This window comes from Mesorhizobium sanjuanii (assembly GCF_002529485.1).
Lineage (GTDB): Bacteria > Pseudomonadota > Alphaproteobacteria > Rhizobiales > Rhizobiaceae > Mesorhizobium > Mesorhizobium sanjuanii.
The window spans coordinates 1-57671 of the sequence record NZ_NWQG01000084.1 but is presented as its reverse complement, the minus strand read 5'-3'; the positions used below and the strand labels follow the sequence as shown (position 1 = coordinate 57671).

50 protein-coding genes (1 of these 50 running past the window's edge) are annotated in these 57671 nt (G+C 63.5%); 19 read left to right on the top strand and 31 right to left on the bottom strand.

What is annotated here, in order from left to right:
- The 4 genes from CN311_RS14615 to CN311_RS14600 all read right to left on the bottom strand — a co-directional run.
- A protein-coding gene (locus CN311_RS14615) for a substrate-binding domain-containing protein (protein ID WP_097574497.1) crosses the window boundary here: on the bottom strand, positions 1-1025 show its 5' portion. Its footprint begins 37 nt before the window's first position; the window shows 1025 of its 1062 coding nt (coding positions 1-1025); its start codon is at positions 1023-1025; the stop codon falls past the left edge of the window.
- A gap of 65 nt (positions 1026-1090) precedes the next feature.
- Positions 1091-2152, bottom strand: a complete 1062-nt coding sequence (locus tag CN311_RS14610; RefSeq protein ID WP_097574495.1) for a substrate-binding domain-containing protein — start codon at positions 2150-2152, stop codon at positions 1091-1093.
- Between the two features lie 32 nt (positions 2153-2184).
- A complete protein-coding gene (locus CN311_RS14605; protein WP_097574494.1) occupies positions 2185-3438 on the bottom strand; it encodes a M20 family metallopeptidase in 1254 nt (417 codons plus the stop codon).
- The gene (locus CN311_RS14600; protein WP_097574514.1) at positions 3435-4649 is read right to left on the bottom strand and encodes an ROK family transcriptional regulator; all 1215 of its coding nucleotides are present in this window, start codon (positions 4647-4649) and stop codon (positions 3435-3437) included. The genes CN311_RS14605 and CN311_RS14600 overlap by 4 nt, the downstream gene beginning before the upstream one ends.
- 385 nt (positions 4650-5034) lie before the next feature.
- On the opposite strand from CN311_RS14600, the gene CN311_RS14595 reads away from it, so the two are divergent.
- Positions 5035-5946 carry a hypothetical protein gene (locus CN311_RS14595; RefSeq protein ID WP_097574492.1) on the top strand — a complete coding sequence of 304 codons (912 nt, stop codon included), beginning with the start codon at positions 5035-5037 and terminating at the stop codon, positions 5944-5946.
- A gap of 46 nt (positions 5947-5992) precedes the next feature.
- On the opposite strand, the gene CN311_RS14590 is transcribed toward CN311_RS14595, so the two are convergent.
- From CN311_RS14590 to CN311_RS14540, 11 genes are all read right to left on the bottom strand, one after another.
- Positions 5993-7498 carry a hypothetical protein gene (locus CN311_RS14590; protein ID WP_245440829.1) on the bottom strand — a complete coding sequence of 502 codons (1506 nt, stop codon included), beginning with the start codon at positions 7496-7498 and terminating at the stop codon, positions 5993-5995.
- A gap of 126 nt (positions 7499-7624) precedes the next feature.
- Positions 7625-9022 (bottom strand): NAD(P)(+) transhydrogenase (Re/Si-specific) subunit beta, encoded by a 1398-nt coding sequence (locus CN311_RS14585; RefSeq protein WP_097574489.1) that lies wholly within the window; start codon positions 9020-9022, stop codon positions 7625-7627.
- Positions 9023-9028: 6 nt separating this feature from the next.
- A complete protein-coding gene (locus CN311_RS14580; protein WP_097574487.1) occupies positions 9029-9454 on the bottom strand; it encodes an NAD(P) transhydrogenase subunit alpha part 2 in 426 nt (141 codons plus the stop codon).
- Positions 9454-10749, bottom strand: coding sequence for a Re/Si-specific NAD(P)(+) transhydrogenase subunit alpha (locus CN311_RS14575; protein ID WP_097574486.1), 1296 nt, complete (start codon positions 10747-10749; stop codon positions 9454-9456). Before CN311_RS14575 ends, CN311_RS14580 begins: the two co-directional genes overlap by 1 nt.
- A gap of 84 nt (positions 10750-10833) precedes the next feature.
- The gene (locus CN311_RS14570) at positions 10834-11058 is read right to left on the bottom strand and encodes an aa3-type cytochrome c oxidase subunit IV (protein WP_097574484.1); all 225 of its coding nucleotides are present in this window, start codon (positions 11056-11058) and stop codon (positions 10834-10836) included.
- 146 nt (positions 11059-11204) lie between these two features.
- Complete coding sequence (locus tag CN311_RS14565) at positions 11205-11354, bottom strand: DUF3096 domain-containing protein (RefSeq protein ID WP_097574483.1); 150 nt, start codon at positions 11352-11354, stop codon at positions 11205-11207.
- 130 nt (positions 11355-11484) lie between these two features.
- Positions 11485-12264: an N-acyl amino acid synthase FeeM domain-containing protein gene (locus CN311_RS14560; protein WP_097574481.1), complete on the bottom strand. Its 780-nt coding sequence runs from the start codon at positions 12262-12264 to the stop codon at positions 11485-11487.
- 144 nt (positions 12265-12408) lie between these two features.
- On the bottom strand, positions 12409-14721 hold the full coding sequence (locus CN311_RS14555; protein ID WP_097574479.1) for a putative bifunctional diguanylate cyclase/phosphodiesterase: 2313 nt from the start codon (positions 14719-14721) through the stop codon (positions 12409-12411).
- 144 nt (positions 14722-14865) lie between these two features.
- Positions 14866-18345: an indolepyruvate ferredoxin oxidoreductase family protein gene (locus tag CN311_RS14550; RefSeq protein WP_097574477.1), complete on the bottom strand. Its 3480-nt coding sequence runs from the start codon at positions 18343-18345 to the stop codon at positions 14866-14868.
- A 221-nt stretch (positions 18346-18566) separates the two neighbouring features.
- Complete coding sequence (locus CN311_RS14545; protein ID WP_097574475.1) at positions 18567-19106, bottom strand: hypothetical protein; 540 nt, start codon at positions 19104-19106, stop codon at positions 18567-18569.
- Complete coding sequence (locus CN311_RS14540; protein ID WP_097574474.1) at positions 19099-19710, bottom strand: CGNR zinc finger domain-containing protein; 612 nt, start codon at positions 19708-19710, stop codon at positions 19099-19101. Before CN311_RS14540 ends, CN311_RS14545 begins: the two co-directional genes overlap by 8 nt.
- Positions 19711-19865: 155 nt before the next feature.
- On the opposite strand from CN311_RS14540, the gene CN311_RS14535 reads away from it, so the two are divergent.
- The 4 genes from CN311_RS14535 (at position 19866) to CN311_RS14520 (ending at position 24459) form a co-directional block, all read left to right on the top strand.
- The gene (locus CN311_RS14535) at positions 19866-20771 is read left to right on the top strand and encodes a branched-chain amino acid ABC transporter permease (RefSeq protein WP_097574472.1); all 906 of its coding nucleotides are present in this window, start codon (positions 19866-19868) and stop codon (positions 20769-20771) included.
- 253 nt (positions 20772-21024) lie between these two features.
- Entirely contained in the window at positions 21025-21630 is a 606-nt protein-coding gene (locus tag CN311_RS14530; protein WP_097574513.1) for a TRAP transporter small permease subunit, read from the top strand.
- A complete protein-coding gene (locus tag CN311_RS14525; RefSeq protein WP_208866496.1) occupies positions 21627-23411 on the top strand; it encodes a TRAP transporter large permease in 1785 nt (594 codons plus the stop codon). Before CN311_RS14530 ends, CN311_RS14525 begins: the two co-directional genes overlap by 4 nt.
- A 19-nt stretch (positions 23412-23430) precedes the next feature.
- Positions 23431-24459 carry a zinc-dependent alcohol dehydrogenase family protein gene (locus CN311_RS14520; protein ID WP_097574470.1) on the top strand — a complete coding sequence of 343 codons (1029 nt, stop codon included), beginning with the start codon at positions 23431-23433 and terminating at the stop codon, positions 24457-24459.
- Between the two features lie 121 nt (positions 24460-24580).
- Here the strand turns inward: CN311_RS14520 and CN311_RS14515 are convergent, their stop codons facing one another.
- Positions 24581-25690, bottom strand: coding sequence for a TRAP transporter substrate-binding protein (locus CN311_RS14515; protein WP_097574468.1), 1110 nt, complete (start codon positions 25688-25690; stop codon positions 24581-24583).
- 256 nt (positions 25691-25946) lie between these two features.
- Here CN311_RS14515 and CN311_RS14510 point away from each other — a divergent pair, with 256 nt between their 5' ends.
- Complete coding sequence (locus CN311_RS14510) at positions 25947-26720, top strand: gamma-glutamyl-gamma-aminobutyrate hydrolase family protein (RefSeq protein WP_097574466.1); 774 nt, start codon at positions 25947-25949, stop codon at positions 26718-26720.
- Between the two features lie 68 nt (positions 26721-26788).
- Here the strand turns inward: CN311_RS14510 and CN311_RS14505 are convergent, their stop codons facing one another.
- The 3 genes from CN311_RS14505 to CN311_RS14495 form a co-directional block, all read right to left on the bottom strand.
- On the bottom strand, positions 26789-27775 hold the full coding sequence (locus CN311_RS14505) for a 2-hydroxyacid dehydrogenase (RefSeq protein ID WP_097574464.1): 987 nt from the start codon (positions 27773-27775) through the stop codon (positions 26789-26791).
- Positions 27772-28794, bottom strand: coding sequence for a LacI family DNA-binding transcriptional regulator (locus tag CN311_RS14500; protein ID WP_097574511.1), 1023 nt, complete (start codon positions 28792-28794; stop codon positions 27772-27774). Before CN311_RS14500 ends, CN311_RS14505 begins: the two co-directional genes overlap by 4 nt.
- 67 nt (positions 28795-28861) lie before the next feature.
- Positions 28862-29746 carry a DMT family transporter gene (locus CN311_RS14495; protein WP_165779705.1) on the bottom strand — a complete coding sequence of 295 codons (885 nt, stop codon included), beginning with the start codon at positions 29744-29746 and terminating at the stop codon, positions 28862-28864.
- Between the two features lie 270 nt (positions 29747-30016).
- Between CN311_RS14495 and CN311_RS14490 the strand changes: the two genes are divergently transcribed.
- Positions 30017-30421 (top strand): GNAT family N-acetyltransferase, encoded by a 405-nt coding sequence (locus CN311_RS14490; protein WP_097574510.1) that lies wholly within the window; start codon positions 30017-30019, stop codon positions 30419-30421.
- Between the two features lie 48 nt (positions 30422-30469).
- Here CN311_RS14490 and CN311_RS14485 read toward each other — a convergent pair whose 3' ends face one another.
- Positions 30470-30877 (bottom strand): DUF2000 family protein, encoded by a 408-nt coding sequence (locus CN311_RS14485; RefSeq protein WP_097574460.1) that lies wholly within the window; start codon positions 30875-30877, stop codon positions 30470-30472.
- A 29-nt stretch (positions 30878-30906) separates the two neighbouring features.
- Between CN311_RS14485 and CN311_RS14480 the strand changes: the two genes are divergently transcribed.
- A complete protein-coding gene (locus CN311_RS14480) occupies positions 30907-31776 on the top strand; it encodes an AraC family transcriptional regulator (RefSeq protein WP_097574509.1) in 870 nt (289 codons plus the stop codon).
- A 38-nt stretch (positions 31777-31814) separates the two neighbouring features.
- On the opposite strand, the gene CN311_RS14475 is transcribed toward CN311_RS14480, so the two are convergent.
- The gene (locus tag CN311_RS14475) at positions 31815-32285 is read right to left on the bottom strand and encodes a MarR family winged helix-turn-helix transcriptional regulator (protein WP_008872554.1); all 471 of its coding nucleotides are present in this window, start codon (positions 32283-32285) and stop codon (positions 31815-31817) included.
- Between the two features lie 547 nt (positions 32286-32832).
- Between CN311_RS14475 and CN311_RS14465 the strand changes: the two genes are divergently transcribed.
- Both CN311_RS14465 and CN311_RS14460 read left to right on the top strand, forming a co-directional pair.
- The gene (locus tag CN311_RS14465; protein ID WP_097574458.1) at positions 32833-33900 is read left to right on the top strand and encodes a CobW family GTP-binding protein; all 1068 of its coding nucleotides are present in this window, start codon (positions 32833-32835) and stop codon (positions 33898-33900) included.
- A gap of 153 nt (positions 33901-34053) precedes the next feature.
- Positions 34054-35028, top strand: a complete 975-nt coding sequence (locus CN311_RS14460) for a WD40 repeat domain-containing protein (RefSeq protein WP_097574457.1) — start codon at positions 34054-34056, stop codon at positions 35026-35028.
- A gap of 11 nt (positions 35029-35039) precedes the next feature.
- Here the strand turns inward: CN311_RS14460 and CN311_RS14455 are convergent, their stop codons facing one another.
- On the bottom strand, positions 35040-35492 hold the full coding sequence (locus CN311_RS14455) for a hypothetical protein (protein ID WP_097574455.1): 453 nt from the start codon (positions 35490-35492) through the stop codon (positions 35040-35042).
- 163 nt (positions 35493-35655) lie between these two features.
- Between CN311_RS14455 and CN311_RS14450 the strand changes: the two genes are divergently transcribed.
- The 4 genes from CN311_RS14450 (at position 35656) to CN311_RS14435 (ending at position 41289) form a co-directional block, all read left to right on the top strand.
- Positions 35656-37038 (top strand): aspartate aminotransferase family protein, encoded by a 1383-nt coding sequence (locus CN311_RS14450; RefSeq protein ID WP_097574454.1) that lies wholly within the window; start codon positions 35656-35658, stop codon positions 37036-37038.
- A gap of 14 nt (positions 37039-37052) precedes the next feature.
- Positions 37053-38474, top strand: coding sequence for a glutamine synthetase family protein (locus CN311_RS14445; protein WP_097574452.1), 1422 nt, complete (start codon positions 37053-37055; stop codon positions 38472-38474).
- 95 nt (positions 38475-38569) lie between these two features.
- Positions 38570-39805, top strand: coding sequence for a putative DNA modification/repair radical SAM protein (locus CN311_RS14440; RefSeq protein WP_097574451.1), 1236 nt, complete (start codon positions 38570-38572; stop codon positions 39803-39805).
- 2 nt (positions 39806-39807) lie between these two features.
- A complete protein-coding gene (locus tag CN311_RS14435; RefSeq protein WP_165779704.1) occupies positions 39808-41289 on the top strand; it encodes a UdgX family uracil-DNA binding protein in 1482 nt (493 codons plus the stop codon).
- Positions 41290-41303: 14 nt separating this feature from the next.
- Here CN311_RS14435 and CN311_RS14430 read toward each other — a convergent pair whose 3' ends face one another.
- From CN311_RS14430 to CN311_RS14415, 4 genes are all read right to left on the bottom strand, one after another.
- Positions 41304-42569 (bottom strand): glycerate kinase type-2 family protein, encoded by a 1266-nt coding sequence (locus tag CN311_RS14430; RefSeq protein ID WP_097574450.1) that lies wholly within the window; start codon positions 42567-42569, stop codon positions 41304-41306.
- Positions 42566-43069: a heme-degrading domain-containing protein gene (locus CN311_RS14425; RefSeq protein WP_097574449.1), complete on the bottom strand. Its 504-nt coding sequence runs from the start codon at positions 43067-43069 to the stop codon at positions 42566-42568. Before CN311_RS14425 ends, CN311_RS14430 begins: the two co-directional genes overlap by 4 nt.
- A 109-nt stretch (positions 43070-43178) precedes the next feature.
- A complete protein-coding gene (gene guaD, locus CN311_RS14420; RefSeq protein WP_097574448.1) occupies positions 43179-44492 on the bottom strand; it encodes a guanine deaminase in 1314 nt (437 codons plus the stop codon).
- Between the two features lies 1 nt (position 44493).
- Positions 44494-45711 carry a urate hydroxylase PuuD gene (locus CN311_RS14415; protein ID WP_097574447.1) on the bottom strand — a complete coding sequence of 406 codons (1218 nt, stop codon included), beginning with the start codon at positions 45709-45711 and terminating at the stop codon, positions 44494-44496.
- Positions 45712-45843: 132 nt separating this feature from the next.
- Here CN311_RS14415 and CN311_RS14410 point away from each other — a divergent pair, with 132 nt between their 5' ends.
- From CN311_RS14410 to CN311_RS14400, 3 genes are all read left to right on the top strand, one after another.
- Positions 45844-46764 (top strand): LysR family transcriptional regulator, encoded by a 921-nt coding sequence (locus tag CN311_RS14410; RefSeq protein WP_097574446.1) that lies wholly within the window; start codon positions 45844-45846, stop codon positions 46762-46764.
- 77 nt (positions 46765-46841) lie between these two features.
- Entirely contained in the window at positions 46842-47774 is a 933-nt protein-coding gene (locus CN311_RS14405) for an LLM class flavin-dependent oxidoreductase (protein ID WP_097574444.1), read from the top strand.
- Positions 47771-49030: an LLM class flavin-dependent oxidoreductase gene (locus CN311_RS14400; RefSeq protein ID WP_097574442.1), complete on the top strand. Its 1260-nt coding sequence runs from the start codon at positions 47771-47773 to the stop codon at positions 49028-49030. The genes CN311_RS14405 and CN311_RS14400 overlap by 4 nt, the downstream gene beginning before the upstream one ends.
- Before the next feature lie 13 nt (positions 49031-49043).
- On the opposite strand, the gene CN311_RS14395 is transcribed toward CN311_RS14400, so the two are convergent.
- The 5 genes from CN311_RS14395 to uraH form a co-directional block, all read right to left on the bottom strand.
- Entirely contained in the window at positions 49044-49880 is an 837-nt protein-coding gene (locus CN311_RS14395) for a PhzF family phenazine biosynthesis protein (protein WP_097574441.1), read from the bottom strand.
- Positions 49881-49984: 104 nt separating this feature from the next.
- Positions 49985-50968 carry a xanthine dehydrogenase accessory protein XdhC gene (xdhC, locus tag CN311_RS14390; protein WP_097574507.1) on the bottom strand — a complete coding sequence of 328 codons (984 nt, stop codon included), beginning with the start codon at positions 50966-50968 and terminating at the stop codon, positions 49985-49987.
- Positions 50969-51030: 62 nt separating this feature from the next.
- Entirely contained in the window at positions 51031-53370 is a 2340-nt protein-coding gene (gene xdhB, locus CN311_RS14385) for a xanthine dehydrogenase molybdopterin binding subunit (RefSeq protein WP_097574439.1), read from the bottom strand.
- Positions 53370-54851, bottom strand: a complete 1482-nt coding sequence (gene xdhA / locus CN311_RS14380; protein ID WP_097574438.1) for a xanthine dehydrogenase small subunit — start codon at positions 54849-54851, stop codon at positions 53370-53372. Before xdhA ends, xdhB begins: the two co-directional genes overlap by 1 nt.
- A gap of 3 nt (positions 54852-54854) precedes the next feature.
- Complete coding sequence (uraH, locus tag CN311_RS14375) at positions 54855-55229, bottom strand: hydroxyisourate hydrolase (RefSeq protein ID WP_097574436.1); 375 nt, start codon at positions 55227-55229, stop codon at positions 54855-54857.
- Positions 55230-55423: 194 nt separating this feature from the next.
- Here uraH and puuE point away from each other — a divergent pair, with 194 nt between their 5' ends.
- On the top strand, positions 55424-56848 hold the full coding sequence (gene puuE / locus CN311_RS14370) for an allantoinase PuuE (protein ID WP_097574435.1): 1425 nt from the start codon (positions 55424-55426) through the stop codon (positions 56846-56848).
- A 10-nt stretch (positions 56849-56858) separates the two neighbouring features.
- Positions 56859-57671, top strand: an 813-nt coding sequence (locus CN311_RS14365; RefSeq protein ID WP_097574434.1) for a bifunctional allantoicase/(S)-ureidoglycine aminohydrolase, incomplete at its 3' end; no start/stop codon positions are given.

Genomic DNA, 57671 nt, shown 5'->3' with positions numbered 1-57671 from the left:
TTGTTGAGCGATTTCTTCCAGCCTTCCTTCACTGTGTCCTTGGTCACGGCGATGGAATCGACGGCATAGAACGGTTCGGCCTTCAGGCCGACGAGCGAGCCGGCCGAAGCGCGGGCCAGAGTCACGCCGATGGAGTAGGCCTCGTCGGCCACCAGCGCGGCGATGTTGCCGCCCTTGGCCATGTCGAGCGCGGCGGGTTCGTTGAGGTCGAGCGTGACGATCTTTGTGTGGCTGTTGCCGGCGGCGCGCAACGCCGATAGCACGCTCAATGCCGGTTCGGCCCAGGTGACGTAGATGCCGTCGAGGTCGGGGTGCTGGGTGATCATCGCCTGGGCGATGTCCTCGCTGCGCGCCGGGTCGGCCATGCCGGCCTCGGCGGTGATCTTCATGTCCGGATAATCCTGCTCGATGGTCTTCTTGAAGGCCCCGTCGCGCTGATTGGTGACGTAGAAGTCGGCATCATGGAAGATGTAGCCGACCTTGCCCTTCTTGCCGAGCGCCTCGGCCATGGCGATACCGGCCTTGTTGCCCATCTGGAACAGGTCGTCGGAGACGATGGTGACGTAATCCTGGCCCTGCTTGTAGCCGGCCGGGCTGTTGTCGACGAAACCCAGCTTTACGCCGGCCTGGCGGGCCGGATCGTAGACGGAAGCCGCGGTTGCCGGGTCGACCGGCAGCGACAGGATGATCGATGGCTTCTTGGCCATCACCGTCTCGACATCCGACTTCTGGCGGGAAGCGTCGAAACCGGCATCGGTCTGCGCCACCACCTCGATGCACAGCCGCTTGAACTCATCGCGCGCGCCGCTGTTGACGGCGTTGGTGTACTCGCTCATCTCGTGCCAGACGAGCGCCGCCGTGAACTTGCCGTCCTTGATCTGCTGTTCCTCGGCCGCGGTGAGCGTCAGCGTGCTCGCCGGCACCGGCTTTTCGCCATTCGGTCCGGTGGTGACGCCTTCGGCGGCGAAGGCGTGGACAGCAAACAGGCTCGCCAATGCGGTCATGATGCCCAAAGTCTTGCGCATGTCATTTCCCCTTTTGCTATGGTTGAGAAGGCTCCGGCGCGGCCCGCCGCGCCGGAGCGGGGGTCCTACTTCGCCGCGTCGAGCACCGACTGCGGCGCGTCACGGTTGAGCGAATCCTTCCAGCCTTGGGCGACATTTTCCTTGGTCACGGTGAGGGCCGGGGCGACGACGAAAGCCGGCGTCTCTTGGCCGAGCAGCGACTTCATGCCGGCGGCGGCCATGGCGCGGCCGAGCTCATAGGCCTTGTCGGCAACGAGAGCGGCGACATTGCCGCCCTTGACCATGTCGAGCCCCACCGGTTCCGCGAGATCGAGCGTGACGATCTTGGTCTTGGTGTTGCCGGAGCCGCGCAGCGCCGAAAGCACGCCGTCCGCGGGCTCGGCCCAGGTCACGTAGATACCGTCGAGGTCTGGATGCTGCAGCAGCATGGCGTTCGCCAGTTCCTCGGCCCGGGCCGGATCGGAGATGCCTTGCTCGGCGACGATCTTGATGTCGGGATAGTCCTTCTCGATGGTGGTCTTGAAGGCCTGGTCGCGCTGGTTGGTGACGTAGTATGTGGCGTCGTGGAAGATGTAGCCCACCTTCCCCTTGCCGCCGATCGCCTTGGCCATCGCGTCGGCGGCCTGCTTGCCCATCTGGAAGAGGTCGTCGGTGACGATGGAGGCGTAGTCGGTGCCTTGCTTGTAGTCCTTGGGCAGGTTGGACAGGAACACCAGCTTGGTCCCATCCTTGACCGCCTGGCGGAAAGCCTCGGCCGACGTGACCGGATCGAGCGGCAGCGACAGGATGACGTTCGGCTTGGCGGCCAGTGCCGTCTCGATGTCGCTGCGCTGGCGAGCGGCATCGAACTGGGCGTCGGTCTTGACCACGATGGCGATGCCGGCGCGGGCGAATTCATCGGTGGCGCCGGCGGTCACAGCGTTGGTGAAGTCGGACGATGTGTGCCACAGGAGTGCCGCCTTGTAACCCTTGTCCTTCAGCGCCGCGATATCGGCATCGGTCAGCGCCACGCTGGAGCTCGGCGTGGCGGCTTCGCCCTGCGGGCCGACCGTCTGGGCCGAAGCCGCGCTGGCGGCGATCATCAGGCCGCCGGCGAGCGTGGCGGCAAGTATTTTCTTTATCAGCATCTCAGTTCTCCCATTTCTGCTTCGTTGATCATTCAGTCGGCCGCGCCGCAGTAACGGGCCATGAAAGCGGCGAAGCCGACGATGCCTGCGAGGTATTCCTCGACATCGACGTGCTCTTCGAAAGTGTGGCAGTTTCTGATATCGCCGGGCGCGCAATAGACCGCCGGAATGCCCAGCCGATTGACGAAGAACGGCGATTCCGACCAGAAAGGCGCACCCTCGATGCCGCCGCGTCCCGTCATCGCCTCGGCCATTGCATTGGACAGCAAGCCGACCCCGGTCGTGGTTTCGTCGATTTCGGCCGCGGTGCCGCCGAGTGGATGGTCGCGACCGGCCGGATAAGCGAACTCGATCCTGATTTCCGGATCGGCGACAGCGCCGCGTACGGCGGCTTCGATTTCGGCGGCCGCCGTATCGAGCGATTCGCCCGGCAGCAGCTTGCGGATAAGCGACAGCGTGCAGCGTTCGGGCACGGCTATATAGCCGCCACCGGTGAGGCCTGTGATGAGCAGGAAACCACGCCCGACAAGCTTGTGCTCGGAGCGGGCGGCCACCTCATCCGAATGCTTCCACAATGCCGTCATGGCGGCGTGCGCGGCGCGCAAGGCATCCTTGCCAAGTTCCGGCACGCCGAAATAGGCAGATTTGCCAGTGATGGTGATGTCGGTGATGAAGAAGCCGATCTGCGCCGCATAGACGGCAAGGCGGGTCGGCTCGACATAGACGGCAAAATCAGGCGCGGCGACCTCGCCGGCCTCGATGTGGCCAACGAAATGCTTGATGCCGGCGGAGAGGCCCGTTCCGGGCTGACCGCTCTCTTCATCGCCGACGAAGGCGAATGCCACATCGCCCTTGAGGCGGATGCCGGCCTTGTCGAGAAGCGAGAGTGCTGCAAGCGAGGCAGTGATGCCGGCTTTCAGATCGCCAGAACCGCGGCCCCAGACAGCGTCGTCGATGATCGGTGCGGCGAACGGATCCTCGCGTTCGGTGCCCTGCCAATGTTCGCGCCAGCCGTCGACATGGACGGTGTCGGTGTGGCCGATGAACAGCAGGCGCTTGCCCCCGCCTGCTCCCTTGCGCTCGCCCCATATGTTCGGCCGGCCGGGAAGGAACTCGCTCCTGCTGACGCTGCTCAGGCCAAGTTCACGCATCCTGGCTTCGAGGAAGTCGACGAAATTCACCTCGTTGCCGGTGATGCTCTGGCGGCCGATGGCGCCGCGGAAAAGTGTCAGCGCCTGGTCACGGTCGAGGGCGGCCTGCAGGCGGGCAACGACGTTGTCGATCATAGCACAGCCTGCTTCAAGGCAGCCGCCTGGGTCGGCGGCAGTGAAATGCGGCCATCCGGGGCGTCGACGCCGAACAGGGTGTTGTGCAGTTGGCCAAGACCGATCGCCGCGGCGCCAATGAGCGCCGCCCGCGAGCCAAGCTCGCTCGCCTCCACGGTGACCAGGTAGGGAAAGCACCGCGGAAGCAGAGCCTTTACCCGCGACAGTATCTCCGGCCGCAGGCCGATCGATCCGCCCAGAATGATCTTTTCCGGATTCGCAATCGCCGCGATGGCGGCAACGCCCTGTGCCAGATAGCGGGCCGTTTCATCGAGCACGGCATCGGCATCCTTGTCGCCCAGCGCCGCATTTTCGAAGATCGCCGGCACGGCAACTTGCTTGCCCGACAGGGACTGGTAGCGCTCGGTCATCGCATGCGTTGCCACTGTCCGCTCGAACGCACCGGTGCGCAGTGATTCCTCCGCGAAAGGATCCGCGCCGATCGGCATGAAGCCGATCTCGCCCGCGGCATGAGTGGCGCCCCGTACCAGATGGCCGCCCAGGATCAGCCCGCTGCCGACGCCGGTGCCGAGCGCGACATAGGCCAGATTGTCGATGCCCTGACCCTGTCCGAGCCAATTCTCCCCGAGTACCGCCAGATTCACGTCGTTCTCGACCATCACGGCAACGCCCAATGCCTTCTCGAACGCATCAAGCACGTTCATCGTGTCGAAGTCCGCGATGTTCGGCGCAAGCAGAATGCGACCGGTCGACGGGTCCGGAGCGCCAGGTACTCCGACGACCGCAAGGCGTATTTTCTTGCGCGGAACGCGCTGCCTGGCTGCGGCCTGGAAAACAAGCGTGGTGATCTGATCGACCACGAACTGGCCGCCACGAGGATCAGTCGGTGTCGCGGCTTCCGCGAATATCTGGCAGGCAAGATCGGTCAGCGCGACGCGCACCTTGGTCCCGCCGAGATCGACCGCGACGATATAGGCGGCGTCGTGGACCAACTCATAAGTGACCGCGGTGCGACCGACATGGCCGCTGGTGCGCCCGGTTTCCTGGACCCAGCCCTCCTGCTCCAACCCCCGCACGATTTCCGAGATCGTCTGCTTCGACAGGCCGGTCTGCTTGGAGATGGAGGCACGCGAGATCGGCCCGCCTTGAACGATCGCCTCCATGACGGAGCGCTGCGAGAATTGGCGGGAGATGTGCGGCAGGTCACTCACGTCGAACCTCAATTAATTCGTTCTGTGACCGAACTTATTATTCGAAATCGGGCTTGTCAATGATATTGTCGCGGCGTGCCGAGGGCGATGGAAGTCGAGTCCAGGCGGGAGTTCATACAGGACAACCCGCTGTCGGGGGCCAGTCTGGATATTTGAGCCTGCCTGGTTTGAGACATTGCCGCGCTCCGGCGCGTCAACGCTTTCGAACCACAGCAAAATCATTTGAAGACCGGTCGGAACAGAAGGCCTTCCGGGACATTGTGACACTATCGATCACAATGTCTCACAGGAGGACTTCATGGGACGCGGCATTTTGCTCTGGTTGCTTGGAATTCCGATTCCGATCATCATTCTCATCATGCTTTTCGTGCGATAGGAGGCGTCGATGCAGGCAACCCTATCGGCTGTCGACGTTTCCGCACCGACGGAATCCTCTTCACCCGCCGTCAGTTGGGGTCCAATCATCGCCGGTGCTTTCGCAGCCTCGACGCTGACCTTCATCCTGATGCTGCTTGGTTCCGGACTCGGGCTGAGCATGGTTTCGCCCTGGTCAGGCTCGGGCGCTTCAGTCACCACCTTCGCGGTTTCCACCGCGGTCTGGCTGATCGTGGTGCAGTGGTTGTCATCGGGCGTCGGCGGCTATCTTGCCGGCCGCTTGCGCACCAAATGGGTGGGCATCCACATCGATGAAGTCTATTTCCGCGACACGGCCCATGGTTTCCTTGCCTGGGCGCTTGCCACGCTGATCGTGGTCGGCGTGCTCGGCTCGGCGCTTTCCGCAGCGCTCGGCACCGGCGTACAGGCGGCTTCGACTGTCGCGTCAGGCGCTGCCATGGGTGCGTCCGCGGCTGCTTCAGCCAATGCCAGTGGGGCATCAGCCGACAATGCTACTTCCTATCTCGTGGATTCGCTGTTCCGCCCGGCCGATGCGAGCAGGCTCGCGTCCCCCAACCCGGACAGCGATGCAGCAGCACAGGCTTCGCGCATCCTGATCGCAAGTGCCGCGGCAGGCGAAATCTCGGCCGACGACAAGACCTATCTGTCGCAGCTGGTAGCGGCGCGCACTGGCCTGTCGGAAACCGATGCCCAGGCGCGTGTCGATGCGCTGGTCGCCAAGGTGGAGGATGCCAAGGTCAAGGCGCAGCAGGCCGCTGACACGGCAAGAAAGGCCAGCGCCACCTTTGCGCTGCTTGGTGCACTGTCGCTCGTCATCGGCGCTTTCATCGCCAGCGCAGCGGCAGCTCTCGGCGGCAGGCAGCGCGACGACGAAGAAGCGCTTCTGCTGACCACAAGTTGATTAACGCCCGAACGGCTTCGATCCTCTTCAATCCACTCCGGGACTGTCATTCCGGAGTGGATTGTTTTGTCGGCGGCACTGTCTGGCTGGGCTCCAGCTTGCGACCGAGATCGACGGCGTCGCGCAGCACGGCAAGATGCGAGCGTGGCGGAGGGCCGGCGGACGCGGCGATCTCGACGCCGGTCGCCGTCAGCGACCAGTAGAGCGTGTGTGTGAAAACATGGCCGAGCGAGCCGCGCAGCTCAACCTGAACATTCTCCACGCCCGGGCCGAAATTCTCCGTCATAGGTCCGGAGATCGGGTCGCCCGTCAGCCAGCCATTGCCCCTGTCGAAGATGTTGGTCCAGCGCGTCGCGGCAAACACAGCGCCATGATGCACTGCCCGCTGCCGCTTGCCCGAACGGCTGTGCCCTTCCTCATAAAGCACGCTACCCGCCGCACCTTCGCCGACCGGAGGACAGGCGGAGAACAGCCGCTCGGCAATGCCGCGCCTTAATTCGGCGAGATTTTGGGTCACAAGAAATTCGCTGTGCGTCAGCGGACTGCCAAGGGTGACGAAATCGCTGATCTTCCACGGCAGCGGATGGTCGGCACTCTTGGTGCGGAGCTGCCGATAGAGTTCCCACTGGTCTCGCCGGAATGCCGGCAAGTCATCCAGCCGGTCGGGCCATGCGGAACCGTCTGATTTGAGCGTGGGCTTGTCGATGGCGTGGATCGCCTTCAGCCTCGCCTTGTCGCGGACGGCTTCCAGCTTTCGCGGTCTGAAGTCGGCCCACAATATCTGCAGCAGATCATAGGCGATGATCGATCCGAGGCTGTGCGAGACCAGCACGACGCGGTCGTAGGCATCGTCCATCATGAGGCGCTTCAGCAGCTTCAGGCCACGATCGCGGACAAGCGCCCGCTTCTCCACCGTTGCCGCTTCGGCACGCACATAGGCGGCCACATCGCCGAAATAGGGGACGCCAAAGCGATCCACCGCCCAGATGATCAATGAAGCCGCGATGGTGACCAGCACGCCGGCAGTCCAGGAAATATACTCTTGCCAGGCCGACACCGCGAGGGTCAGCGCGGCGGCGAGGACAATGACGACGACCAAAAGCGTGACCACGTAAAGCTTGCGGGCATCGCGCGGAATATCGCCGGGCTTGCGCCAAAGCAGGGCCGTCACCCAGGCCGCAAGCCGGCCCCGCGTCGTGCCTTGCGTGATGTCGGCCCAGTACAGTTCGTAGAAATCGGTACGGCGGCCAGCGACGTCGTAAGGCGTGGTGATGCGGCGAAGCTCGTGCGAATTGGTCCGGCTGTCGGGCGTGATCCAACTCCGGTTGACCTTCGCCCCGGACGGGTCGTCCGGATCGGTCACCTGGGCATAAAACGGCGCGCGGGCCGGGTCACGGCTCCAGACAGCCTGGGCAAACGCTCGCAGCGTGTCCATGGGCCGCTGCTCGCCCATGCCATGCACGACCACCACCGCCTGGCTGGGCGTGTGTGGCGCCTTTGCGGAAGCCGGCGGATTGGTGACCTGCGATGCGGCAGGGCGAGGGTCGGGCACCGGCACCTCCATCGATGATGCTATCGACGAGAACTTGCCATCGTAGCTTCAAAACCGGCGGCAGGCCAAGAAAAAGCCCAGCGCGGGGCCGGGCTTGTTCTTCGATCGGTTGGATCTAATTCCGGCTCAGTGATCCATGGCCTTGACGATCTCTTCCGTCATCTTCTTGGCGTCGCCGAGCAGCATCATGGTGCCGTCCTTGTAGAACAGCGTGTTGTCGATGCCGGCATAGCCGGAGCCAAGCGAGCGCTTGACGAACAGGCAAGTGCGCGCCTTGTCGACGTCGAGGATCGGCATGCCGTAGATGGGCGACGACTTGTCGTCACGCGCGGACGGGTTGGTGACGTCGTTGGCGCCGATGACATAGGCGACGTCGGCCTGCGCGAATTCGGAGTTGATGTCCTCGAGTTCGAACACTTCGTCGTAGGGCACGTTAGCCTCGGCGAGTAGCACGTTCATGTGGCCGGGCATGCGGCCGGCGACGGGATGGATGGCGTATTTGACGTCGACGCCATTGGCCTTGAGCTTGTCGGCCATTTCGCGCAGTGCGTGCTGGGCCTGGGCGACCGCCATGCCGTAGCCGGGCACGATGATGACCTTCTGCGCGTTCATCATCAGGTAGGCGGCATCGTCGGCCGAGCCCTGCTTGACCGTGCGCTCGATGCCGTCGTCAGCCGCCGCTGCCGTCTCACCGCCGAAGCCGCCGAGGATGACGGAGATGAAGGAGCGGTTCATGCCCTTGCACATGATGTAGGACAGGATCGCGCCCGACGAGCCTACCAGCGCGCCGGTGATGATCAGCGCCAGATTGCCAAGCGTGAAGCCCAGGGCCGCCGCCGCCCAGCCGGAATAGGAATTCAGCATCGAGACGACCACCGGCATGTCGGCGCCGCCGATCGGGATGATCAAGAGGATGCCGAGGACCAGCGACGCCGCCACGATCAGCCAGAAGATGAGTTTGGATTCGGTGGTGACCAGCAGCACGATCAGCACGATGAGCGCGATGCCGAGTGCTGCATTGATGAAGTGGCGGCCGCCGATCATGATCGGCTTGCCGGACATGCGGCCGTCGAGCTTCAAAAAGGCGATGACCGAGCCGGTGAAGGTGATGGCGCCGATGGCGACACCCAGGCTCATCTCGATCAGCGCCTGGGCATGGATGTCGCCCGCCGTGCCGATGCCGAAGCTTTCCGGCGCGTAGATGGCGGCCGCGGCCACCATGACGGCGGCAAGGCCGACGAGGCTGTGGAAGGCGGCGACCAACTGCGGCATCGAGGTCATGGCGATGCGGCGCGCGGTGACCGCGCCGACACCGCCGCCGATGGCAAGGCCAAGCACGATCAGGCCGAAGCGGCCGGCAGATGGGGTGGCCAGCGCCAGCGTGGTGGCGATGGCAATACCCATGCCGATCATGCCGTACATGTTGCCCTGGCGGCTGGTGGTCGGATGCGACAGGCCGCGCAACGCCATGATGAACAGGACGCCGGAGACCAGGTAGAGGAAGGAGGCGAAGTTGGCGTTCATAGCGCTCTACTTGTCTTTCTTCTTGTACATGGCCAGCATGCGCTGGGTGACGAGGAAGCCGCCGAAGATGTTGACCGAGACCAGCATCAGCGCGACGAAGCCGAAGCCTGCGGCAATGCCCGAGGCCGCGATGCCGACGGCAAGCAGCGCGCCGACGACGATGACCGAGGAGATGGCGTTGGTAACGGCCATCAGCGGCGTGTGCAGCGCCGGCGTCACCGACCATACGACATAGTAGCCGACGAAGATCGCCAGCACGAAAATGGCGAAGCGGAAGACGAAGGGATCGATGGCGCCGCCAGACAGCGCATGGGCGGTGTCGCCCGCCGCCTCGGCGCCGCCCGGCGCACTGGCCAGGTTCTGGACCGCGAGCCGGACAGCAGCACTTGCCTGGTCGAGTTGGTCGAGGGCCTTCTGCAAGGTCTGATCCATCACGCGATCCCCTTCGGCTTGGCAGCGGACTTCTGGGCAGTGGACTTGCCCGCAGCGGCCTTTTTGTCGGCTGTCTTTCTCGGCGCGGCCTTTTTCACGGATGCGTCGGCAACCATCGTCGTCGCCGGGATCGCCGCCGGTTCGACATGTGGATCCAACGTCGCCTTGGCGAAGGCCGCATGCACGACCTTGCCGCCGTCGGTCAGCATCGTTGCCTTGACCAATTCGTCGTCGCGGTTGATGGCGAGTTGCTTCGTCGTCTTGTCGACCAGCGTCTCGAGGAAGGCAAACAGGTTCCTGGCATAAAGCAGCGAAGCGGAGGCCGCGACACGGCCGGGCACGTTGAGATGGCCGACGATCTTGACGCCATTGGCCGTGGTCACCACCTCACCCGGCACGGCGCCCTCGACATTGCCGCCGCGCTCGACCGCGAGGTCGACGATCACCGAGCCCGGCTTCATCGAGGCGACCATGGCCGCCGAGACCAGCTTCGGCGCCGGCCGGCCCGGGATCAGCGCCGTGGTGATGACGATGTCCTGCTTGGCGATATGCTCTGATGTCAGCGCCGCCTGCTTGGCCTGATACTCCTTCGACATTTCCTTGGCATAGCCGCCAGCGGTCTCGGCGGCCTTGAACTCCTCATCCTCGACCGCCAGGAACTTCGCGCCGAGCGACTGCACCTGTTCCTTTACCGCCGGACGCACGTCAGTGGCGGTGACGACCGCGCCAAGCCGCCTTGCGGTGGCGATCGCCTGCAGGCCGGCAACGCCGACACCCATGATGAAGGCCTTCGCCGCCGGCACCGTGCCAGCCGCCGTCATCATCATCGGCAAGGCGCGATCATATTCGGCGGCAGCGTCGATCACTGCCTGGTAGCCGGCGAGGTTGGCCTGCGAAGACAAGACGTCCATCGACTGGGCGCGAGTGATGCGCGGCATGAATTCCATCGAGAAGGCGGTGACGCCGGCCTTGGCAAGTGCGGCGACGGCGGCATCGTTGCCATAGGGATCCATGATGGCGATGACGGCGGCGCCGGATCTGTAGCCCTTCAGCTCGGCATCCGTCGGGCGCCGCACCTTCAGAACCACATCGGCCTTGGCGGCATCGGCCGCCTTGCCGATCGCCGCACCCGCCTTGGCGAATTCCTCGTCGGGAATGCGCGAGGCGGTGCCGGCGCCACTTTCGACGGTGACGTCCAAGCCCAGCCCCGCCAGCCGCTTCACCGTATCGGGCGAGGCAGCAACGCGCGGCTCGTTCGCATCGAGCTCACGAGGGATGAAAACCATCTGTCCCACCGCATGATCCTTTCGGCTGGAACCTGTTTGCGCAAAGATGCCGGCCGGTTGCCGGCGGCGTCACGGCAAGGGTTTTGAAAAAATCTACCGGAGAATGAAGGCGCCGACGGCGAGGATCAGAATGAACAGGATGGTCGCCGAGAAGAAGCCGCCCGCAAAGAAACCGAAGGCCATCGCCACAAGCACGGCGGCGCAGAACAGCGACCCGTATTTGGCGAGCATGACAAAGCCGGCATAGGTGCGGTCGTGCTCGGCATAGTCCATCTTCGCGCCCAGTTCGACAGGACCGGTCGGCGTGTGATCAGCCATAGGAATACCCCTTCGAAGACATCTTTCAGGCACATAGCGAAAAGCCGGGCCGAGGGCAATGGCGCTATTGCCGCATCGCCGGCGACAACAGCCTCAAAGGAAAGTTGAAGCCGTCAGGCAAAAGATGTCAGCGAAGGCCCGATGTCTCAACCGGCAAGATGCGGAAACAGGCCGAGCAGGCCGACGACGATCAGATAGAGGGCGACGATATAGTTCAACAGCCGCGGCATGATCAGGATCAGCACGCCGGCGATCAGGGAAATCAGCGGGGTAAGCGCGAGCGTGGAAATGGTCATGTGGGGTCCTTTCGATCGATTGGCGCGAAACGGGGGATTGACGTCATCCATCGCGCCAGCGGCGCGCCAGCCAGAACGCCGAAGCAGCCGGAAGGCTCCACACCTACGCCGCAAAAAACCGTGAAGGGCCTCAGGCGGCTTCGCGAAAATATTTGGCCGTGGGCAGGATGGTGAGCGGCGCTAGTTCTCCGGCACCGGGCGCCTCGAACAGCATACGCCGCTCCATCGGCGTCGAACGGAAGAACGGGAAACGGGAGAAGGACCGCTCGCGGATGGCGCTGACGTTGGCGCGGTAGAGTACGACCTTGTAATTCAAGCCCGGATAGTCGCGCAACTCGCCAAGCTGCTCGGAACAGTAAATGCGTCGGTAGAAGCCGGCATGCTCCGGGCGGATGGTGGAGAGGCAATAGGGCGCTTCGAAGTAAAAGCAGGCCATGCCGGCGAGCCGCAACGTCAGATAGGGGATCTGCGGATAGACCCTCGACCAGTCCGGATCGGCGGCGAAGCGGCTTGGGTCGACGAAATGCGCGCCGGCCGCCAGCATAGGGCGCAATATGTCGCCATAGACCGTGGTGGACGGCGACTGCGGGGTGGCGCTGCAGGCATGGTGAATGCGCAGCGTGCTGACCAGAACACCGTCGATATAGATTCCGAACTTGGAGCAGTTGGCCGCTTCATCGAGTTCGTCATGCACAATATGGTCGGGATTTTCCTGGACCATATCGCTCAGACGATACGATTTGTAGCGCAGGCGGTAGATGTCCTCGAGGTCTTCGCCCTTGTCGCAGCGACGGTATTCCGTTCGCTCCAGCATCGCCGAAACATTCCTGGCAAAGCTGGACATGGTGTCGGACGCATCACTCCCGTCCGCGCCCGCCGCATGGCCGAGCGAAGTCAACTGGGCACTCATGAACTCAATCCCCGTACTGCCGCCGATATGACACTACGACAGGGTCAGAAGATGTAAAGGTGAAAATAAGTAGGACGCTGTTTACCGGTCGTTAAGGTTAACAATCGGTAAAATTAGACTAAAATATGAAGTTTTTCGGGAGAATCAGCGACGCGTCGCCTTCCTGGCCGTCTTGATGTCCTTGGCGAAAGGCCAGACCGTGTTCGACATGGTCTCGATGCCGGACGCACTGAGCGCCGAACCGAACAGGAAGCCCTGCACCAGGTCCGGCTTGACCTGCAATGCCAGGACCTTGAGCTGTTCGAAGGTTTCGACGCCCTCGACGGTCACCGAAAGCCCCAGCGGCCGCGACAGGTTGACGATGCCCTTGAGCAGTTCGAGCGAACGGGCGTTCTGGGTGACGTCCATCAGGAACGAACGGTCGATCTTGATCTTGTCGAGCGGCAGCTTGTGGAGATAGCTCAGGCTCGAATAGCCGGTGCCAAAATCGTCAAGCGCGATGCGCACGCCAAGCCGCTTCAGTTCCTCGATGTATTGGCGCGTCAGCGACTTGTCGTCGAGCAGCGCCGTTTCGGTGACTTCGATCTCCAGGCGGTCAGCAGCCAAACCGGAGCTCGCCAGTGCATCGCGAACCTTCTGGATAACGTCGCGGCTGCGGAAATCCTTGGCCGAGAGATTGACCGAGACACTGGTCTGGACCGGCCATTTGGCGCATTCGATGCACGCCGCATTGAGCACGAAGGTGCTGATCTCCGAAATAATGCCCATTTCTTCCGCCAGCGGGATGAAGATGCTGGGCGAGATCGGCCCGAGATCGGGGTGGTCCCAACGGCACAGCGCCTCGCAACTGGCAATACGCATGGTGGTCATCGCCACGATCGGCTGGTAGACCACCCGCAACCCCTTGCTTTCCACCGCGCTGCGCAGGTCCGCCTTCATCAGCTGGCGATTGCGGAAGGCGGCGTCCATCGACGCCTCGAACAGCCGCCAGCTGTTCTTGCCAAGCTCCTTGGCCTTGTAGAGCGCGAGATCCGCCTTGACGATCATGGCGTCGACATCGGTATCCTTGACCCGCGACAGCACGGCGCCGCCGCTGGCCTGGATGCGCAGCCCGTGGCCGGCAACATCGACCTCGCCCTGCATGTCGAGGAATATCTCGTCGAGCCTGCTTTTTAGATGACTTTCGTCCTCGACACGATCGAAGAAGACCATGAACTCGTCGCCGCCAAAGCGGCTGACGGTGATGCCTGGTCCCGCCACCGCTCCCAGCCGTTCCGCCACGGCATAGATCAGCCCGTCGCCGATCGGATGGCCAAGCGTGTCGTTGACGCTCTTGAAATCGTCGAGATCGAGAACGGCGAGCGCGCACAGACGATCATGGTCGCCGGACGCCATGGCCTCGCCGACCAGCTCGTGGAAATAGGCGCGATTGGGCAGGCCGGTGAGGTTGTCGTAACGCGCCATGAAGCGGATCTTGTCTTCCGCCTCGACGCGAACCGTCACATCCTCGAAGGTGATGACGCCCAGTTCCTGGCTGCCTTCGCGAGCCGAAAACTCATAGTGCTGGCCGTTGGCGAGCGAGACAAGAACCTTGCGGTCGCGGCCCTCACGCAGGGCGCGCGTCAGCTGGGCTTCGATATAGCGGCAGTCCTTCGGCGCCAGCATGCCGCCGGCAACGCCGCGCATCAGGAGACCATGGATCGACCGTCCAAGCAGCGCATCGGGCGATTTGAGCGACATCAGATGCGCGGCTTCGGCATTGGCCACCGCCACCCGGCCGTCGGGACCGAGCATGACAAGACCGTGCGACATGGTGTTGAGCGCGCGATTGAAGCGCTGGGCGAGGCGGTTCGCCTTCTTTTCCTCCGACAGAGCGGTAAACAGGACTTCGCGGACGACATCGGCGAACCGTTTGATCGCGAACAGGAAAGGAGCCGACATCAGACCGAGTATGACGTGGTAGACATCGCCACGCAGGATAAAGCCCAGCGAAATGGGCCACGTCATGGCCACGATGAAGATCATGACCATCCTCGGCGAGCCATAGTTGCGGCCGGCAATCGACGTGGCGGACGCCAGCGTCACGCAGACGGCTGCGATCTCGGCGAAATTGTCATGCGCCAGATAGATGCCTACGAAACAGAAGACGGCCAGCATGAAACCATGCATCGACCCGTAGAGAATATAATCATTCTCGCGGCGGTGCGCTTCCTCCCAGGTGCTCGGTGGCGGGGCGTGGCGATACTTCCTGATGTTGCGCAGGCGCAGGAAGGCGACGGTAAGCAGTCCGACGGCCACGGCGATGTAGATCGGATCCCTGGTCTTCCAGTAGACCAGCACAACCAGCAGGGTCTGAGCGAAGAATCCGATCGAAAGCGTCAACCCGTCGCGAAACAGAGTTTCCACGAACGGGATGTAGACGTCGACCGGGATCTCGTTTTTTCTTCTCAGATTCACGCCTGAATCCCAACCCTGGGGAGCCAAGCAGTGTCACATCCGCCTTAAGAAAGGTTTAGAAAGGCCACTCTGGCGGCCGCCGCCAAGCCCGTTGACCCAAGGGAAGGCGCGGAAACTGTCGATCAGGTAAACAAGCCGTATCGATCATTCGGCGGCCTGGAGTTCGGGCCGCAGCGGGGCCTTTGCCAGGCGTTCGAGAAGCCTCAGGCGCTCGCCCGCGGCCTTTTCAGCGCTGGTTTGCCTGACATGGCCATAGCCGCGAATGAGCGCCGGCACCGAGGCAAGCGCTGTCGCGGCCTCGATCTTGCCGGGCGCCAGTGCCGCAGCGATCAAGTCCAGATCGGCCTCATACTGGGCCAGAAGCTGGCGCTCCATGCGCCTCTCGGCGCTGTAGCCGAAGAGATCAAGGGCAGTGCCGCGCAGGCCCTTCATCGCCGCCAGCACGCGAAAGCCCTTCATCATCCAGGGACCGAAGCTCGATTTCCGCGGCTTGCCGTCATTGCCGCGCCTGCCCATGACCGGCGGCGCCAGGTGGAATTCGAGCTTCTCATAGCTTTGGAACTGCTTTGACAGTTCCGCGGCAAAGGAACCGTCGCTGTAGAGCCGCGCCACCTCGTACTCGTCCTTGATCGCCATCAGCTTGAACAGGTTCCTCGCGGCGGCCGCGGTCACATCGGTGGAACCGGGCATGGCGCTGGCCTCGGCCTGGCGCAACGCGGCCAGTCTGCCGGCATAACGCTTGCCATAGGCAGCGTTCTGATAGGCGGTGAGGAAAGCGACGCGGCGGGCAATGATGTCATCGAGCGTGCCGGCAATCGCGGCCGTCTGTGCGGCCTTGCCGGGCTCGGCAATCAGGCGGCGGACGAAATCCGGCTGATGGGCGGCACGACGGCCCCAGCGGAAGGCCGAGACGTTCATCGCCACCGCCTCGCCGTTGAGTTCGATCGCCTTTTCGACCGCCTCGGCCGACAGCGGCAGCCCGCCATGCTGGAAGGCGAAGCCGAGCATGAACATGTTGGCGCCAAGCGAACTTCCGAAAAGTGCCGCGGCGGTGCGGGTGGCATCGAAGAAATGCGCCTTGTCGTCGCCGGCGGCCGCGCGGATCGCCTTTTTCAGCCGCTCGACGGGCAGCGAGAAATCGGCCGAGCGGGTAAACTCGCCGGGCATGATCTCGGCGGTGTTGGCAAGGAAGATGGTGTGGCCCTCGCGCACCGCGGCGAGCACCTTCTGGGCGCCCGACACGACGAGGTCGCAGCCGAGCACGAGGTCGGCTTTGCCCGCCGAAACGCGGATCGCATGGATATCGTCCGGACTGCGGGCGATGCGGACATGGGTGAACACCGAGCCGCCCTTCTGGGCAAGGCCGGCCATGTCGATCATGCCGCAGCCCTTGTCCTCGAGATGGGCGGCCATGCCGAGCACCGCGCCGATGGTGACGACGCCGGTGCCGCCGACGCCGTCGATGATCGCCGCCCAGCCTTGCTCGCCAAGCGGGAATTCGGCCGGCGCCGGGACGCCGTCGAGCGGATCGGCGGTACCGGCAATGCCTTCGGCCTTCCTGATCCTGGCGCCGTGGACAGTGACGAAGGACGGGCAAAAGCCGTTGACGCAGGAGAAATCCTTGTTGCAACTCGACTGATCGATCCTGCGCTTGCGGCCGAACTCGGTCTCGACCGGCTGGATCGAGACGCAATTCGACTGCACGCCGCAATCGCCGCAGCCCTCGCAGACCAGTTCGTTGATGAAGACGCGCTTGTCGGGATCGGGAAACGTGCCGCGCTTGCGGCGGCGGCGCTTTTCGGCGGCGCAGGTCTGGTCGTAGAGCAGTACGGATATACCCTTGACCGCACGCAAATCGCGCTGGACGAGGTCGAGGTCGTCGCGGTGATGGATGGTGGCGCCGGCGGGGAATTCGGCTTTCCCGGCATATTTGCCCGGCTCGTCGGTGACGATGGCGATGCGCTCGACGCCTTCGGCCCGCACCTGCCTGGCGATCATGTCCACGGTCAGGCCGCCTTCATGCGGCTGGCCGCCGGTCATGGCGACAGCGTCGTTGTAGAGGATCTTGTAGGTGATGTTGGCGTCGGTCGACAGCGCGAAACGAATCGCCAATGCGCCGGAGTGATTGTAGGTGCCGTCGCCGAGATTCTGGAAGATGTGGTCGCGCTTCGAGAACGGCGCCTGGCCGACCCATTGCGCGCCCTCGCCGCCCATGGCGGTGAAGCCGACGGTGTTGCGGTCCATCCACAGCGCCATGAAATGGCAACCGATGCCGGCGGCGGCGAGCGAGCCGTCCGGCACCTTGGTCGAGGAATTGTGCGGGCAGCCGGAGCAGAAGAAGGGTGTGCGAGAGGCTATATCCTTGGTGTCGGCGAGCATGGCCTGGAACTGGCGCAGTTTCGCCACCCGCCCGGCGATCTCCTCGGACGGACCGATGGTGCGCAGGATGCGTTCGCCGAGCGCAATGGCGATATCGTTGGGATCGAGCGCGCCCTTGGCCGGAAACAGCCAGTCGCCGCGTTCGTCCTTCTTGCCGACGATGACCGGCCGCGCGGCGGCGCCATAGAGGTTCTCGCGCAATTGCACCTCGATCAGCGAGCGCTTCTCCTCGACGACGACGATGGTGTCGAGGCCGCGGGCAAAATCGGCGATGTGCTGCAGGTCGAGCGGCCATGGGCAGCCGACCTTGAACAGCCTGATGCCGATGCGGTTGGCCGCGGCCTCGTCGACGCCGATGTCTTCCAGTGCCTGGCGAACGTCGAGATAGCTCTTGCCGATGGTGACGATACCAAGCTTTGGGCTGCGGCCGCCTGAATAGACAATCCGGTTCAGCCCGTTGGCATGGATGAACGCCGAAGCGGCGGCGCGCTTGTATTCGTGCAGCCGCTCCTCCTGGCCGAGCATGTCGATCTCGTTGCGAATGTTGAGGCCGCCTGGCGGCATGTCGAAATCCGGGACGACGATATTCAGCCGCTCGAGCGAGGCATCGACCGAGGCCGTCGATTCGATGTTGTCCTTGACGCATTTGATCGCCGCCCAGGTGCCGGCAAAACGCGACATGGCAAAGCCGTAGAGGCCATAGTCGATGATCTCCTGGACGCCGGCCGGATTGAGGATCGGCACCATCGTATCGACGAACAGGAATTCGGTGGCGTGCGCATTGGTCGAGGATTCGGCCATGTGGTCGTCGCCCATCAGGGCAAGCACGCCGCCGTGCTTCGACGAGCCGGCAAGGTTGGCATGGCGGAACACGTCGCCGGAACGGTCGACGCCCGGTCCCTTGCCGTACCAGACCGAAAAGACGCCGTCATGCGTGCCCTCGCCCAGCAATTCAGCCTGCTGCGAGCCCCAGCAGGCGGTGGCGGCGAGTTCCTCGTTGAGGCCGGGCTGAAAGACGATGTCGGATTGCGCCAGCTGCTTTTTGGCCCGCCACAGCTGCATGTCGAGGCCGCCCAGCGGCGAGCCACGATAGCCGGAAACGAAACCGGCGGTGTTCAGGCCAGCCTGTCGGTCACGCTCACGCTGCATCAGAAGCATGCGGATGACCGCCTGCGCACCGGAAAGGAAGATGCGCTCCTTTCCGAGGTCGAACTTGTCGTCGAGCGCAACTTCAAGCAGTGTCATCAGGCACTTCCTCTGCGGAGGCTACACTTGCAAGCGCAGCCAACGTCGGAGCTGGATGGTGCAGTGTTTCTTCCCTTGCCGGGCAGGTCAAACAAAATCGAAGCTGCCAGGCAATGCGCAACGAACAATCCTGTCCGCGCCCAATGCTATAAGAAACCGCATACGGTTTGCCCAGCCGGCGCACGAAAATTCCAGCTTTGGCCTGAACCCGCGAAGCGGCGTCAGATGCCCTTCGTGCAATCCGGCTTCGGTTCGCCCGGCAATTTGCCATCGGGATGGCCGGCAAGGTCGGGATTGGCCGTATAGAGCTGATCGATGACCAGCGGCCGGTCGGGCAGGATCGACTGGTCCTCCGTCGACATCAATGTGGTGTCGATTTTCTGCAAAACCGCGCCATCGGAGCCCTTGATGCTGATGGCAATCGCATAGGGCTTGTTCTTGACGACACAGGTCAGCGCCGGGCTTTCCAGGGTTACCTTGTCGAGCTTGGGCCAGACCTTCTGCTCGACCACCAATGGCGCGCCGCCGGCGGGGTCCTGGAAGCTGGCGACCGCGACCTGGCCGTCGCCCATCGGCTGCAGAGGCCGCAGCGTCACGACATAGGTCGCCCTGGCGAGACGGTAGTTGAAGACGAACAGCTTGCCGGAAATCTCGAACAGCCTGCCTTCACCGTCCTTGCCGGTGTCGCGGCAAGCCCCGAGCCCAACAGCCGCAATCAGCGTGGCCGCCAGCAGGATCGAGCGCGAACGATTTCTAGACATTGTTGACCTCATTGGCCGCCGTCCGGCGGCGGCGATAGTGCCGGCTTGCCTTCCGACGGTTGCCGCACACCGCCATGTCGCACCAAAGACGGCTGGAATTGCGGCTTCTGTCGACAAACAGCCAGGTGCAATTGGGGCAGATCCTCAGCCTTGCGAGAGTGTCGCCGCGCAGCAGCGACAGCGCCGAAACCGCCAGCGCCGCTTCGAAGGCGATCGGCGTCGCCGGATCGCCGAACGGCTTTCCCACCGCACCGATTTCAGTCCGGCTGCCGGCCAGACCATCGGCGCAGGCCCCGAGGAAGGCGGGCAAATCGGCGGTGGCGACGGCGCCCTTCGACACCGCGCCGCGAAACAGCCGGTCGGTGGCCTCGCGGATCGACAGCACGAGCGGCGCGATCTTGTCCGGAACCGGGGCTTCCAGCCGCCTGCCGCCAAGCTCGGCGGCACGAAAGCCGCTTGCCGCATCGGCGAAACGGGCGATCTCGGCCGGATCCTTGAAACGATCGAAGGTTTTCCAGGGATCGCCACGCAGCACGACGGTGTTCGCCGTGTCGAGCGCAAGCAGGCCGCCGGTGAAGCGGTGCGGGGTCCAGGAAACCGTCATGAGCGCAATTTCTAACCGATAAATCGCATTTGACAAGTTAGATTCCACGATGCAAACCTTGCTTGGGCGCGGATCGCCGCAGCCCATCTGTTGTCGAGCATGTCGTTTCCCCAAAACCGCTTGGCACTTTTGGGCGACATGCTGTGGGTTGGCGCATGCTGTATTTCTTCCAGCAGGTCCTGAACGGGCTGCATTCGGGCGCGCTCTATGCGCTGCTCGCCTTCGGCTATGTCCTGACCAACGGCATCCTGCACCGCACGAATCTTGCCTATGGCGCGCTGTTCGCCTTCTGCGGGCAGACGATGATCCTGACCGCGGCCTTCGGCTACCAAGTGCTGTGGCTGACCCTGTTCGCGGCGGTCGCCCTCGGCATCGTCGCGGCCTTCCTCTATGCGGCGCTGATCAGCCATATCCTGTCGCGCAGCGTCTTCGAGCCGCTGGCCGACCGCACGCCCAACGCGATCGTGGTGACGACGCTGGGTATATTGCTGCTCCTGTCGGAGGCAAGCCGTATCGCCGCCGATACGCACGATCTGTGGCTGCCGCCTATGCTGGCCCAGCCGATCGTGTTTGCGCAGAATGCCAGCTTCAAGGCGACGCTGACGCTTATCCAGTTGCTCGACTGCGCTGTGGTCGCGGCAGCGATCGCGATCGCCACCTTTGCCTTTGCGCGCTCAAGCTTCGGCCGGCGCTGGCGGGCCGTGTCAGACGACCCCAGGGCGGCGGCCATGTGCGGCGTCGACGTGCGCGCGGTGTTCCGGCAGGCGGTGCTCGCCGGCGGCTTTTGCGCGGCGCTGGCCGGCATAATGGCCGGCCTCTACTACGGCAATATCAGCTTCGGCTCCGGCCTGGTCTACGGCCTCAAGATCCTGTTCGTGACGGCGGTGGGCGGCTATCTCTCGCCGCCACGGGCGGCACTCGGCGCCGCCGCCTTCGGCATGGCCGAATCACTGTGGGCCGGCTATTTCCCGGTCGAGTGGCGCGACGCCTGGATGTACCTGTTCCTCGTCGCCATGCTGGTGCTGATCGGCGCCGGCCGCGACCAGAGCAAGATTGCCTGAACGGCATAGACTTTGGGTGCATGACGTTCCGTCAGCCGGCCGTTTTTGCCCATTCCGCCTCATCATCCCACCTCACAAGATTGTTTACCCGGCCCGCACCGTGTTGACCCGCCGGGCCACGCACGGCATACCGTTGGGCCACAGCGGCGCCGGAAAACAAGAAGGAATTGGCGTGTGCTGATACTTTGAGTTGCGCATCGTGCTTTCCGAAAATCGACGCCGATTTCGGACCGATGCGAAAAGGGAGGAATGCATGGCAGGGCTTCTCGCTCTATCCAGAACCATTGACCGTGTGAACGAGTTCATCGGCAAATGGGTGTCGTGGCTGATCCTGATTTCGATACTGGTCAGTGCGGCCAACGCCATCATCCGCAAGGTGTTCGATACATCTTCGAACGCCTGGCTGGAATTGCAGTGGTATCTGTTCGGCGCCGCCTTCATGCTCGCCGCCGCCTACACGCTGAAGCAGAACGACCATATCCGTATCGACATCGTCTACGGCATGTTCCCGCGCCGCGTGCAGCACTGGATCGACCTTCTCGGTCACCTCTTCTTCCTGATGCCGTTCGTGACCTTGATGGTGATCTATTTCGTCCCCTATGTGTCGCTGTCCTTCCGCAGCGGCGAAATGTCGAACAATTCCGGCGGGCTGATCATCTGGCCGGCCAAGGCCATCCTGCTGGTTGGCTTCTTCCTGCTGGCGCTCCAGGGCATCTCCGAGATCATCAAGAAGATCGCCATCATGCGCGGCGACATGGACGATCCCAACCCGTTCATATCGGCACATGAACAGGCCGAACTCGAAGCCAAGGCGCTCGCTGACGAAGCGAAGGCGCTCGCCGGAGAGGTGCGCTCGTGATCGAGTTCATTGCCCAGAACATGGCGCCGATCATGTTCGCATCGCTGGTCATCTTCCTGCTGATCGGCTATCCCGTCGCCTTCTCGCTCGCCGCCAACGGCCTGCTGTTCTTCTTCATTGGCGTGCTGCTGACGCCCTATTCGGGCGGAGCGATAAATCTCGCCTGGCCTCTGCTCTATGCGCTGCCGGACAATTTCTACGGCAGCCGGGTGATGTCGAACGACACGCTGCTGGCCATTCCGTTCTTCACTTTCATGGGCATCGTGCTCGAACGCTCCGGCATGGCCGAGGACCTGCTCGACACGATCGGCCAGTTGTTCGGGCCGATCCGCGGCGGGCTTGCCTATGCCGTGATCTTCGTCGGCGCGCTGCTGGCCGCGACCACCGGCGTGGTGGCGGCCTCGGTGATCGCCATGGGGCTGATCTCGCTGCCGATCATGCTGCGCTACGGCTATGACCGTCGGGTGGCGGCCGGCGTCATTGCCGCATCGGGCACGCTGGCCCAGATCATCCCGCCATCGCTGGTGCTGATCATTCTCGCCGACCAGCTCGGCCGCTCGGTCGGCGACATGTATGCCGGAGCGCTGATCCCCGGCCTGGTTCTGACCGGCCTTTACACCTCGTACGTCCTGATCATGTCGATCGTCCGGCCGAAGTCGATGCCGGCCCTGCCACTGGAAGCACGCACGCTCGGCCATGGTGTGCTGTCCTTGCTGGCGGCGGTGCTGGCTTCGGTCGTGGTTTCATACGCCGCCTACCGCTACCTGGCGCCGGCGCACGGCGACAACGCCGACATCCTCGGAGCCGCCATCGGCGTTATCTTCATCTATATCGTGGCGATCGCCGACCAGCGGCTGAATATCAACATGATGTCGCGACTGGCGCAGCAAGTGGTGATCGTGCTGATCCCACCGCTGGCGCTGATCTTCCTGGTGCTCGGCACCATCTTCCTCGGCATCGCCACCCCGACCGAGGGCGGCGCCATGGGCGCGGTCGGCGCACTGGCGATGGCGGCTGTGAAGGGACGGCTGTCACTCGACGTGATCAAGCAGGCACTGGCCTCGACAACCAGGCTGTCGTCCTTCGTGCTGTTCATCCTGATCGGCGCACGAGTGTTTTCGCTCACCTTCTACGGCGTCAATGGACAGGTCTGGGTCGAGCACCTTCTGACCTCGCTGCCGGGTGGCGAAGTGGGCTTCCTGATCGGCGTCAACATCCTGGTCTTCGTGCTCGCCTTCTTCCTCGATTTCTTCGAACTCGCCTTCATCATCGTGCCGCTGCTGGCGCCTGCCGCCGACAAGCTCGGCATCGACCTGATCTGGTTCGGCGTGCTGCTTGGCGTCAACATGCAGACCTCCTTCATGCATCCGCCCTTCGGCTTTGCGCTGTTCTATCTGCGCTCGGTCGCAGCGCGCGTGCCCTATCTCGATCGGCTCACCGGCAAGCAGATCGCGCCGGTAACCACGGGCCAGATCTATTGGGGGGCGGTGCCCTTCGTCTGCATCCAGGTCATCATGATCGGGCTGACCATAGCCTTCCCGCAGATGGTGATGCGCTACAAGGGCACGCCGGTCGACCCCGGCACCATCGATTACCAGGTGCCGGAAACGCCCGGCACCGGCCTGTCGCCGCTCGGCACACCACCGCCAGCCAATGGCGGCGCCGCCCCGGCCGCGCCGGCTGCACCGGACTTGTCGCAGCCGCCGAATTTCGGCGACGCACCACCTGCCAAACCGGCGGCGCCAGCGCCGGATCTGTCGCAGCCGCCAAGCTTCAACTGATGCCAACGGTGACAAAGCCATGAGAGCGGTGCGGCTGGAAGCGATCGGGAGCATCGCGCTACGCGAAGTCGCCAAGCCCGTCCCAGGACCAGACGATCTCCTGGTGCGGGTCGAAGCCTGCGGCGTCTGCGGCACCGACCGCCATCTGTTCCACGGCGAGTTCCCCTGCAAACCGCCGGTGACGCCGGGACATGAATTCTCGGGCATCGTCGAGGCGATGGGCGGTGCTGTATCGGGATACTCCGTCGGTGACCGCGTCACCGGCGATCCCAACATCGCTTGCGGGCGCTGCCCGCATTGTCGTGCCGGCCGGGTCAATCTGTGCAGCAATCTCTGCGCCATTGGCATCCATCGTGACGGCGGCTTCGCCGACTATGTCCTGCTGCCGCAGAAGCAGGCCTTCCTGCTGCCCAGAGACATCAAACCCACGCATGGCGCGTTCTGCGAACCGCTTGGCTGCTGCCTGCATGGCGTGGACCTGGCCGAAATCAGGCCCGGCGCCTCGGTTGTCGTGCTGGGCGGCGGTGTGATCGGCTTGCTTACCGTGCAACTGGCGAAGCTCGCCGGGGCAAGGACCATCATCTTGTCGACACGCCAGGCCTCGCGGCGTGCGCTTGCCGAGGAATTGGGCGCTACGGCGACGGTCGATCCGGGTGCAGGCGATGTCATCGAAATGATCGCCGGTCCGTCGGGCCTGATACCCGGTGGCGTCGATGTGGTGTTCGAATGCGCGGGCGTGCGCGACACTGTCGAACAATCCATGCGGCTGGCCAAGGCGGGCGGTACGGTCATCATCGTCGGTGTGACACCGCAAGGTATGAAAGCTGCGTTCGAGCCCTTCGACCTCTTGTTCCGCGAGTTGCAGGTGCTGGGCTCCTTCCTCAATCCCTACACTCACGGCCGCGCGGCTGAGCTCATCGCCACGGGCGCGATCGAGATCGACAGGTTGATCTCGAGGCAGGTGCCGCTTGGGGAGGCCGCCGCCGTGATCGCAAACCCACCCGCGCCCGGTGAGGTCAAGGTGCTGGTGGTGCCACAGCAACGTTGAGCCGCCTTCGACGATCGACGTCCCGGCACAAGTTGGAAACTAGTTCCGGATGCTGGGCAAGGAAAAGAAAAACCCCGGGCAAGCTAACCCGGGGTCTCTCTGAATGAAGAGTGATCGAACGCTACAGTTTGCCGTTGCGCTGCTGGACCATCATGAAGGTGTCGTAATTGTATTCGGCCACCTGCGCCCAGAGATAGTGCTCCTTGCGGAAGGCCTTGATGGAGTCCCAGATCTTCTTGAACGGCGCATTCGTGGCCTCCATCTCGGCATAGACCTCGTTCGCCTTTTCGAAACAGGCCGCCATGATGTCCTGGCTGAACGGACGCAGTTTGGCGCCGCCGGACACCAGCCGCTTCACCGCCGCCGGATTGAGATAGTCATATTTCTGCAGCATGTTGGCGTCGGCCGCCTGCGCGGCGGTGTGGACCAGCGACTTGTAGGCCGGCGAAAGCTCTTCGTATTTCGCCTTGTTGAACATCAGATGGACCGTCGGTCCGCCTTCCCACCAGCCGGGATAGTAATAGTAGGGCGCGACCTTGTAGAAGCCGAGCTTCTCGTCGTCATAGGGGCCGACCCATTCGGCGGCGTCGATCGTGCCTTTTTCCAGAGCGGGGTAGATGTCTCCGCCGGCGATCTGCTGCGGCACGACGCCGAGCTTCTGCACCACTTTGCCGGCAAAGCCGCCAATGCGCATCTTGAGGCCGGAGAGGTCGGCGACGGTGTTGATCTCCTTGCGGAACCAGCCGCCCATCTGCACGCCGGTGTTGCCGCCCGGCAGGCCGAAAAGCCCTTGCGTGGCCAGGAACTCGTTAAACAGGTCGATGCCGCCGCCATGATAATGCCAGGCATTGATGCCACGAGCATTGAGCGAGAACGGCACGGCGGCGCCCAGCGCCCATGTCGGGTCCTTGCCCCAGTAATAATATGCCACCGTATGGCAGGCTTCGACAGTACCGGCAGTGGTGGCATCCGCGACCTGCAAGCCGGGCACAAGCTCGCCCGAGGCGAAGACCTGAACCTGGAAGTTGCCGTCGGTCGCTTCCGACAGCATCTTGGAAAACACCTCGGCGCCGCCATAGATCGTATCGAGCGATTTCGGGAAGGACGACGCAAGCCGCCACGTCACCTTCGGATTGGACTGGGCGATTGCCGGCGCGGCAAGCGCTGCGGTAGCGGCCGCGGCGCCGACGCCGGTTACGCCGGCCTTGCGGATGAATGATCGACGATCCATGCACTTCCTCCCTTTCGGATCACAAGCCGACGTTCGGGAAAATCCTCATGTCCCCGGTCGGCCTGGCGGAAACAATACACAGGCAAGAAGTCGAGTCCAGCACGGCAGCCGAACCGAGCGCTGCTCCTGCAACTATAGTCTAACGCCTTCCGTGTGGCCCATGCGACACGCTAAAACTTGCCATGGCAAAGCGCCTTCGGATCGCCTATTTTACAGGCAGAATATGTCCTTGCACTGAATGGAATCCGGATCAAAAATGCAGCAGCCGCTCGTCGCCATATCGACCGACGTCCGCCAGTTCGACAACTACACCTGGCATGCCGCCCCGCAGCAATATCTGGAGGCGGCCCTCTCAGGCGCCGGTGTGTTCCCTGTGTTGGTGCCGTCCTTCGGCGACCGGCTCGACTTCGACGAGCTGCTGTCCTCGGTCGACGGCGTCATGGTCACCGGCTCGAAGTCCAATGTGCACCCTTCGCTCTATGGCGGCGACGCCAGCGAAGCCAACGGCCCCTACGATCCGGCCCGTGACGCCACCACGCTGCCGCTGATCCGCAGGGCGATCGAGCGCGGCGTGCCATTGCTTGCCATCTGCCGCGGCATCCAGGAGATGAATGTGGCGCTGGGCGGCTCGCTGGCCACCGAAATCCAGGAGCGGGAGGGATCGCACGACCACCGCGCGCCGGTGAGCGACAACCAGGATGAGCGTTTCGCCATCCACCAGACCATTTCAATCAAGCCGGGAACCTGTCTCGCCGGTGTCTTCGGCGCTGGCGACATCAAGGTCAATTCATTGCACCGTCAGGGGATCGACCGGCTCGGCTCGAAACTGCAGATCGAGGCGGTTGCCGCCGACGGCACTGTTGAGGCGGTTTCGGTTCGCGACGCCCGCGCGTTCGCGGTCGGCGTCCAGTGGCATCCCGAATACTGGGTCAAGTCGGACAGCGCCTCGGCCAAGATATTCCGCGCCTTCGGCGATGCGGTGCGCCTGCACGCGGCGGCGAGAGCCGGTGCGCGGGCGGCGGCTGAGTAAGTCAGAAATGAGATCCAAAATCATTTCAAAGCGTTAAGCCAGCGTTAACAGGTGTGGCAGGCCCTTGCTCAGCGCCGTGCCTTGACTTTTTCAGTCTCCGGCACGGGGGTGAGCGCCCGTCCTTGCGAGAACCAGGAAACCAGATTGTCGACGCACAGATCCGCCATGGCGCTGCGGGTGTGCTCGGAAGCCGAGCCGACATGGGGCAGAAGCGACATGTTTGGCGCGTCGAGCAGCGGCTGAGGCACGTTCGGTTCGTCGGCGAAGACATCGAGCCCGGCGGCGGCGATGGTTTTGTTGGCGAGTGCCGCGGCAAGTGCTGCCTCGTCCACAGTGCTGCCACGGCCGATATTGATGAAGACGCCGTTCGGGCCAAGCGCCTCAAGGATTTCGGCATTGACCGCCTTTTCGGTCGAGGCGCCGCCTGGCGCCACCGAGATCAGTGTGTCGACCGCGCTGGCCAAGCCTTTCAGCGTCGGGTGGTAGTCATAGGACAGGCCTTCGACACGGCGCCGGTTGTGGTAGGCGATCGACGACAGGCCGAACGCCTCCAGCCGCCGGGCAATGGCGAGGCCGATCCGGCCCATTCCGAAAATGCCAATCGTGCGGCCGCGCAAGGTCAGTCGGCTCAAGGGATAGTTGCCCTCGCGCACCCAGCTGCCGTCGCGCAGCCAGGTCTCGGCGCGCGGCAATTCGCGGATGGTATTTATCAGAAGCCCGAGCGCCGTGTCAGCGACCTCCTCGGTCAGTACGTCAGGCGTGTTGGTGACCATGATGCCGCGCTGCGCGGCATGGCGGGCATCGACCGAATCGTAGCCGACGCCGAAATTGGCGATGATCTCGAGGTTTGGCAGCGCGTCGATTAAGGCAGCATTGATGCCTCCGAACGAGGCAATGCCGCGCACCGTCCGGCGTATGTCATCGGTCACCAGGGATGGATCGGCGCGCTCGATCTTGACCTGCCGGAACGTTCGGTCGATGCGACCGATCGCATGGTCGTTGAATTGGCCCGGCACCAGAATGGCGACGGGCAGTGATTGTTCGGTCTTTGTCATGCACGCTCCACCGGTTTGCCGGTCGACTGGCGCACATGCAGTTCCGGCTTGATCAGTTCCTGCGACGGCCGCACCGTCTGTCCGTTGAGTTTGTCGAGCAAGGCGCTGGCGGCGCGACGGCCGACTTCGCGCTGGCCGTTCCAGACCGTGGTCAGCGCCGGTGTCGCGATTGCCGCCTCCTCGAGATCGTCATAGCCGGTGACCGATATGTCGATACCCGGCACCAGCCCGGCCCGCGCTATGCCGTTCATCAGACCGATGGCGACGAGATCATTCCAGCAGCAGGCGGCGGTCGGCTTGTCTTTCAGCGCTAAAAACTGTCCAGCCGCCTCGAAACCGGCCTGCTTGGTGCGCGGGCCGGCAATGCGCCACGATGGCCTGACCTCGAGCCCAGCCGCCTCCATGGCGTTGACATAACCCTGGTAACGATCGCGGCCGGTCGAGGTCTGGTCGGTGCCGCCGATCATGGCGATGCGCTTGTGGCCGAGCGAGATCAGATGGTTGGTGGCAAGCCCGGTGCCATAGGCGTCGTCGCCGCGAAACACCGGCACGTCGGCGCCCTCGACGGTGCGCGCGATCAAAACCGCCGGCAGGCCGTTTTCCTCGGCCATCAGGATGTCGGCGGCCGGCGTGCCGATGGCCGGCGACATGATGACACCGTCGGCGCCGAGCTGCAAAAGCGTGTCGATGAAGGTGCGCTGCTTTTCGAGCTGGTCGTAATGGTTCGACAGGATGAAGGTTTGCCGGCTGCGGTCGAGCTCGCTTTCGATCGAGCGCAGGATCTCGGCGAAGAAGGGGTTCATGATGTCGTGGACGACGACGCCGACGATGCCCGAGCGCGAGGTGCGCAGGCTGGCGGCGCGGCGGTTGTAGATATAGCCGATGGCGCGGGCGTGCTCCTTGATGCGGTCGCGCGTGGCGCCGGCGACCAGCGGGCTGTCACGCAGCGCTAGCGAAACCGTCGCCGTGGACACGCCCAGCGCATCCGCGATCGTCGAAAGCTTGATCTTCTGTGCCAGCCCTTCGCTCCCCGATCGTTTTTTTAAACTGTTTAAAGGCGGCGTTATGCCATCGATCGGCAGCAAATCAAAGTTTTTTCGCCAGCGTTTCCGCCTCCGCGTCCAGTGCTGCGTGATTGCGCAGGCGAAGCCGGTGTTCGCGATGGACGATATAGAGGCCGCTGGCGACGATGACGGCGGCGCCAATGAGCGTCCAGCGGTCGGGAAACTGGTCGAAGACGAGCCAGCCGGAAATGATCATCCAGATCATCTGCGAATACGGATAGGGAGCGAGCGCCGTGGTGGTTGCAAGCCGATAGGCCTGCACCAGGAGCCAGTGGCCGATGCCGCCGAAGACGCCCAGCATCAGCAGGATGAACCAATGCCAGCCGTCATGGGGCAGGGAAAATGAGAATGGAAGCAGGGGCAAAAGCACAACGGCCGGCGCCAGCGCCGAAAACAGGATGAGGCTCTCGGAGGTTTCCGTCGCGGCCAGGCGACGCGTCATGATGACGTAGAAGCAATTCGACAGTATCGAGCAAATGGCGAAGACATGCCCGATGCCGAAGGCGCCGATGCCCGGGCGGGTGATGATGAGGACCCCGACAAAGCCCGTCAGGATTGCCAGCCAGCGGCGCCAGCCCGCCCATTCGCCAAGCAGCGGACCGGCGAGTGCCGTGATCACCATCGGCCCGAAGAAATAGATCGACGTGGTTTCCGCCAGTTGCAGGGTCTGCAGCGCCAGAACGTTGAAAATGGTCGAGCCGAACAGGAACAGACCGCGCGCAACCTGCGCCGGCAGGTTGACGGGGCGAAAGCGTGCCGGCTCATGCCATCCGCGCAGAAACGCGCCGACCAGCAGGACATGGACGGCAAAGCGAACCCAGGCGACGATCAGCGCCGAGACGCCGGCAAGGACAAGATATTTGCTGCTGGTATCGAGGAAGGTGAAGAATACATAGACCGAAAGCATGCAAAGAATCGCCGCCGGAGGCGTCGCGCTTTCTGGATGTCTTTGGGAAGGATTCACTTGCAGGCCGGGAAAAGCTGGGCTGAAACGCACCTTTGCGGCAATTGAAGCGTTCCGGCAAGGCAAAAGCGGCTGGCATAACAATACGTGCCTACAGGCTTAGCCCTTGCGTGTCGTTATCCATCACTCCGACGATCCAGTTCGACCTTAAGCAGTCTTTTCAGTTCGAATTCTTTCTTGTTTGGTAGGCCGATCCAAGAGCGGGAGGACGATGTGCCGGATCGATGGATTGAGACCTTCCAAGGCGAGCGCCAGCATCAGTTATACGACCTCTACAGCAAAGAATGGTGGACGAATGGGCGACAGTTTGAAGATGTCATCAGGATGGTTGAGCATTCCGACTTAGCAATCGGCCTCTGTTCGGATAGCGACCAGCTGGTTGGATTCGCCCGTGTGCTGACGGACTACACGTTCAAAGCGATGATTTTTGATGTGATCGTGCATTCTGATTTTCGTGGACAGCAGCTTGGACGAGCAATCATCAATCGGATCATTGACCACGAAACACTGACAGAAGTGCGCAGTTTTGAACTCTACTGCCCCGACAACCTCATCCCGTTCTATAGTAAACTGGGCTTTGCAAAAGGAACTGCGAGTCTCTTGTTTCGGGAGCGGTAAGCATTCGTCTTCTGACCGCGTGGCTGCCATCGATGGAGTTTTGGCCCTCTAGGCGTGCATGCGGGCGCCCTTGGTGATCTTGTCGACCAGCTTCTTGTCGGCGCGCAATGCGATGCCGACGACTTTGGCGTCGTCGGGCGTGAATTCGGCAAAGACGGCGCGGTTGGCGACATCGTGGCCTGTCGAGAACATCTCCTCGACATAGAGCGACGTCGTCACGGCGCGCTCCAGCGCCCGCCGGTGGATCGCGGCAAGCGTCGGCTGGTCGGCCGAAAGCACAATGACCGGCTGGATCGAGAGCGGATTGTAGAGATTGCCGGCGCGGTCCCGGTAGGGCTCACCGATGATCTCAGGATATTGTGCGACGATGCCGCTGGTCAGGAAAGCAGTGACATTGAGCTTCTGCCAGACGGGAAGGTCATCCCTGAGCACGATTGCAAATTTCGTATCGAACATGAGACAGTCACCAGAACATGGTTGAAGCGATGCCGCACGATCTAGGCCAGCAGGCCCGCCAGGGTCTTGAACGTTTGTGCACGAGCGCGGCCGAAGATTGCATCGTCTCGGCGCCCGGCGCTGCCGGCATGGAGCGCATCGAGGCGCGGTTCCATGGCAGCGCGTTCGATCTCCACCGCCATGACACCTATGCGATCGGGGTGACGCTCTCCGGCGTGCAGCGCTTCCGCTATCGCGGCGCGATGCAGCACAGCCTGCCTGGCCAGGTCATCGTGCTCCATCCCGACGAATTGCACGATGGCGGCGCCGGCACCGAGGATGGTTTGCGCTACCGGATGCTCTATCTCGAGCCGTCGCTGATGCTGGACTGCCTCGGCGGCGCATCGCTGCCTTTCGTCAGGGAGGCCGTGGTGAGCGACCACGCTTTCTGCACGACGCTGCTTTCGGCGCTGGCACCGCTGGACCGGGAACTGGACGAGCTGTTTGTCGCCGATTTCATGGTGCAGCTCACGCAATGCCTTCGGCGGCACGCCGGCCAGCCGGCTAAGCCTATGGCAAAGACGGCCTGGCGCGCCGCAAGCCTGGCGCGGGATTATCTGGAGGACAATGCCTGGCGCACTGTGCGCTCCGAAGAGTTGGAGGCGATCACCGGGCTCGACCGCTACAGGCTGTCGCGGCACTTCCGCGCCACCTTCTCGACCAGCCCGCACCGCTTCCTGCTCATGCGGCGGCTGCAACGGGCGCGCCGGATGATCGAGGCGAACGAGCCGCTGGCGGAGATCGCCATCGCCGCCGGTTTCAGCGACCAGAGCCATTTTATCAGGCATTTCAAGAAGGCATTCGGCGTCACACCGGGACGTTGGTCGGCGCTGATCCGCCGATCGCCAATGGCGAGCTGATGCAGGTCGCCCAAAGTGTGCAAACAGCAGGCCCTCAATCAGTCGTCGAGGTCGGTGTCATCGTCGAGGAGCACCATCTCCTCGTTGGAAAGATTGGCCTCGATGCGGGCGAGCAATTTGAACAGCGCCTTCTGGTCCTTCTTGTCGAGGCCCTTCAGCGCCTGCTTTTCGGTCTTTTTCACCGATTTTTCAATAGCGTGAATGATTTCGCGGCCGGTGTCGGTCAGGAAGATATGCGCCTGACGGGCATCGTTCACCGAAGCGCGCTTTTCCAGGAAGCCTTGCGCCTGCAGCCGGTTGATGGTCTTGGTGATGGTCGGCGGACGCACGCCGAGGCGGCCGGCGAGATTGCCGGGCGTCTGGCCGTCCTCGCGATCGAGCGCCAGCATGATCTGATCCTGCCCGGCATAGAAGCCGTGCGCCAGGAGTCGCGCGGCGAGTGCCGTTCGCGCCAGCCGCGCCGCCGAATGCAGCCGGCTCATTGTCGCAGTCTTGTCCGCCTTGGCCATGGTCATCCCTCTTCGGCCGAACCGGTGCGGGCAGCATAGAAGCTGCCGGCCGGTTGGCAATCGACGATCAAAAGAATCCGGCGCCGAGAAACAGCTTTGCCGGCAAGCATTGCGATGTCCGCCGTGGTGATGCCAGATGTTTATTTCAGTTAGATGACAAACGACTTTTGGGACGGCAGGACTTTCCCCTGAGCATGGGCGGCTCCCAGATGGGGCTCAGCCGGCCTTCACCGCTACGACCAGTATCCTCCGCCTCGCGCAAGGCGGCCTGCGACAAGGGTCCGGCACGGCGCGCTACGCCGTCTCGCGCATTCGTTCGTTATAGGGCGAGACGATCGAAAAGATCTGATCGCTCAAGCCTTCGCGAAAGAACATCTGGCCGGTCATCACCGATCGTTCGTCGGGAAGACCTTGAAGTGGATGTGGGTGGCGCGGCCGCGATACGATCCATTTGGGCCGGCGATCCGTTTAGCTATCGGTTTGCCGCGTGCAAAAGCCGGGCACACACCCTATATGGAGCCGACAATCTCCTTTTCGAGGCCCAAGCATGAGCGATGCACAGACGACGCAGATACCCGTAACCGTTCTCACCGGCTATCTCGGCGCCGGCAAGACGACGCTGCTCAATCGCATCCTCTCGGAAAACCATGGCAAGCGCTATGCCGTCATCGTCAACGAGTTCGGCGAGATCGGCATCGACAATGAGCTGATCGTGGAATCCGACGAGGAAATCTACGAGATGAACAATGGTTGCGTCTGCTGCACGGTGCGCGGCGACCTGATCCGTGTCGTCGAAGGTCTGATGCGCCGGCCCGGCCGCTTCGATGCCATCGTGGTCGAAACGACCGGCCTCGCCGATCCCGTGCCGGTGGCGCAGACCTTCTTCATGGACGACGACGTGCGCTCCAAGACCAAGCTCGACGCAGTGGTGGCGCTGGTCGACGCCAAGCATCTGCCGCTGCGGCTGAAGGATTCCCGGGAAGCCGAGGACCAGATCGCCTTTGCCGATGTCGTCGTGCTCAACAAGACCGATCTGGTGACGCCGGAAGAGCTCGCCAAGGTCGAGGCGACGATCCGCGCCATAAACCCGGCGGCCAGGATCCATCGCACGACGCGCGCCGGCGTGGCGCTGTCGGAGGTTCTCGATCGCGGCGCCTTCGATCTTGCCCGGGCTCTGGAGAACGACCCGCATTTCCTCGAGGCGCATGACGAACATGATCATCATGATCACGACCATCACGATCACGATGGCCACGATCACCACCACCATGATCACGACGGGCATCGCCATCACGCCCACGCTTCCGACATCCATGACGTGACGGTGCAGTCGGTGTCGCTGCGCGGCGGCGAGATGGACCCGAAGAAATTCTTCCCGTGGATCGAGAAGGTCACCCAGATGGAGGGGCCGAACATCCTGCGGCTGAAGGGCATCATCGCGCTCAAGGGGGATGACGAGCGCTATGTCATCCAGGGCGTGCACATGATCATCGAGGGCGACCATCAGCGCGCCTGGAAGGATGGCGAGAAGCACGAAAGCCGGCTGGTGTTCATCGGCCGCGAACTCGATGCCGAGCGCCTGAAGAAGAGTTTCGAAGCCTGCCAGGCGGCTTGATCTGGCAGCCCTTTGTTCCTTCTCCCTTCTTGTGGGAGAAGGAACTGCCGCAACGCGGGCGCCCTCTCACGACGATCCGAGGTACGGGTTGAGCCCCGCAGATCAACCCCTTAAGGGTGAGGGCAGCAGAAACCTGGAATGGAATAGCTTCCCGTGCCCACAGTCGCCCCGCTCGATCTCGAAGGCCATTGCGTCGCCGCCGTCTTCCTCGGCGACGTGCCGCATTTCGCGCTGGCCGACGGCACAGTCCACCGGCTCGACCATGGCCACAAGACCGTGCAGGCCAATGACGGCTTGCTCGCCGCCTTCCATAACGTGGCTAACGACCGGCTGATCACCGGCGGCGAGGACGGCAAGGTGTTTGCTATCACCGCCGGCGGCGAGGCAGCGGAATTGGCGAGTGCCGGCAAGAAATGGATCACCAGCGTCGCCGCCGGGCCGCAGGGCGCCATCGCTTTCGCCTCAGGCAAAACCGCCTATGTACGCTTTGCTGACGGCAAGACCCGGGAGTTCGTGCATCCGCGCTCGGTCGAGGGGCTGGCCTTTTCGCCCAAGGGCATGCGCTTCGGCGTTGCCCGCTACAATGGCGCGACGCTGCATTTCCCGGCAGCCGAGGGCAAGCCGGTCGAGCTCGAATGGGCCGGCGCCCACACCGGCATCACATTCTCGCCGGACGGCGCCTTCCTCGTCACCACCATGCAGGAGAACGCGCTGCATGGCTGGAAGCTCGCCGACGGCAAGCACATGCGCATGAGCGGCTATCCCGGCAAGGTCAAAAGCCTGTCGTGGAGCGCCAAGGGCAAATGGCTGGCGAGTTCCGGCGCGCCGGCGGCGATCGTCTGGCCGTTTTCGAGCAAGGACGGGCCGATGGGCAAGGCGCCGCTGGAGCTCGGCACGCGCGGCAACGCCATGGTGACATCAGTCGCCTGCCATCCAAGCCAGGATGTGGTCGCCATCGGCTATGACGATGGCATGGTGATGGCGGTGCGCTTTGCCGACGCCAAGGAAGTGCTGCTGCGCCGGCCAGGCAAGGGCGCCATCACTTCGATGATGTGGGACAGGCAAGAGCGCCGCGTTGTCTTCGGTAGCGCCGCTGGCGACTGCGGCGTCATCGATATCTCCGCCTAGTTCGGGAAAAGTTATTCGGCTCCACAGGATACCTTGCCTTTGAGTTCAACCGGCTTGCCATCCTTGTCCGCGTCCGCCGCGGCGTCATAGATAGCCAGCGTATATTGGCCGTCATAGACGCCCTCGTCGCTGGTCTTGGTCAGGATTGTCAGTTCAACATGATTGTAGGTGTCTGCGAGCTGGTGCTCGCGGTAGATGTTCAGCCGCAATTCCTTGCCGTCGAGCCAGTATTGCGCCAGGTTTGAATCCTCAAAGACCGCCTTGCGCAGACTGTCGCCGGCCGGTCGGGCCTTGATTTCGAGATCGCCGCGAAAATTGAAGGTCGGCCCGCCCATGCCCCTTGTAACGCCGGCCTCGACCTGAAATTCCACGGCCGTATCGTCGGCGGAACACCAGATGCCGCCGCTCGCGAAGGCCGTGCCGACCGACGACAGCAGCACTGTTACGCAGATGATTCCCCGCATTTTCTACCCCCAAGCCACGAACCCTGTCCCATTGACGCCGGAAGACGATCCGGGGTCAAGCATCAGTTCTCTTCACCGTGGTCGCTGAACTATTGCAGGGCCGCGCGGCCAATTGCGGTTCCGGATGCCAACTGGCTAGAATGACGCACGAGAGAGAACCCTCATGGATACGATCGACCATTCGAAGACCGCGGCCGGCGGCATCAGCGCCGCCCGTATCGCTGAGCTGCGCAAGGTAGAGGCTGCCGTCTTCCGCCAAGCGCGGCCGAAATCGGCGGCAAAGGTCGGCAACGGCCTGCCCGGTTTCTTCGGTGGCGTGCCGATGCACTGGATGAACGACTGGCCGACGCCCTTCCCGATCCTGGTCGACAGCGCCAGGGGCGCCACGATCACCGATATCGACGGCAACCGGCTGGACGATTTCTGCCTTGGCGACACCGGCTCGATGTTCGGCCATTCGCCGCCGCCGGTCGCCCGCGCCATCGGCCGGCAGGCCGGACGTGGCCTGACCTACATGCTGCCTTCGGAAGATGCGCTGGCCATCGGCCCGCTGCTGCGACAGCGCTTCGGCCTGCCTTTCTGGCAGATCGCGACGACGGCGACCGACGCCAACCGCTTTGCGCTGCGCGTTGCCCGCGCCGTCACCGGCCGCGAGAAGATCCTGGTCTTCAACGGCTGTTATCACGGCTCCGTCGACGAGACGATGGTGCGGCTGGTCGTCGGCAGGCCGGCCAACCGGCCCGGACTGGCCGGAGAATTCCGCGACCTGACAAGGGCGACCGAAATCATCGAGTTCAACGACCTGCCGGCGCTTGAGGCGGCGCTCCGGAACAGGGATATCGCCTGCATCATCACCGAGCCGGTGCTGACCAATTCCTGCATGGTGCTGCCGGAACGCGGCTTCCACGATGCGTTGCGGCGGTTCACAAGTGCGGCTGGTACGCTGCTTCTGATCGATGAGACGCACACGATCTCGACCGGTCCCGGCGGCTACACCAGGACATACGGGCTGGAGCCGGACCTGTTCGTGCTGGGCAAGCCGATCGCCGGCGGTGTGCCGGCCAGCGTGTGGGGGATGAGCGCAGACGTCGCCACGCGCTATGCCGACTATATCAGGACCAAGGAGCCAGGCTATTCCGGCATGGGCACGACGCTGTCGGCCAATCCGCTGCAATTCGCGGCAATGCGCGCCACGCTGGAAGAGGTGATGACCGACGAGGCCTACACCCATATGGACCGGCTGGCGCGGCGGCTCGACGCCGGGTTGACCGCCGTTATAGACCGCTACCGCCTGCCCTGGCATGTCGCGCGTGTCGGTGCCCGCGTCGAGTTCATCTGCGCGCCCGGTCCGCTGAGAAACGGCGGCGAAGCGGAGGCGGCGCATGCGCCCGACCTCGAAGCGGCGATCCACGTCGCGCTGGTCAATCTGGGCGTGCTGATTGCACCCTTCCACAACATGATGCTGATCTCGCCGGCGACGAGTGCGGCCCAGGTGAACCGGCTGATCACCGCCTTCGCCGCGGTTGCGGCGAGGCTCACGGCGTGAGACAAGCTTGCGGCATGAGAGAAGCACGCAAGCCGGACTTGAGTTCCATCATCACCTCGCCTTCGGGTTCCACGCCCGCCGAGGCGCAGGCCTTTCTTGACGCACACCCGGAAATCGAAGCCTTCGATATCGTGCTGACCGACGCCAACGGTGTCGGCCGCGGCAAGATCGTGCGCCGGCACGAGTTGATGAGCATCTTCGAAGGCGGCCGGCATATGCCGATCTCGATCCTCGGCCTCGATATCACCGGCGAGGACGTGCACGAGACCGGGCTGATCTGGGCGACCGGCGACGGCGATCTCAGGGCATGGCCGATCCCCGGCACGCTGGTGCCGCTCTACGGCACGCAGCCGCCGCGCGGCCAGGTGCTGATGGCGATGTACCATCTCGACGGCCAGCCGATGTCGTCGGATCCACGGCTGGCGCTGGCCAGGCAGGTGGACATAATGGCCGCCAAGGGCCTCTATCCGGCCGGCGCCTTCGAGCTCGAATTCTTTCTGCTCGCCAACGACCGCGATGGCGACGGCAAAGTGCAGCCGGCGCATGCCGTGCTCGACGGCCGTCGCTCGGCCAAGACGGAAGTCTACTCCGTCGACCATCTGCACGGCATGGAGCCGCTGTTTTCCGACATCTATGCGGCAGCGAAGACGCAAGGCATTCCGGCCGAGACGGTCATTTCCGAATATGCGCCGGGCCAGTACGAATTGACGCTCAACTACCGCAAGGATGTGATGCGGGCGGCCGACGACCTCGTCATGCTGAAGCGGCTGGTGCGGGCACAAGCGCGCCGTCACGGCGTCACCGCTTGCTTCATGGCAAAGCCGATCGAGAAATATGCCGGCTCCGGCATGCATTTCCACGTCTCGCTGCAGGACAAGCAGGGCCGCAACGTCTTTGCCGAAGCCGGCGGCGAAAGCTGGTCGCTGCCGTTGCTGCAGGGGCTCGGTGGTCTCATCCAGACCATGGCAGAATCGATGCTGGTGTTTGCGCCGCACGCCAATTCATGGCGACGCTTCGTTTCGCAATCCTACGCCCCGGTGGCACCGACCTGGGGCGTCAACAACCGTTCGGTGGCGCTGCGCGTGCCGGCGGGTGACGCCAAGAACCGGCGCATCGAGCACCGGCCGTCAGGCGTCGACGCCAATCCCTATCTGGTGGCGGCGACGGTGCTGGCAGGCATAGTCAAGGGGCTGGATGAAGGCCTCGATCCCGGCCCCGAAACCACCGGCAACGGCTATGAGTCGTCCGAGACCCAGACCAGCATGCCGGTGGACTGGCGCGCCGCGATCGAGGCGGCACGGGCATCAAGCTTCCTGAAGGGCGCGCTTGGCGAAGACCTCCACCGGACCTTCGTGGCGATCAAGCAATCCGAATATCTGCGCGTGGCACGCACGGTCAGCGAATTGGATTATCATCTCTATCTGCACGAGGTGTAGTTCCGGACGATCTGACTGGACGGGCAGCGATCACTTTTTCGCGCCCTATGTCAAATGTGATAGCGCAACAGCGGTCTAGAACATATCATGAACATATGTCAGCGCTTCCTGTTCGCGAAAAGCTCGCAATCCTGTCCGATGCAGCCAAATACGATGCGTCCTGCGCCTCGTCAGGCTCGGCCAAACGCGATTCGCTTAAATCCGGCGGCATCGGCTCCACCGAGGGGATGGGCATCTGCCATTCCTACGCGCCGGACGGCCGCTGTATTTCGCTGCTGAAGATTCTGCTTACCAACTTCTGCATTTATGACTGCAGCTACTGCATAAACCGCTCGTCCTCGAATGTGCGCCGCGCCCGCTTCACGATCGACGAGGTGGTGAGGCTGACGATGGATTTCTACCGGCGCAACTACATCGAAGGCCTGTTCCTGTCCTCGGGCGTCATCCGCTCACCGGACGAAACGATGGGCGAGATGGTGGAGGTGGCGCGGCGGCTCAGGCTTGACGAGAAATTCTCCGGCTACATTCACCTAAAGACCATTCCCGAAAGTTCGCCGGAACTGATCGAAAAGGCAGGTCTTTATGCCGACCGGCTGTCGATCAATGTCGAGCTGCCGACAGACGAAGGCGTGAGGAAACTGGCGCCGGAAAAGAAGCCGGAAACGATCCGACTCTCCATGGCCAGGCTGCGCCAGAAGATGGAAGAAAAAGCCGCGCCGACGCTAAGGACCAAAAAGCGCGAGCGCTTTGCGCCGGGCGGCCAGTCGACGCAGATGATCGTCGGCGCCGACAAGACCTCCGACGACGGCATCCTGCAGGCCAGCGCGCGGCTCTACGGCAGCTACCATCTGCGGCGCGTCTACTATTCCGCCTTCAGTCCGATCCCGGATTCGTCATCATCCCTGCCGTTGCAGAAACCGCCGCTGATGCGCGAACACCGGCTTTACCAGGCCGACTGGCTGATGCGCTTCTATGGATTTTCACAGCCGGAGATTCTAGACGGGAGCAGCGACGGCATGCTCGACCTCGCCATTGACCCCAAGCTGGCCTGGGCATTGCGCAACCGCGGACGATTTCCGGTCGACATCAATCGCGCCGACCGCGAAGCGCTGCTACGCATTCCAGGTCTCGGCACGAAGGTGATCGCTAAAATCCTGGCGACCCGCCGCCACCGGCGGCTGCGGCTCGAAGATGTCGGGCGCCTCTGCCATTCGATCGCCAAGCTGAGGCCGTTCATCGTTGCCGAAGGTTGGTCGCCGGGCACGCTCACCGACACGCAAGGCCTGCGCGACAAGATCGTGCGATCCTGCGAACAACTCTCGCTGTTTTGACCATGCATAGGCCAACCATCCGAACCGACGAGCTCGATCTTGCCACGCATATTGTTTGGCTCGATAGCGAAACCGATTTTGCCGGTTGGCGCGACGCGGCACGGCAACTGGCGCTGAACGAGATCGCGCCCGACGACATAGGCTGGCACGTCACCCCGAGCTCCAGTCAGCGCCGGAACAGGTTGCCGGCTGTCCCGCCTGATGCGCGGCTCGTCGTGCCACGCGAATTCATCGAGCATGCAGAAACGGCCTTCTGCCACTCCGATCCCGATCGTTTCGCTTTCCTCTACCGGTTCCTGTGGCGGCTTCGCACCGAACCGAAGCTGCTTGCCATCGCGTCGGATGGCGATACGAGGCGCCTCGAGACCATGGAAAAGGCGGTTCGGCGCGACATCCACAAGATGCGCGCCTTTGTGCGCTTCCGAAGGATCGGCGAGGGTACCGATGAGCGCTATGTCGCCTGGTTCGAGCCCGATCATTTCATCGTCGAGCGCAATGCAGCTTTCTTCGTCAGGCGCTTCACTGGCATGTGCTGGACCATTCTGACGCCGCATGCTTCCGCCGACTGGGATGGCGAACGACTGGCGATCGGGCCCGGTGCGGCCAAGGGCGATGCGCCGGCGCAGGACGATACCGAGGCGCTGTGGCGCACCTACTTCGAAAACATCTTTAATCCGGCACGGCTGAAGGTGAAGGCGATGCAGAAGGAGATGCCGAAGAAATATTGGCGGAACCTTCCCGAGGCTTCGCTCATTCCAGAGCTGATCGCGGGAGCGGACAAGGCCGCCAAGGATATGATTGCCAGAATGCCAACCACGCCGGCGCCGCACCACGCCAAGGTGCAGGCCAAGCACTGGTCAAGGCGCGAGCCGGCCGAGGCACCCGATGATGACGCAAGCTCGATCTCCGAATTGCGCGAGGCCGCCAAGGGTTGCCGGCGATGCCCGCTGTGGCGTGACGCGACACAGACGGTTTTCGGCGAAGGGCCTGATGACGCAGGTGTGGTTTTCGTCGGCGAACAGCCGGGCGATCAGGAGGATCTGGCTGGCAAACCATTCGTCGGCCCGGCCGGCAAAGTCTTTGATGCCATACTGGACGATGCGGTTGTTGACCGACAGAAAGTCTACGTCACCAACGCGGTCAAGCATTTCAAGTTCGAGCCGCGCGGCAAGCGCCGCATCCATTCCAAGCCGAATGCCGGCGAGGTGCAGGCCTGCCGCTGGTGGCTCGACAGGGAGCTCGAACTGATCAAACCCAATCTGGTGGTGGCGCTCGGCGCGACTGCGGCGCAGTCGCTGCTCGGCAAAGCCGTGCCGGTGACGAAAATGCGCGGCGAGGTGATGCAGCGCGAGGACGGCCTGCGCGTGTTCATCACCATTCATCCTTCCTTCATCCTGCGCATCCGTGAGCCGGCCGACAAGGAAGCCGAGCGCGAGCGCTTCTTGCAGGACATGAAGGCGGTGAGGAGGCTGATGGCGGCCTGAAGGTTCGGACGCACCTATCTGATGAATATCGCTCTGAGATCGTTCACATTCGTCCCGGTCGGGCCCGGCACGAAAAGATCGCCTGTCGCATTGAAGGCGGTCCAGGCATTGTTGCCGGCAAGCATGGCCTTGGCATCGACGCCCGATGCCCGCATCCGCGACACCGTCGAACCGTCGGCAAAGGCGCCGGCATTGTCTTCAGAGCCGTCGATGCCGTCGGTGTCGGCGGCCAGCGCGTGGACATCTCCCGCACCGCTGATGCCAATGGCGAAGGCGAGCAGGAACTCCGAGTTGCGGCCACCCTTGCCTTTTGCCCGCACCGTCACAGTCGTTTCGCCGCCGGACAGGATGAGCACCGGCTTGGCGAAAGGCCGGTTGCGTGTCGCCACCTCGCGCGCGATGGCGGCATGGACGCCGCCGACCTCGCGCGCCTCGCCCTCAATGGAATCGGACAGGATGACTGCCTTGATGCCCTGGCGTCGGGCTTCCGCTGAAGCGGCTTCCAGCGACACGCCGGCCGAGGCGATCAGATGCACCTCATTGCGCGAAAAGCGCGGATCGTCGGCGTGCGGCGCATCGGCTGCCGGCGAATTGATGTGCGCCATGACGGAGGCCGGCAGTTTCATGCCATAGGCGGCGATCGAGGCCAGGGCGTCTTCGCGGCTGCCGGCATCCGGCACGGTCGGGCCGGAGGCAACCAGAGCCGGATTGTCGCCGGGAATGTCGGAAACGACCAGCGACACCACTTTAGCCGGATGAGCAGCGGCCGCCAGCCTGCCACCCTTGATGGTGGAAAGATGCTTGCGGATGGTGTTCATCGCCGCGATCGGCGCGCCCGAGGCGAGCAGCGCTTCGTTGACGGCGATCTCGTCGGCTAGCGTCAGGCCGTCTGCTGGCGAAGGCAGCAGCGCCGAGCCGCCACCCGAAATCAGCGCCACGACCAGATCGTCCTCGGTCAAGCCCTGGACCTTCGCCAGCAGCCGACGCGCGGCCTCGAGACCGGCCGCGTCCGGCACCGGATGCGCCGCTTCGATAATCTCGATGCGCTGGCATTTGGCGCCGTAGCCGTAGCGGGTGACGACCAGCCCGTCGATCGGCCCATCCCAGACCTTCTCGAAAGCCGCCGCCATCTGCGCCGAACCCTTGCCAGCGCCAATGACGATGGTGCGCCCCTTTGGTTTTGCCGGCAAATGATCCCTTATGGTTCGCTCGGGATCGGCGGCGGCCACAGCGGCGTTGAAGATGGCGGTGAGGAAAAGTTTGGGGTCGATCTCTGTCATTTTGCTTCCGGCGGCAATGCCAAATCGCGCCCGTCAATGCCGAGATGCTCGCACAATGCGTCGACGACCACGCCATGGTCCTCGCGCTCGGGCAGACCGGAGACGGCGATCACGCCGACGACGCCGGCGCCCTTGACCGTGATGGGAAAACCGCCGCCGGCCATCACATAGTCGGCAATGTCCAACCCCTCGCCGACCTTGAAGCTGCGGTCGGGGCGCTGCTGCTCCAGAACCATGCGATAGGTGCTCTTGAGGTAGCGTCGCACCACATTGATCTTGCGCCGCGCCCAATCCGGATTGGAGGCGTTGGAGCCAGGCATGGCGGCATAGAACAGCGGCCGGTCGAAGGTTCTGATATCGACGATGATGGGCAGGTCTTGCCGGAGCGCCCGATCGCGGATCGCCGAGCCGATCTGGAAGGCGACGGCCTCGTCGAAGGCCGGGAAGACGAGCGTGGCTTCCTGTTTCTTGATCAGAGCGATGTCATCCGCAACGGCCATGTCGTTTCCCTGTCAATTTCGCCGCACGCTTTGACCGATGGCTGCCGCCGGGTCAAGCGATGAGTAGTGTCAAGCGATGAGTGGTGACAGGCGACCAGCAGGGAGCGCGCTAAGTCGCCATGTCGCTCTTCGCCGCCCGGCCCGCGACATAGACCTCGCGCACGGCGCGGTCGTCGCCCAATGTCTGCAGCAGAAACAGTTCCTCCGCCAGGGTCTCAATGGTTTCCATCCTGAGCCGCATCGCTGGCGTGGCGCGCGCGTCGAGCACGACGATGTCGGCGTCAGTATCCAGGTCCAGCGTGCCGACCTTTTCCACGACCGACAGCGCCTCGGCATTGCCGCGGGTGAGCTGCCAGAAGGACTGGAACGGGTTGAGCTTCTCGCCGTTCAGCGCGATGACCTTGTAACCCTCATCCATGGTGCGCAGCATGGAATAGTTGGTGCCGCCGCCGACATCGGTGGCGGCGGCGATGCGGAGTGCCTTGTCACGACTGCGGAAGCGCTGATAGTCGAACAGGCCAGAGCCGAGGAACAGGTTCGACGTCGGGCAGAAGACCGCAATCGATCCCGCATCCGAAATCGCATCGGCTTCGCGTTCCGACAGATGGATGCAATGGCCGAGCAGGCTTCTTTTTCCCAGCAGCCCGTAGTGTTCGTAGACGTCGGTGTAGTCGCGCAATTGCGGGTAAAGTTCTCGGGTAAAGGCGATCTCGGCGTGGTTTTCCGAAAGATGCGTCTGCATGTGCAGATCGGGATGCTCGCGGCAGAGCGCGCCCGCCATCTCCAGCTGCTCGGGCGACGAGGTGATGGCGAAGCGCGGCGTGATGGCATAAAGCTGGCGCCCCTTGCCATGCCATTCCTCGATCAGCGCCTTGCTGTCGTCATAGCCCGATTGCGGCGTGTCGAGCACGCCTTCAGGCGCGTTGCGGTCCATCATCACCTTGCCGGCGATGTTGAGCATGTTGCGGTGATGCGACTCGGCAAAGAAAGCCTCGGCCGACGCCTTGTGCACCGAACAATAGGCGGCGACCGTCGTCGTGCCATGTCTCACCATCTCGTCGAGGAACAGCCTGGCGATGCGGCGGCCGTGCTGGGCGTTCCGGAATTTCGTTTCCTCGGGAAACGTGTAGGTGTTCAACCAGTCGAGCAGTTCGGCGCCATAGGATGCGATGACCTGCATCTGCGGAAAATGCGCATGCGCATCGATGAAGCCCGGCAACAGCAAATGCGGCCTGTGGTCGATTTCTTCGACCCCTTGGCCGGCCTGTTTCTCGACCTCGGCATAGGCGCCGGCAGCGACGATCCGGCCGTCGCGGATGAGCAGGCCGCCATCGCCCTCGTAGCGCCAGGCGGCATGATCGTCGATGGTCTCGGGCCAGCGCAGGAAGGACAGCGTGCGGCCGCGCAAAAGTATGGAAGTCATGCTATTTTCCCGCGCCTTCGAACCAGGTCACAAGAAGCGCCCGCTCCTTGTCGCTGATCTCTGTGACATTGGCAGGCGGCATGGCGTGGCTGCGGCCGGCCTGCAAATAGACTTCGCGGGCATGCTCGGCTATGGCTGCATCGGTATCCAGCATCACCCCTTTCGGCGCGTGGTAGATACCTTCATAGACCGGCTCCTGCGTGTGGCACATCGAACAGCGACCAAGCACGGTGTCGCGCACGGCGGGGAAATGTGCCGATGCGATGTAAACCTCTGCCCCGGCGGAAGCCTTGGGCTCGCCGGTCAGCACCTTGGGGGCCGTCGACAGCCAGATGATGATGACGAACAGGATGGCGGCGGCGAGCCAGGTCCAGGTCGGATTGCCCTTGCGCGCATGGACGGTGTTGAAATAGTGCCGGATCAGCACGCCGATGATGAACACCAGTGAGGCGATGACCCAGTTGAACTCAGTAGCAAATGCCAGCGGATAATGGTTCGACAGCATGAGGAACAGGACGGGCAGCGTCAGGTAGTTGTTGTGCAACGAGCGCTGCTTGGCGATCTTGCCATATTTTGGATCGGGCTTGCGACCGGCGATCAGGTCGGCGACGACGATCTTCTGGTTGGGGATGATGACCATGAAGACATTGGCCGACATGATCGTGGCGGTGATGGCGCCGAGATGCAGGAAGGCGGCGCGGCCGGTGAACAGATGGGTAAGCCCCCAGGCGATGAACACCAGAACGCCGTAGAGCACGAGCATCAGGCCGGTGTCGCTTTTGCCGAGCGGCGAACGGCACAGCAGATCGTAGACCACCCAGCCGACGCCGATGGTCGCCAACGACAGCAGAATGCCTGTAGGCACCGACATTGGCAGCACGTTCGGATCGATCAGGAACAGGTCTGCGCCGGCGTAGTAGACGACGCACAGCATGGCGAAGCCCGACAGCCAGGTGGCGTAGGATTCCCATTTGAACCAGGTCAGATGTTCAGGCATTTCGGCCGGCGCCACCAGATATTTCTGGATGTGGTAGAAGCCGCCGCCATGCACCTGCCACTCCTCGCCGAAGGCGCCGGCAGGCATGCCCGGACGCTGGCGCAGGCCAAGGTCAAGCGCGACGAAATAGAAGGACGAGCCGATCCAGGCGATGCCGGTGACGACGTGCAACCAGCGCACGGCGAAACTCAGCCAGTCCCAGAAAATCGCGAAATCCATCATTGAAGTCGTCCCTGCCGATTGGCTGACTTTACGGTGTGGAGCGCAAACGGAAAGAGGCGAGGTGTACGATGACTTTCAAAAAAAAATGGAAAATACTAGGTTGATCGCTGCAAACCGGCGAAGGTGCTCCATATGGCATATCTCGACAACATCGCCGTCTTCGTCCGTGTCGTCGAGCTCGGCAATCTGTCGGCGGCGGGGCGCGACATGCGCATCTCGCCGGCGGTCGCCTCCAACCGTATCAAGGAGCTGGAGAAACATCTCGGCGTCAGGCTGTTCAACCGCACGACCAGGCAATTGATGCCGACAGAGCACGGCACGGTTTTTTACTCGGGCGCCAAGCAGGTGCTGGAAGCGATCACCGAGGCGGAAGCCGCAGTCAGCGCCTTGTCGGGCCAGCCGCGCGGCACCATTCGCGTCACGGCGCCCTTGGGTCTTGGCCGCCGGCTGGTGGCGTCGGGCATTCCCGATTTTCACGACAAATACCCGGATATCGAGGTCCGGCTCAGGCTCTCCGATCACAATGTCGACATCATGAAGGAAGGCATCGACGTCGCCTTCCGGCTGGGAATCATCGAGGATTCCAGCCTCAGGATGCGCGGCATCATGGAATGCGAACGGGTGCTGGTGGCGGCGCCGAAATATCTGGAGGCGCGCGGCGAGCCTGAAGAGCCGCAGGAATTGATCGGCAAGAAGCACGACTGCCTGATGCTGCGCTATTCCGGCGCGCGCGAATATGTGTGGACGTTGCAGACGGCGGACGGTCCGCGCAAATTCGAGGTGCACGGCCCCTACGACACCGACGATGGTGATGTGCTGACCGGCTGGGCGCTGTCGGGCCGCGGCATCATCAACAAGCCGCGCTTCGAGGTCGAGCCGTTCATCCGCGACCGGCGGCTGAAGGTGATCCTAGCCAATGCGCCGCCGACGCCGGTGCAATTCGCCGCCGTCTACCCGCACAAGAAGCTGCAGGACCCGAAGGTGCGGCTCTTGCTCGACTTCATGGCCGAGCGTTGCCAGCGGCTGATCAAGGATATTCTTGCCGGCAAGTAGGTGCTGGCCGGCAAGTGGGGGCCCGCTGGTCTATTCGCCGGGCTTGCCTTGCGTACCGGCGAACTTAGGTTGGTGCCATGCACCTCGCCGTTTCGCTCAACATCGCTGCCGCCAACGGACAGCCCGCTCCAGACTTCGGTCAGATCAGGACTTTCGTGCGGAAGGCAGAGGCGGCCGGCATCGACATGGTCGTGATTTCCGACTCCGCGGATGGGTTATCAAGCAGCCTGTTCGAAGCGACAACGCTGCTAGCGGCCCTGGCGACCGTCACCGATAAGATCGGCCTCGTGGCCCGCGCCTCGACACTCGCCCACCAGCCCTACAATCTGGCGCGTCGTTTTGCTTCGCTCGACATTATCAGCCACGGCCGTGCCGGCTGGAGCGCGACCATGGCGCAGGATCCGCGCGAAGCGGCCAATTTCAGCCGGCCGGAAGGGTTTTCGCCGGAGGAGTTCCGCCGCCGCGCGGAAGAATTCATTAGCATCGTCAAAGGCTTGTGGAAGGGGTGGGATGCGGATGCTCTGCTGTTCGACAAGGCGGGCGGCCGCTTCCACGACCCGGAAAAGATGCATCTGCTCGACCACAAGGGCGCGTTTTTCTCGGTGCGCGGGCCGCTCAATGTGGCGCGCTCACCGCAGGATACACCGGTGCTGGTGATGTCCGGCCTGGCGGAGGCCGACCTCGATTTCGCCGCCCGTGCCGCCGACGTCATCATGCTCGATGAAGGGCCGTCGGCGGGCGCGAAGGCAGACGATCTGAAACGCCGGGCGCTTGCCGCCGGACGCGCGGACGCACTGAAGGTGCTGATCACCATCGCCGCTGAAAGGCTGGAAGCATCGCCCGGCCCCGAAGGCTGCGACGGCTTCAATGTAGTCTTGCCGGCTGACCTTTCGGCGCTCGACGATTTTGTCGACCGCGTGCTGCCGGAGCTTCGCCGGCGCGGCCTGCCAAGGCCTGAAGGCGCGACGCTGCGCGCGCATCTCGTACTTGGCGGGAGCGACAGGCCATGAGCGCGAGCAAGAGGCAGATGAAGCTCGGCGCCTTTCTGTGGGCGACGGGCCACCACATCGCCGCCTGGCGCCACCCACAGGCGCATGTCACGGCGGGGATCGACATCGACCACTACATCCAGCTGGCACGCATAGCGGAAGCGGCGAAGTTCGACATGATCTTCTGCGAGGACGCGGCCGGCCTGCGCGAAGCCGATGTCGGTATCGCCAGCCAGACCTCGCGTTCGATCGGCCTCGAGCCGATCAGCCTGCTTTCGGCTCTCGCCGTCCAGACCGAACGCATCGGCCTCGTCTCCACGGCTTCGACCAGCTACAACGAGCCCTACGGGCTGGCGCGTACCTTTCTGTCGATCGATCACTTGAGCGGCGGCCGCGCCGGCTGGAACCTGGTGACATCGGCGAGCCCCATCGAAGCCGCCAATTTCGGCTCGACGGGGCTCAGGCCGCACGCAGACCGCTATGAACGCGCGCGCGAGTTCGCCGAGGTGGTGTCAGGACTTTGGCAAGGCGGCAGCTTTCAAGGCCATGACGGCCAGAGCTTTTCGGTGCGTGACCCGCTCGACCTGCAGCGCTCGCCCCAGGGTGCGCCGGTGATGGTCCAGGCAGGCGCCTCGGATCTCGGCCGCGACCTTGCCGCCCGCACTGCAGATGTGGTGTTTACGGCCGCGCAGACTTTTGAGGAAGCAAAAGCCTTCTACGACGATCTCAAGGGGCGCATGACGGGCTATGGCCGCGAACCCGACGACATCAAGATCATGCCGGGCGTGTCGCCCGTGGTGGCCGAAACGGAAGCGGAAGCCCGCGAGAAATATGAGGAATTGCAGGAGCTGATCCCTGACGATGTCGGCGTCGCGCTGCTGTCCAGCTATCTCAGCATCTCCGATCTTGGACGCTATCCGATTGACGGACCGATGCCGGAATTGCCTGAGACAGAGGGCATGAAAAGCCGACAGGCGCTGGTTGTCGAGCAATCACGCCGCGACGGTCTTTCCATCCGCCAGCTTGCCCGTCATTTCGCCGGCGCACGCGGCCACTGGCGCATCGTCGGGACGGCCGCGCAGGTCGCGGACGAGTTGCAGGCGCGGTTCGAAGGCGGCGCTGCCGACGGCTTCAACGTCATGCCGTCCTGGTTTCCCGGCGAGCTCGATGCCTTTTGCGCTCTGGTCGTGCCGGAACTGCGCCGGCGCGGGCTGTTCCGCACGGACTATCAAGGGCACACGCTGCGCGACCATCTGGGCTTGAAACGACCCGCTTGAGACCGAGCTGCGCCTACGCCTCGCCCATCGTCCGGGCGGTGCCTGAAACCCTGATTGAGCCGCCGGGCGCGGGCGGAATGTCGGCATGCAGACGCGAGCGCATGCCCATATCCTCACCTTGTACGAAATCGACGGCGCCTTCATGCGGCCAGCCAATGTCGCGCAGATAGCCGGCGAAGGCGGCCGTCGAGGCCCCTGTGGCCGGGTCCTCGTAGACGCCGCCGGATGCAAACGGATTGCGGGTGTGGAACAGACGCGGCGTTTCGGCATAGGCAAGCAGGATCGTGACCAAGCCTTCGCGCCGCATCAGGGCCTGTCCGGCTTTCAGATCGTAGGCCATGGCGGCCAGCGCCTCGCGCGAGTTGAGCGCCAGCACAAGATGGTCGGCACCACCATGGATCAAGGCCGGTGGAATGGCCGCATCGAGATCGCTTGACGTGTAGCCGAACAGCGCCAGCGCCTCGGCAACCAGCTCCGGCGGAGCCGGCTTGCTGCGTGTCGGCGGAGACTGCAACGCGGCAGCGATGGTCGCACCATCGCGAAACCCCTCGACGGTTATGCTGGCCTGGTTGAGGATCAGCGCGAAAACGCCATCGCCGAACCGCCGGACCAGCGCCGCGCCTAAGGCGATTGTGGCATGGCCGCAGAACGGAACTTCCGACTCCGGCGAGAAATAGCGGACCCGCCAGCTATCGCCGTCCGGTGCGGCAAAAGCGGTTTCCGAAAATCCGACCCGCGCCGCCATGCGCTGCATCTCGGCCGCGTCGGGCAAGACATCGCCTATCAGCACTCCGGCCGGATTGCCGCCGGCATCACCATCCGAGAAGGCCGCAATTTTCAGAACGTTCATGTGTCTTCGCCTCGTGTCCCCAAGCCGGTGGATACAGCAAAAGCGTTCTGCGGGCGATTGGAAACGAAGAAACCGATGAGCCGCCGCGACATGTCCCATGAGGCTTAGCCGGACTTGTCATGCTGGACCTGTTGGCCGGCATTTGATGCCGTCGTGTGAGCAACCAGCGCCGTCATGATCTCGGCCGCCGCAAACGCCGCGATCACCCGCGGCCGCTTGTCCCTCACGGCATCGCCGCCAATCGGCGAGACGAGGCGGGCGAATTCCGCCTCGGTGCCTTCCGCCGACTTCAGGAACCAGTTTTTGAACGTCGCTTTCTTGGTCTTCGAGCCGATCATGCCGACATAGGCGGTGTCGCCACGCTTCAGCACCTCGGCGACGATCAGAAAATCGAGAGCGTGGTCGTGCGTGAGGATGACGAAAGCGGCTCCCGCCGGCGCCTCGCGCACCACGGCCTCGGGCATCGGCGTCAGCCTGGTCTCGACCGTTTCCGGCATGCCTTCCAGCGCATCCTCTCGCGTCTCGACGACGACGACATGCACCGGCAGCAGGGCCGCCGCCGCCGCCAGTGCTTGGCCGACATGGCCGCCGCCGAAGAGGAAGACGTGCGGCAGGTTGGCCTCCTCGGTTTCCGCCGCTGTGACAAGTTCCCGCGCCAGCGCCGCATCGACGAGCCGGATCAGCACTTCGACACGTCCACCGCAGCACTGGCCGATCTCCGGCCCGAGCGGCACGTCGAGCGTGGCGCGGATACCCCTCCCCCTTGAGGGGAGGGTGGCGGCGAAGCCCTCGGGTGGGGTCGCCGCGGCAGCGCTCGACGCCTTGGCGGTGCCTTCTGAGACGACCCCCTCTGACCGCTTCGCGGTCATCTCCCCCTCAAGGTGGGAGAAAAGCAGCTGCCGGGCCTTGTCGATCGCCATGTATTCCAGCTGGCCGCCGCCGATCGTGCCCGAGATCGCCGACGCCGAGACCAGCATGAAGGCGCCCTTCTCGCGCGGCGTCGAGCCCTTGGTCGCCGCGACTTCGACCAGCGCAATGCGGCCCTGGCCGGCAAGGAAGTCATTCAGGCTTTGCACTTTCGAGTTCATCATCTGCATTCCCAACTGGGAAATATAGAGTTTTCGGCCTCATTTGCACGTTCTTGCCGGAGTCAAGCCCTGGCCTTCAGCCGCTCGATCGCCATCAGCACCTGTTCCGGCGTCGCTGGTGCGTCGAGGCGTGGGCAGACCTTATGATCGGCAACGCTCGCCACAGCATCCGACAGCGCATGCAGAACCGACATGCCGAGCGGGAAAGGCGGCTCGCCGACGGCCTTGGAGCGGTGCACCGTCGGTTCATGCGCTTCCGGCCAGTCGGCCAGCGTGACGTTGAAGATCTTCGGCCGGTCCGAGGCCAGGGGGATTTTGTAGGTCGACGGTGCATGGGTGCGCAACCGGCCCTTGGCGTCCCACCACAATTCCTCCGTCGTCAGCCAGCCCATGCCCTGGATGAAGCCGCCCTCGACCTGGCCGAGGTCGATGGCGCGGTTCAGCGAGCGGCCGGTCTCGTGCAGGATGTCGGTGCGCTCGACAACATATTCTCCGGTCAGCGTGTCGACCGAGACTTCCGAGCAGGAAGCGCCATAGGCGAAATAGTAGAAGGGACGGCCCTGGCCCTTGTCGCGATCCCAGTGGATCTTCGGCGTCTTGTAAAAACCTGCCGCTGAGAGCTGGATACGGGCCATATAGGCCTGCTTGATCAAGTCGGCGAAAGCGATCTCCTGGTTGCCGATGCGTACCCGGTTTGGCAGGAACAGCACCTGGTCGCGCGGCACCTGGTATCTTTCGGCGGCGAAATCGGTCAGCCGATCCTTGATCTGCCGGGCGGCGTTCTGCGCCGCCATGCCATTGAGGTCGGAGCCGGACGAGGCAGCGGTGGCTGAAGTGTTCGGCACCTTGCCGGTGGTGGTCGCGGTGATCTTCACCTGGTCGATGTCGATCTGGAACTCTTCGGCCACCACTTGCGCGACCTTGAGGTAAAGGCCCTGCCCCATCTCGGTGCCGCCATGGTTCAAATGCACGGAACCGTCGGTGTAGACATGCACCAGCGCGCCGGCCTGGTTGTAGTGCGTGGCGGTAAACGAGATGCCGAACTTGACCGGCGTCAGCGCCAGACCGCGCTTGATGAAGCGGCTGTTGGCGTTGAAGGCCTGTATGGTGCGGCGGCGTCTCGCATAGTCCGAGCTCGCCTCCAATTCGGCGACGATGCGATGGATGATGTTGTCCTCGACCGTCTGGTGATAGGGCGTGATGTTGCGATCTGAGGTGCCATAAAAGTTCTGCTTGCGGATCTCAAGCGGATCCTTGCCGACCGCGAAGGCGACCTCGTCGATGACACGCTCGGCGCCGACCATGCCTTGCGGACCGCCGAAGCCGCGAAAGGCGGTGTTCGACACGGTGTTGGTGTAGAGCGGCGCCGACTGTGCGTGCACCGCCGGCCAGAAATAGGTGTTGTCGCAGTGGAACAGCGCGCGGTCGGTGACCGGGCCGGACAGGTCCGACGAGAAGCCGCAGCGCGCCGCGAACATGAAGTCGACGCCGAGGATGTTGCCGTCATCATCGAAGCCGACCTCGTAGTCGACGAGGAAGTCATGACGCTTGCCGGTGGCGATCATGTCGTCGTCGCGGTCGGGGCGGATTTTTACCGCGCGGTGATGCCGTTTCGCAGCGATTGCCGCGAGTGCGGCGAACTGGTTGCCTTGCGTTTCCTTGCCACCAAAACCGCCGCCCATGCGGCGGATTTCCACCGTGATGGCGTTGCTCGGCACGCCGAGCGCGTGGCTAACCATATGCTGGACTTCGCTCGGATGCTGGGTCGAAGAATAGATGGTAACATCCTGGTCCTCGCCGGGAATGGCCATGGCGATGTGGCCTTCGAGATAGAAATGCTCCTGGCCGCCGATGCGCATCTCCCCCTTGAGCCGGCGCGGCGCCGCCTTGATCGCCGCGGCGGCATCGCCACGCTTGAGAGTAAGCGGCGGTGTGACCAGCTTGTCCTTGCGGGGATCGAGCTCGCCGATGTCTGTGACGAAAGGCAATTCCTTGTACTCGACCTTGGCCAGCCTGGTGGCGCGGCGCGCCTGTTCGCGGGTCTCGGCGATAACACAGAAGATCGGCTGGCCATGGAATTGCACCTTGCCGTCAGCAAGCACCGGCTCGTCATGGCGGCCGGTCGGCGAAATGTCGTTTTCGCCGGGAACATCCTTGGCCGTCAGCACGTCGACGACGCCGGGGGCCGTACGCACCGCCGACAGGTCCATTTTCGTGATGGTGGCGTGCGTTGCATTGGAAAGTCCGACGCAGCCATGCAGCGTGCCCGCCGGCTCCGGCATGTCGTCGATATAGACGGCGGTGCCACTGACATGCTTGTGCGCGGAATCATGGCGCTGGTCGGTGGCGACGCCGCCCTTGATCTTCTGCGCCTTGAGGTTGGGGGTCGCGTGCTTGTTCATCAGGCTGCCTCGTACCGCATCACCTGGATCGGCGCCTTGGTGCCGCTGGTTTCGGCGAAGAAACGCAGCAAAAGGTTCCTCGCCGCCAGCGCCCGATATTCGGCGCTTGCCCGCATATCGGTCAGCGGCGTGAAGTCGCTGGTGTACTCGGCCATCGCCGCCTCCACCGCTGCTTCCGTCCAAGGCTTGCCGAGCAGCGCCTTTTCGACCGCGGAAGCCCGCTTCGGCGTCGCCGCCATGCCGCCATAGGCGATGCGGATATCGGCCACGCTGCCGTCCTTGGCGAGCGTCAGATTGAAGGCGCCGAGGGCCGCGGTGATATCCTCGTCGCGGCGCTTGGTGATCTTGTAGACGGCAAACTTTGTGCCCTTGGCCGGCACCGGCACATGCACGGCCTCGACGAATTCGCCCGGCTGCCGGTCCTGCTTGCCATAGGCTATGAAGAAATCTTCCAGCGGAATCGTCCGCCGCTTCTTGCCGCGACGCAACGTGAGCCGTGCGCCGAGCGCGATCAGCGGCGGCGGTGTGTCGCCGATCGGCGAGCCGTTGGCAATGTTGCCGCCAATCGTGCCCATGTTGCGCACCTGCTCGCCGCCGATGCGGTCGAACAGCGGTCCCAGCGCCGGGATGCGCTTCGACAGCAGCGCGAAGGCGTCGCTGTAGGTGACGCCGGCGCCGATCGAAATGACGCCCTTGTCCTCGGAAATCGTGCACATCCCGTCGAGATTGCCGATGAAGACCGCCGGCGCAATGTCGCGCATATGCTTGGTGACCCACAGGCCGACATCGGTCGAGCCGGCAACGATGGTGGCGCCAGGCTCCTTGTCGAGCACGCTCGCCAGATCGTCGGCGTCGGCCGGCACGACCATCCTCTGCTTGCCCGAGCCGATCTCGACGCGCGCACCATCCTTCATCGCCGCAAGCCTGGTGGTGACCGCCTTGCGCTCGGCTGCCAACGGGTCCTTGGCCGCCTTGCCGTAGCTGGAAATGGCGCGTGCCGCGCGCACGATCGCCTCATAGCCGGTGCAGCGGCAGAGATTGCCCTGCAGCGCCTTTTCGATCGCCGCATCCGACGGCTCCGGCGAGCGCATCCATAGCGCGTAGAGCGACATGACGAAGCCCGGCGTGCAGAAACCGCATTGCGAGCCGTGGAAATCGACCATCGCCTGCTGCACGGGGTGCAGCTTGCCAGCCTCGCCGCGCAAATGCTCGACGGTGACGACGTGCGTTCTGTCGAGCGAGCCGAGGAAGCGGATGCAGGCGTTGACGCTTTCATAAACCAGCCTGCCGGCGGAAAGCCGCCCGACCAGCACGGTGCAGGCGCCGCAATCGCCTTCGGCGCAGCCCTCCTTGGTGCCGCGCAGTGAGCGGTTGAGCCTGAGCCAGTCAAGCAAGGTCGCGTCAGGCGCGACAGTCGTCAGCGCCACATCCTCGCCGTTCAGGATGAAGCGGATCTCGTTGCGGGTCTTGAGCCTGGCCATGTCTCAGCTCCCCCTGTAGGTCGAATAGCCGTAGGGCGAGATCAGCAACGGCACATGATAGTGCACCGGTTCGGCCATGCCGAAGCGGATCGGCACGCTATCGAGAAAGGCCGGTTCCGACAGCTTTGTTCCCTGTCGGCGCAGATAGTCGCCGGCGGCAAAGACCAGTTCGTATTCACCGGCGCGGAAGTCGGCGCGGGCAAGCAATGGCACGTCGCAGCGGCCGTCATCATTGGTGACCACCGTCTTCAGATGGGTGCGCGTGTCGCCGTCGAGACGGTAGAGCGCGATCGACAGGCCTGCCGCCGGGCGGCCGGTCGCGGTGTCGAGGACATGGGTCGTCAGACGCCCGCCATCGGCTTTCGACGTTTCTGCCACCTAGCCGTCTCCTATTTCCGATATGAACGAATTGGCCCGGTACAATCGAACATAGTGATGAATTGTGCGCCCATTAAAGGCCATGCATAAGTCCCGGTCGAGCGGAGCCCGACAAAAACACTTTCAAAAATTTTCAGGGGAATGCGCGAGCAACCCTTTCGATATCCTCACCACAACATCCGGCAGGAGTGACAATGCGTTACATCAGGGACATGCGCGGCTACGGGGCCAATCCGCCCGATCCGAAATGGCCCGGCGGCGCGCATGTGGCGGTGCAGTTCGTCGTCAATTACGAGGAAGGCGGCGAGAACTGCGTGCTGCATGGCGACAAGGCCTCGGAGGCGTTCCTGTCGGAGATCGTCGGCGCCGCGCCCTGGCTCGGCCAGCGCCACTGGAACATGGAGTCGATCTACGAATATGGCGCCCGCGCCGGCTTCTGGCGGCTCCACCGCCTGTTCACCGAGGCGCAAGTGCCGGTGACCTGCTACGGGGTCGCCACCGCTTTAGCGCGCTCGCCCGACCAGGTTGCCGCCATGCAGGAGGCCGGCTGGGAGATCGCTTCGCACGGGCTGAAATGGATCGATTATCGCGACCACGCACCGGCGGACGAGCGCCGCGACCTCGAAGAGGCGATCCGGCTGCATTACGAAGTCACCGGCGCGCGACCGACCGGCTGGTACACCGGCCGCACGTCGATCAACACGGTGCGGCTGGTGGCCGAGGAGGGCGGGTTCGATTATGTGTCGGACACCTATGACGACGAGCTGCCCTACTGGTTCGAGCATGATGGAGCCGAAAAGCCGCAACTTATCATCCCCTATACGCTCGACGCCAACGACATGCGTTTCGCCACGCCGCAAGGCTTCAACTCCGGCGACCAGTTTTTCGCCTATCTGAGGGACAGTTTCGACACGCTCTATGCCGAGGGCAAGGATGGGCGGCCGCGGATGATGAATATCGGCCTGCACTGCCGGCTGGTCGGCCGACCGGGCCGGGTCGCGGCGCTGAAGCGCTTCGTCGACTACGTCAAATCGCACGACAAGGTCTGGCTGGCGCGACGCATCGACATTGCCCGACACTGGCACGAGACGCATCCATACAAGCCGCCGGCGCTGCGCCCTTCGAAAATGGAGTTCGAGGCCTTCGTCAATGCCTTTGGCGGCGTGTTCGAGCATTCGCCCTGGATCGCTGAGCGCGCCTACGAACTCGAACTCGGCCCGGCGCACGACAGCGCCGGCGGCCTGCATAACGCGCTCTGCCGCGTCTTCCGCGCCGCGACAGAGACCGAGCGGCTGTCCGTGCTCAACGCCCATCCCGACCTTGCCGGCAAACTGGCAAAGGCCAGGCGGCTGACGGCAGAGTCGACGAAAGAGCAGGCGTCCGCCGGGCTCGATGCGCTGACCGACAAGGAGCGCGAACTGTTCTCCAAGCTCAACGCCGCCTACGTAACCACTTTCGGCTTTCCCTTCATCATCGCGGTGAAGGGAAAGAGCAGCCGAGAAATCCTGGCGGAGTTCGAGACGCGCATCGGCAACAGCCGCGGCGTCGAATTCGAGACCGCCTGCAAACAGGTCGAGCGCATCGCGCTGCTTCGGCTGAGAGACATGCTGCCGCAATAGGTTTTGAACCATGGACACGATCAAGATGCCTGACCGAACCTACTATGCGCCGCATGGCGGCCATCCCGGCCAGAGCGAGCTGTTGACCGGCCGCGCCGTCTTCACCGAGGCCTATGCCGTCATCCCCAGGGGGGTGATGCAAGACATCGTCACCAGCGCGCTGCCATTCTGGGACAAGACCCGGGTCTGGATCATCGCGCGCCCGCTGTCCGGCTTCGCCGAGACCTTTTCGCAATACATCGTCGAGGTCGCGCCCGGCGGCGGCAGCGAGCGGCCGGAACCGGATGCCGGCGCCGAAGCCGTGCTCTTCGTGGTCGAGGGCGAGCTCAGCGTTTCGCTTGCCGGCAAAAAGCATAGCTTAAGGCCGGGCGGCTATGCTTTCCTGCCACCGGCCAGCGGCTGGACCGTCCGCAACGAAAGCGGCGCGTCTGTGCGCTTCCACTGGGTGCGCAAGGCCTATGAGGCGATCGACGGCATCGATACGCCACAAGCCTTCTTCACCAACGAGCAGGATGTCGCGCCGAGCCCGATGCCCGGCACCGAGGGGCGCTGGGCGACGACGCGCTTCGTCGATCCTGACGACATGCGCCATGACATGCATGTCACCATCGTCACGCTGGAGCCGGGCGCCGTCATCCCCTTCGCCGAGACCCATGTCATGGAGCATGGCCTTTATGTGCTGGAAGGCAAGGCGGTCTACCGCCTCAACCAGGACTGGGTCGAGGTCGAGGCCGGCGACTATATGTGGCTGCGCGCCTTCTGCCCGCAGGCCTGCTATGCCGGCGGTCCGGGCAAGTTCCGCTACCTGCTCTACAAGGACGTC

What these genes read in the sequence shown, in the direction of transcription:
- CN311_RS14560 (WP_097574481.1), bottom strand. Translation starts at nt 12,264, where the DNA reads ATGAGTGCCCAGTTGACTTCGCTCGGCCATGCGGCGGGCGCGGACGGG.
- xdhC (WP_097574507.1), bottom strand. Translation starts at nt 50,968, where the DNA reads ATGAACTCGAAAGTGCAAAGCCTGAATGACTTCCTTGCCGGCCAGGGC.
- CN311_RS14480 (WP_097574509.1), top strand. Translation starts at nt 30,907, where the DNA reads ATGCCGCACGATCTAGGCCAGCAGGCCCGCCAGGGTCTTGAACGTTTG.
- CN311_RS14580 (WP_097574487.1), bottom strand. Translation starts at nt 9,454, where the DNA reads ATGGATCAGACCTTGCAGAAGGCCCTCGACCAACTCGACCAGGCAAGT.
- CN311_RS14595 (WP_097574492.1), top strand. Translation starts at nt 5,035, where the DNA reads ATGCAGGCAACCCTATCGGCTGTCGACGTTTCCGCACCGACGGAATCC.
- CN311_RS14495 (WP_165779705.1), bottom strand. Translation starts at nt 29,746, where the DNA reads ATGCTTTCGGTCTATGTATTCTTCACCTTCCTCGATACCAGCAGCAAA.
- CN311_RS14410 (WP_097574446.1), top strand. Translation starts at nt 45,844, where the DNA reads ATGGCATATCTCGACAACATCGCCGTCTTCGTCCGTGTCGTCGAGCTC.
- CN311_RS14405 (WP_097574444.1), top strand. Translation starts at nt 46,842, where the DNA reads ATGCACCTCGCCGTTTCGCTCAACATCGCTGCCGCCAACGGACAGCCC.
- CN311_RS14565 (WP_097574483.1), bottom strand. Translation starts at nt 11,354, where the DNA reads ATGACCATTTCCACGCTCGCGCTTACCCCGCTGATTTCCCTGATCGCC.
- CN311_RS14610 (WP_097574495.1), bottom strand. Translation starts at nt 2,152, where the DNA reads ATGCTGATAAAGAAAATACTTGCCGCCACGCTCGCCGGCGGCCTGATG.
- CN311_RS14550 (WP_097574477.1), bottom strand. Translation starts at nt 18,345, where the DNA reads ATGACACTGCTTGAAGTTGCGCTCGACGACAAGTTCGACCTCGGAAAG.
- CN311_RS14440 (WP_097574451.1), top strand. Translation starts at nt 38,570, where the DNA reads ATGTCAGCGCTTCCTGTTCGCGAAAAGCTCGCAATCCTGTCCGATGCA.
- CN311_RS14540 (WP_097574474.1), bottom strand. Translation starts at nt 19,710, where the DNA reads ATGACGGTTTCCTGGACCCCGCACCGCTTCACCGGCGGCCTGCTTGCG.
- CN311_RS14445 (WP_097574452.1), top strand. Translation starts at nt 37,053, where the DNA reads ATGAGAGAAGCACGCAAGCCGGACTTGAGTTCCATCATCACCTCGCCT.
- CN311_RS14475 (WP_008872554.1), bottom strand. Translation starts at nt 32,285, where the DNA reads ATGGCCAAGGCGGACAAGACTGCGACAATGAGCCGGCTGCATTCGGCG.
- CN311_RS14510 (WP_097574466.1), top strand. Translation starts at nt 25,947, where the DNA reads ATGCAGCAGCCGCTCGTCGCCATATCGACCGACGTCCGCCAGTTCGAC.
- CN311_RS14395 (WP_097574441.1), bottom strand. Translation starts at nt 49,880, where the DNA reads ATGAACGTTCTGAAAATTGCGGCCTTCTCGGATGGTGATGCCGGCGGC.
- guaD (WP_097574448.1), bottom strand. Translation starts at nt 44,492, where the DNA reads ATGACTTCCATACTTTTGCGCGGCCGCACGCTGTCCTTCCTGCGCTGG.
- CN311_RS14400 (WP_097574442.1), top strand. Translation starts at nt 47,771, where the DNA reads ATGAGCGCGAGCAAGAGGCAGATGAAGCTCGGCGCCTTTCTGTGGGCG.
- CN311_RS14465 (WP_097574458.1), top strand. Translation starts at nt 32,833, where the DNA reads ATGAGCGATGCACAGACGACGCAGATACCCGTAACCGTTCTCACCGGC.
- CN311_RS14430 (WP_097574450.1), bottom strand. Translation starts at nt 42,569, where the DNA reads ATGACAGAGATCGACCCCAAACTTTTCCTCACCGCCATCTTCAACGCC.
- puuE (WP_097574435.1), top strand. Translation starts at nt 55,424, where the DNA reads ATGCGTTACATCAGGGACATGCGCGGCTACGGGGCCAATCCGCCCGAT.
- CN311_RS14505 (WP_097574464.1), bottom strand. Translation starts at nt 27,775, where the DNA reads ATGACAAAGACCGAACAATCACTGCCCGTCGCCATTCTGGTGCCGGGC.
- CN311_RS14450 (WP_097574454.1), top strand. Translation starts at nt 35,656, where the DNA reads ATGGATACGATCGACCATTCGAAGACCGCGGCCGGCGGCATCAGCGCC.
- CN311_RS14515 (WP_097574468.1), bottom strand. Translation starts at nt 25,690, where the DNA reads ATGGATCGTCGATCATTCATCCGCAAGGCCGGCGTAACCGGCGTCGGC.
- xdhA (WP_097574438.1), bottom strand. Translation starts at nt 54,851, where the DNA reads ATGGCCAGGCTCAAGACCCGCAACGAGATCCGCTTCATCCTGAACGGC.
- CN311_RS14415 (WP_097574447.1), bottom strand. Translation starts at nt 45,711, where the DNA reads ATGATGGATTTCGCGATTTTCTGGGACTGGCTGAGTTTCGCCGTGCGC.
- CN311_RS14535 (WP_097574472.1), top strand. Translation starts at nt 19,866, where the DNA reads ATGCTGTATTTCTTCCAGCAGGTCCTGAACGGGCTGCATTCGGGCGCG.
- CN311_RS14485 (WP_097574460.1), bottom strand. Translation starts at nt 30,877, where the DNA reads ATGTTCGATACGAAATTTGCAATCGTGCTCAGGGATGACCTTCCCGTC.
- CN311_RS14570 (WP_097574484.1), bottom strand. Translation starts at nt 11,058, where the DNA reads ATGGCTGATCACACGCCGACCGGTCCTGTCGAACTGGGCGCGAAGATG.
- CN311_RS14530 (WP_097574513.1), top strand. Translation starts at nt 21,025, where the DNA reads ATGGCAGGGCTTCTCGCTCTATCCAGAACCATTGACCGTGTGAACGAG.
- CN311_RS14455 (WP_097574455.1), bottom strand. Translation starts at nt 35,492, where the DNA reads ATGCGGGGAATCATCTGCGTAACAGTGCTGCTGTCGTCGGTCGGCACG.
- CN311_RS14585 (WP_097574489.1), bottom strand. Translation starts at nt 9,022, where the DNA reads ATGAACGCCAACTTCGCCTCCTTCCTCTACCTGGTCTCCGGCGTCCTG.
- CN311_RS14605 (WP_097574494.1), bottom strand. Translation starts at nt 3,438, where the DNA reads ATGATCGACAACGTCGTTGCCCGCCTGCAGGCCGCCCTCGACCGTGAC.
- xdhB (WP_097574439.1), bottom strand. Translation starts at nt 53,370, where the DNA reads ATGAACAAGCACGCGACCCCCAACCTCAAGGCGCAGAAGATCAAGGGC.
- CN311_RS14520 (WP_097574470.1), top strand. Translation starts at nt 23,431, where the DNA reads ATGAGAGCGGTGCGGCTGGAAGCGATCGGGAGCATCGCGCTACGCGAA.
- CN311_RS14545 (WP_097574475.1), bottom strand. Translation starts at nt 19,106, where the DNA reads ATGTCTAGAAATCGTTCGCGCTCGATCCTGCTGGCGGCCACGCTGATT.
- CN311_RS14425 (WP_097574449.1), bottom strand. Translation starts at nt 43,069, where the DNA reads ATGGCCGTTGCGGATGACATCGCTCTGATCAAGAAACAGGAAGCCACG.
- CN311_RS14435 (WP_165779704.1), top strand. Translation starts at nt 39,808, where the DNA reads ATGCATAGGCCAACCATCCGAACCGACGAGCTCGATCTTGCCACGCAT.